Origin of the sequence: Pseudomonas sp. W15Feb34, assembly GCF_023127765.1 — a bacterium.
Lineage (GTDB): Bacteria > Pseudomonadota > Gammaproteobacteria > Pseudomonadales > Pseudomonadaceae > Aquipseudomonas > Aquipseudomonas synxantha_A.
Genome location: NZ_SPKN01000007.1, coordinates 1 through 57,671, shown reverse-complemented (window position 1 = coordinate 57,671; position 57,671 = coordinate 1). Strand labels below are relative to the sequence as shown.

The window sequence follows — 57,671 nt, the reverse complement described above, 5'->3', positions numbered from 1 at the left end:
GTACAGATCGCCCCACCCATCAACAACAGGTTATTCAACGGCAGCTCGCGGGCGATATCGGGGCTGGCCAACAGACTCTTGACCAGAATACGTGCGCCCAGGGAATGACCGATCAGGTTGATGCGCCGCACCGGCAGCGCCTCGTCGTGCAGGTAGCCGGCCAGTTCAGGCAACAAGGTCCTGGCCACTTCATCGACCCGCGCCTCGACACTTTTGTAATGGTCAAGAAAATAGGCAATCGCCCTACCGACGCCCACCGTCGCTGCGCCCAGGCCACCACCGCCAAGCATCGAAGCGATCACATCCTTGAACGGCGCGAACAGGTTTTCCAGAAAGTGCCCCGCCGGCCAGAACAGCATCAGGTTGGTCGAGCCTTCGATACCCGCCAGTTGTGCCTTGAAATTGCCCAGTTGCTGGCGGTTGAAGAAGGCCGAATAACCGTGAACATAGAGATTGAGCACATCCCCCTGGGGCTCGCCACATAGAACGAATGTGGGCTTGCGGGTGCGGTGCATTTCATCCCACTGGTGTTGCATGGGCCGGTGACTCCTGTTGGCAAGGGATGGCGATAGTAACAAACAGTGCCCGCAAGGAAGGTGAATCCTGACGGGCGTTAGCCACGTTCAGGACAACGGGAATAACCCGAGTCGAGCACGCCACACCAGCCGCGCTCCGGAAGAAATTGTGTGTACATTCTTCAGCCTGGCGGGTGAGCAATAAACTCTGTGCATTCAGGAACCAGTATTACTTCAAAAAAAAACCGCCCTTTCGGGCGGTTGAAAAAACTCGGCCTTGATCAAAAACCGAGGGAGAAACTCACCGTCACCGCGTGGTCCTTGTCGTTGCGCGAGAGTTGACCCGAATAGCCCAGGCCCAGCTTGCCGTTCTGGCTGATCTGGTAGTCCAGGCCCGCCTCCACCACCGCGCTGTCCTTGGCAATCGGCACGCCCTGGGTGCTGAACGAGCCACCGCCATTGATGAAGCTCAGGTCGGCGTCAGGCTTGGTATCGCCGAAGGCATGGCGCCAGCCGATGCTGCCCCGTGGGGTGATTTTCGAGCCGTTGCCCAAGGTAAGGGTCTGGCCGATGCGTACGCCCAAGGTCGAGTAGGTAATATTCTGGTCGGCATCGCCACGCAGGGCTGCCGAACCGCCTTTCTCCTTGATCGTATCGCTGTCGTAGTTGACGTAGGCCAGGCCAGCGAACGGTTCCAGGGCCACGCTGGCGGTTTGGATGGTGTAGCCGACTTCACCGAACACCTGGGCACTGCGTGCCTTGTAGTCGGCTTTCAGGCGTTGGCCCTCACCGCCGACCGCCACGTTGCGTTTGCTTTCGATGTCATGCCAGCTGTACGCCACGCCCATGCGTGCGGCGAAGGCTTCCTGCTGGTAGGCGGTGTAGGCCATCAAGTGGTAGCTGTCCACATCGGCACTGGAATTACGGCGCTTGGCATCCAGATCACTGCGGGTGTAGCCGGCGGCCACACCGACGCGCCAGGCGTCGTCCACTTGCTTGTCGGTGCCGAGCAGGAAGCCGCTGAGATTGCGGTCCAGCTTGGCGGTGTTGCTGTCACCGCCCATATGGCCCCAGGTGCCGAGTACGCGCATCCAACCGACCATCTCGCCGTGGCAACCGGCACTGGTCAGACGGTTTTCGCTTGGCGCCAGGGCATTGCGTGGGTCGTCCTCGCGGTAGCAACCGGGTTGGCGCATACGCTCGTTGACCGCGTCACGTACGTAACGCGAATCTTCGAGCATCGCGCTGGCGGTGCTGGCATGAATCTCGCCAGACAAGCTGTCGAAGGCTGCACGCGCTCCTGCCACGTCAGAATTGAGCAACGCGTTCTGCACCGCCACGCCACCGACGGCTGCGCCGCTGCCCAAGGCCGCCGCCACGCCGCGCTGGTTAGCGGTAGCCGCCACACTGGCATAGCTGACGTTGTTGCGGCTGACCGCCAGTGCCACCTGGGTTGGGCTGTAGTTCAACGCGGTAGTCAGGAACGCCAGGTTCTCCAGGTTGGTGGTGGCAAAGGTGCCGTTGACCGCGCCCGCAGTCAGCAGGGTGTAGGTGGTCGCGCCGGCATACGGTGCCAGGTTGATCACATTCAAGGTGCCGCCCAGGTTGGCAGTGCCGCCCACGGCCAGGGAGCCGGTGGTGGATGGGGTAATCACCAGGTTCAGCGCGCCCGTGCTGGCGTTGGTGAAGTTGCCGGCCACGGTCAACTTGCCGCCGTCAGGCGTCACTGAGCCGTTGTTGACCAGCGAACCGACACTGCCGTTGCCGGTCAGGCCCGCACCGTTGGCCACGGTGACCTGGCCGCCGAGCACCGCGCCTGGGTTGGCCGCATTACCCACCTGCAGCACGCCCTCTTGCACCGCTACGGTCCCGCTGAACGGCTGGTTGCCGGTCAGCAACAGCGCACCGGTGCCTTGCTTGACCACCGCACCGGTGCCGCTCAAGGTGCCGTTGAATTGGCCATTACTGCTTTGGGCAAATACCAGACTGGCGTTGTCGAGGATGCTGCCTTGCAGGCTGGTGGTATTGCCCACCAGCGTACCGCCACTGACCGTAGTGCCGCCGGTGTAGGTATTGGCGCCGGTCAGCAGCAACGTGCCGGAATCCAACTTGTTGATCCCACCGGTTCCTACCAGCGGTGCATCGATCTGGGCGGTCACGCCGGAGTTGACCCGCACCGCAGCCAGGCTGCCATCCGCCGCATTGGTCGGGCTCAAGCTGCCCCCAGCGCCGGCCGTCAGGGTGTAACCGGCGTCAAGGAATTGCAGGCCGGTAAAGCCTTGGTTACCGACAACCGTCACGGTGCCGCCCTGCCCGCCAAATACCGCGAACTGGTTGGTGGACGCCTGCCCTTGGGTACCGGTGGGGTCGGTCCAGTTGGTGCCCGGGCCCCAGGTGCCGCTGCCACCGGTGATGGTGCCGTCGGGGTTGGTGGTGCCGCCGTTCCAGAACTGGATCTGCCCTGGGGCATTTTGCACCACCAGGTTGAGCTGGTTGGCCAGCGCGGTTTGCAGGCTCACGTTGCCCAAGGCGACGGGCAAGGTGCCAAAGGTAAGGCCGTTATCGACCAAGCTGCCGCCATAGCGGAACAGTTGATACACGCCCAGACCGAAGCCGCCGGCATCACTGACGTTGAGCGTTCCGTCCAGGGTCAGGTTGCCAGCGACATTCACCGCAGTGCTCGAAGCACCCGGTGCGCCGAGGGCGAAGTCCAGCGTGGTGCCCGACGACAAGGCCAGCGAGCCCACCGACAGTGGGGACGTCGAGCCCGCCTTGAGCACCGAACCGTCCGCCATGCTCACCGCACCGCCCAAGGTGCCGCTGCCACCCAGGGTCGCGCCGCCGGCAACTTGCACCGCAGCGCTGTTCAAGGTGCCGTTGACCAACAGGCTGCCGGTGTTGACGTTGGTAGTGCCGGTAAAGGTGTTGTTACCGGTCAGCAGCAACGCGCCGGTGCCGGTTTTGTTCAGTACGCCGGTGCCGGTGAGGTTGCCGGTGTAGGTGCCGTCGGTGGCTTGCTCAAAGGTCAATGCCGCATTGTTGGCGATGGCGCCTTGCAGGCTGTTGGTGTTACCGGTGGTGGTGCCACCGTTGAGCGTGGTGCCGCCGCCGTAGGTGTTGGCACCCGCCAGCAGCAAGGCGCCACTGCCGTTTTTCACCAGGCTGCCGGTGCCGCTGACGACGCCGTTGAGGGCCAGGTCATGGCTGCCGGCCAGGGTCAGCGGGCCGCCCAGATTGACGGCATTGGCCAGTTGCAGGTCAGTACCACCATCCAGTTGCGCAGCGCCGCCGACAGTCAGGGCACCGCTGCCCAGTGCGGCGTTGTTGCCCAGCACCAGTTGACCGGCGTTAAGGCCAGTGCCGCCGCTGTAGCTGTTGGTGCCGTTGAGGGTCAAGGTTGCAGCGCCGTTTTTCACCAGGCTGCCGCTGCCGCTGATGCCACCATTGAGGGTCAGCGCGTTGCTGCCGCCAATCGCCAGGGCGCCGTTGAGTGCAGCTGCATTGGCCAGGCTCACTGCCGCGTTGCTGTCCAGGGTGGTGCCCGCCGCGGCAGTCAGTACGCCGGTGCCCAGGGCACTGTTGTTGCCGACCACCAGGGTGCCGCCATTGAGCGTAGTGCCGCCGGTGTAGCCATTGGCGCCGTTGAGCACCAGGGTGCCGCTGTCGAGCTTGGCCAGGGTACCGGCACCATTGAGCGTGACGCCCAGGGTGGCGGTCACGTTCGGATCGACGCGCACCGCGGTGTTGCCGGTGCCGCCATTGACCAGGTTAAGCACACCCGCCGTGCCGGAGGCCAGGTTATAGCCATCGGTGACAAACTGCATGCCGGTGATGTTTTGCGTGCCGTCCACCGTCACATTGCCGGCTGCGCCCTGGAACACTGCGAAACTATTGGTCCAGCCTTGGTTGAGCGTGCCGTCGACATTGGTCCAGTTGGTATTGCCGGTGCTCCAGGTGCCGTTGCCGCCGTCAATCGCGCCGTTACCGATCAGGCTGTTGCCATCCCAGAACTGCACGGTAGTGTTAGGCGCAGTCACCAGCAGGTTGACCTTGTTGCTGATGGCGGTCTGCACTTGCAGATCGCCCGGCACCACGCTGCCCGGCAGTATGCCGAGGGTCAGGCCGTTGTCGGTAAGCGCCCCGCCGTAGTTGATGAGATTATAGACGCCGCTGCCAAAGCCGCCGATATCGGTAACGTTGAGGTTGCCGTCCAGGGTCAGGTCGCCGCCGACATTCAGCAGCCCGGTGCCGCCGCCCACAACTGGGGTGCCTAGACCGACATCCAGATTGGAGTTGCCGCCCAGCACCAGCGAGCCCACCGACAGCGTGCTGCCGGTGTTCAGGCCGATATGGCCGCCGTCGGCGACAGTCACGGCACCACCAAGAGCACCGCTGCCGGTCAGGGTCGCGCCGTTGTTGACCGCCACCGTGGCACTGGCCAGCGAGCCTGTGACATTCAAGGTGCCACCGTTGACGTTGGCTGCGCCGCTGATGCCATTGGTGCCGCTCAGGTTGAGCGCACCGCTGCCGTTTTTATCCAGGCCGCCGGTACCGCCCAGCGAACCGCCAAAGGTGTTGTCCAGGTTGCTGCCGCCCACCGCCAGCGTGCTACCGCCCGCCACCTGCACCGTGCCGTTGCCGGCCAGCGTGTTGAGGCTGGCATTGCCGCCCAGGTTGAGGCTGGCGCCGCTGCCGACAGTAACGCCGGAAGTGCTGCCCAGTGCGCCGTTACCCAACGTAGTCACGCTGCCGCCGGCCACAGTCAGCGGGCCGCTGAAGCTGTTATTGCCAGTGAGCAACAGGTCCGCCGCGCCATTTTTGATCAGCGCCGCATTGCCGGCCAGTACCCCGGCCAGGGTCAGGTTATTGCTGCCTGCGACGGTCAGGTCGCCATTAAGATTGACCGCGTTGGCCAGCACCAGCGGCGTGCTGTTGGCCAGGGTCGCCGCCCCGCCGACGGTCAAGGCGCCCGAACCCAGAGTCGTAGCGTTGCCCAAGGTCAACGTACCGGCATTGAGGGTTGTGCCACCGCTGTAGCTGTTGGCGCCGTTGAGCGTCAGGTTGGCGCCGCCGGCCTTGGTCAGGGAACCGCTGCCATCGACTACGCCATCAAGGCTCAGATCATTGCTGCCGCCGACTGTCAGCGCAGCATTCAGGCTGGTGTTATTGACCAGGGCCAGTGCAACGCTGGTATCCAGGGTCGCGACGCCATTGACTGCCAGGGCACCGCTGCCCAGGGCCGATGCGTTGCCCAGGGTCAACGACCCCGCGTTCAGTTGGGTGCCACCGAGATAGGCATTGGCGCCATTAAGGGTCAGGTTGCCCGCACCGGTTTTGGTCAGGCCGCCGGCACCACTGACCACACCGTTCAAGCTCAGGTCGGCAGTTCCCAGAATGTCCAGGTTACCGGCCAGGTTCAGGGTATTGGCCAAAGCCACCGCGGTGCTGCTGTCGAGGCTGGTACCGGCTGCCGCGTTCAACGCGCCACTGCCCAGTGCGCTATTGGAGCCCAGGATCAAGGCGCCGGCGTTGAGTGCGGTTGGCCCGGCGTAGGTGTTGTTACCACTCAGGGTCAGGTTGGCGATGCCATTTTTGATCAGGCTGCCGGTGCCTGCCACGGTGCCGGCCAGGGTCAAGGCGTTGCTGCCGCCAACAGTCAACGTACCGTTGACGTTCACATTGTTGGCCAGGTTGACCGCAGCGTTGCTGTCCAAAGTGGTGCCATTGGCGGTGGTCAACACGCCACTGCCCAGGGCACTGTCATTGCCGACCAGCAGCGTGCCGCCATTGAGCTCGGTGCCGCCGGTGTAGCTGTTGGCCCCGTTGAGTACCAGGGTGCCGGTGTCCAGCTTGGCCAGGGTACCGCCGCCATTGAGCGTGACGCCCAGGGTCGCGGTGACGCCAGGGTCGACCCGCACGGCGGTGTTGCCGCCGGTGCCATTGAACAGGGTCAAGGCCCCCGCCGTGCCACCCGCCAGGTTGTAGCCATCCGTGACGAACTGCAACCCAGTGATAGCTTGCGCGCCGTCAACGGTGACGGTGCCCGCTGTGCCCTGGAATACCGCAAAGCTGTTCGGCGCCCAGGTTGTATTGAATGCGCCGTTGACGCCGGTCCAGTTGCCGGTGCCTGCGCTCCAGGTGCCGCTGCCGCCTTCGATGGCACCGTTGCCGGTGACTTGACTGCCGTCCCAGAACTGCACGTTGGTACTGCCGTTGACCAACAGGTTGACCTGGTTGCCGATGGCGGTTTGCAGGTCCAGATCAGCGGCTGGGATATTCACCGGCAGGCTGCCTAGTTGCAGGCCGTTGTTGGTCAGGCCGCCGGTGTAGTCGATCAGGCGATAGATACCGGTGCCGAAGCCGCCGATGTCACTCACGTTGAGCGTACCGTCCAGGGTCAGATTGCCGTTGACTTGTACCAGTGCCGTACCGCCGGTGGATGGCGCGCCAAGGCCGGCATCCAGGTTGGAGTTGGCATTGAGCAACAACGAGCCGGTGGTCAGGGTAGCGCCCGAGTTGACCGCCAGGTGGCCGCCATCGGCGATAACCACATTGCCCAGCAAGGTACCGGTACCGCCCAGGGTTGCGCCGCTGCCCACGCTCACATTGGCGCTGGCCAATGAGCCGTTGACGAGCAGGCTGCCACCATTGACCAGCGTATCGCCGGTGAGCGCGCTGAGGCCACCGAGGGTCAGGGCGCCCGTGCCGTCCTTGGCAAAGTTGCCGAGCCCGGCCAATACGCCGTCGAACGTGCTGTCGAGGTTATTACCGCCAACGCTCAATGTGCTGCCCGCCCCGACTGTCGCCAGCCCTGTGCCGGTGAGCGCGCCCAGGCTGGCGGTACCGCCCAGGTTCAGGGAGGTACCGCCCGCCAGATTGACGCCGGCACCGACACCCAATGCCCCATTGCCCACGGTGGTAAGGCTGCCCGATTGCACATCGAACAAGCCGTTGAAGGTGTTGTTGCCAGTCAGGCTCAAATCAGCCGTGCCGGTTTTGATCAGGTCACCACTGCCTGCCAGTACACCCGCAAGGGTCAGGTTGTTATTGAGACCGCCCACTGTCAGGCCTGCATTGAGGTTGACCGCGTTGGCCAGCACCAGCGGTGTGCTGTTGGCCAAGGTGGCCGCACCGCCGACCGTCAAAGCGCCGGTACCCAGCGCCGCTGCCGTACCGAGGGTCAAGGTGCCCGCATTGAGGGTGGTACCGCCTTGATAAGTGTTGACGCCGTTGAGCGTCAGGTCGGCGGCGCCGTTCTTGACCAGCTCGCCAGTGCCACTGAGCAGGCCACCCAGGGTAAGGTCATTGCTGCCGGCTACGGTCAGCGCCGCGTTCAGGACGGCATTGTTACCGATGGTCAAGGCTGCATTGTTATCCAGGGTTGCGGCGCCACCAACGATCAGATTGCCCAGCCCCAGCGCCGCCGCATTGCCCAGGGTCAGCGTCCCGGCGTTCAGTGTGGTACCGCCGAGAAAGGCATTGGCACCCGTCAGGGTAAGGTTGGCAGCGCCGTCTTTAGTCAGGCTGCCGGCGCCATTGATCGCCCCCGTCAGGGCCAGGTCGGCGGTGCCGCCGATGCCCAGATTGCCCGCCAGGTTGATTGCATTGTTGACGCTCAGCGCAGTGCTTGCATCCAGGGTTGTACCGCCTGCCGCATTGAGCACGCCAGCGCCCAACGCGCTATTGGCCGCCAGCACCAGACCACCCGCATTCAAGGCCACCGGGCCAAGGAAGGTATTGCTGCCACCCAGGGTCACAGTGGCCGCGCCATTTTTGATCAAGCCGCCCGTGCCGCCAATCACGCCGTTGAGCGCCAACGCGTTGCTGCCCGCCAGGTTCAGGTCGCCGTTGAGGGTGACGTCATTGCCAAGCGCTGCCGCGGTATTGCTGTCCAGCGTGGTGCCCGCCGCAGCGGTCAGGGCGCCAGTGCCCAGCGCGGTGTTACTGCCGACCACCAACGTACCGCCATTGAGCAAGGTGCCACCGGTGTAGCTGTTGGCGCCACCGAGTACCAGTGTGCCGGTATCGAGTTTATTCAGGGCACCTGCCCCGGTGATATCGACGCCAATGGTCGCGGTTGCCAGCGGGTCGACACGCACCGCGAAGTTGCCACTGCCGGTGCTCAATTGCCCCCCGGTGCCATTGACCAGATTGTAGCCATCGGTGACGAATTGCATGCCAGTAAGGGTCTGCGCACCCTCCACGCTGACGGTACCCGCCGCGCCCTGGAACACCGCAAAACCGCCGCCCCAGGTCTGGTTGAGAATGCCGTCGGACGAGGTCCAGTTGGTGCCGCCCGCCGTCCAGGTGCCGCTGCCACCGTCAACACTGCCGTTGGGCACGGTGTTGCTGCCGTCCCAGAAACGGATGTTCGGTGCCGACACCACCAGATTGACCTGGTTGCCCACCGAGGTTTGTACCAACAGGTCACCCAGGCCATAGCCCAACGGCACGCTGTTGACGTTCAATGCGCCGGCCAGGCTGCCGGTGTAGTTGATCAACCGATACACACCGGCACCGAAACCACCGGCATCGCTGACGTTCAGATTACCGGCCAGGTTCACATTGCCACCGACATTCAGCAACGAAGTCAGCGAAGGTGCACCGAGGGCCACATCCAGATTGCCGCCGGCGCTCATGTTCAAGCTGCCGGCGGATAAGGTCGCTCCGCTAGCCAGGGCCAAGTGCCCGCCGTTGTTGATATTCACCGCACCCAACAGCGAACCGCTGCCGGTCAGCGTGCCGCCGCTATTCACGTCAACCACCGCACTGCCCAGGGAACCGGTGAGGTTCAAGGTGCCTGCGTTGATCGCCGTGTTACCACTGATGCCGTTGATCCCGGTGAGGTCCAGCGTGCCGGTGCCAACCTTGATCAAGCCACCCGCGCCACTGAGGCTACCGTCAAAGGTACTGCTGGTGCTCAGGCCGCCTACGGTGAGATTGAAACCACCGCCCACCGCCACGTCGCCCGTGCCGCTGAGGCCGGCCAGGCTGGAATCGACATTCAGGTTCAGCGCCGCACCGGCTGCCACGTTGGCGCCGGAACTGCCCGCCAGGGCATCGGCGCTCAACAGCGTGACGCTGCCAGACAGGATATCCACGGCGCCAGTGAAGGTGTTGCTGCCCGACAGGGCCAGATCGGCCAGGCCATTTTTGATCAGCGCACCCGCGCCGCTGATCACGCCGTTCAGGGCCAGGTCGTTATTGCCCGCGAGGCTCAAGTCGGCATTCAGTGCAATGTTGTTGCCGATCCCGAAGGCCGCGCTGTTATCCAGGGTGGCTGCGCCGCCGATCGTCAAGGCGCCGCTGCCCAGCGCGCCCGCTGTGCCCAGGGTCAAGGTACCGGCATTGAGGGTGGCGCCACCGCTGAAGGTGTTGGTGCCGTTGAGGGTCAGATTGGCCAGGCCGTCCTTGATCAGCGGGCCCGCGCCGCTGATCGTATTGCCCAGGGTCAGCGCATTGGTGCCGCCAACGGTCAGCCCGGCATTGAGGACAATGCCATTGCTCAGCGCAACCGCCGCGCTGCTGTCCAGAGTCGCCGCGCCGCCGACAGTCAGGTCGCCAAGGCCTAGCGCCGAGTTGCTGCCGACGGTCAGTGTGCCTGCATTCAAGGTGGTGCCACCCAGGAAGCCATTGGCGCCACTGAGAATCAGGTTGGCCGCGCCGGCTTTGGTCAGGCTACCGGCACCATTGATGCCACCGCTCAGGGTCAGATCGGCGGTGCCGCCGATGCCCAGGTTGCCCGCCAGGTTGACCGCATTGGTCAAGGTGACGGCCGTGCTGGCGTCCAGGGTCGTGCCCGCCGCCGCATTTAATGCTCCGGAACCCAACGCGGTAGCGGAACCTACCACCAGCGCACCGGCATTCAGCGCAGTAATCCCGGTGCGCGTATTGTTGCCGGTCAAGGTCAACAGGCCCGCACCGGTTTTGATCAAGCTGCCGGCGCCGGACATCACCCCGCCCAACGTCAGCGGGTTGGTGCCGGTCAGCGTCAGGTTGGCGCCCAGCGCCACGTTGTTGGTGAGTAACGACGCACCGCCAGCATCAAGGTTCGCGGCACCCGTCACACTCAAGCCACCGCTGCCCAATGCGGTGTTATTGCCCAGCACCAGTGTGCCGGCGCCCAGGCTGGTGGTGCCGCTGTAGCCGCTGTTGACGCCATTGAGAGTCAGGCTGCCCGCACCGCTGTGGGTGATCCCACTGGCGCCGGAAATCGCACCGCCCAAGGTCAGCGCGCCGGCGACGTCGGTGGTCAGGTTGCCGTTCAGGGTCAGCGCATTACCCAGGCTCACAGTACCGGGGGCCTGCAAGGTGGTGGCTGCACTGACCGTCACTGCGCTGCTGCTCAAGGCCAGGTTATTGCCCAGTTGCACCGAACCGCCGGCCAGGTTCGTCGCACCTGTGTAAGTATTGGCGCCGCTGAGGATCAGTTGCCCGGTACCGGCCTTGGTCAAGCCGCCCGTGCCCGAGAGCACGCCGCTGAGGGTCAGCCCGGTCGAGGCACCCTGCACCGTCAAGCCGCCAGTGCCCAGGGTCAGCAAATTGGACAGGGTCAAGCCATTGCCGGTGGCCTCGATGGTCCCGCCGTTGGCGGTCAACACACCAGTGCCGAAGGTGGTGTTGTTATTGAACTGCGAAATGCCGCCATTGAGGGTCGTGCTGCCGCTGACCAAAGGCCCTTGCAGGGTCCAGGTGCCGCTGTTGATGGTCAGGTTGTTGAAGTTGACATAGTTGGCGCTCGACGCTGTGCCAGTCCCCGTGATACCGCCGCCGACACCCGTGGTGTTCTGCAAGATCAAGGTGTTGCTGCCCAGCGCGCCACCATCCACTTGGCCGGTGGGCGCGAATGTCAGGTTCACACCGAGCAGTCCGCCCAGGCTCGCGCCGATGCCGCCGCCGTTCGTTACGCTTGAACCGGTGACAGCGGTGAAGGTGTTGGTGCTACCGGCCCCCATCGACACACCGCCGGATATAGTCCCGGTGTTGAGGAAAGTGTTACCAGCGGTGGAGCTTTCGAACGCCACGCGCCCGGTCAGGGTGCCGTTGTTGGTCATGTTGACTTGCCCGCCGCCTTGCACCGCCACCACTGGGGTGTCGGAAGTGAACAGGGTCAGGCCGAGCAAGGACGAAGAGCCGATGGTGCCGTTGTTGACGATGGTGGTGATGCCGCCTGCACCGTTGGTGGCGTTCAGGGCCATGCCATCGAGCGAGGCCAGGTTGAGCCCCAGCAGCGCACCGGTACCGCGCATGATGCCGGTGGCGGTGTTGGTGATGTTCAACGCGCTGGCTGCCGTGTTGCCGATCACTACGCCACCGCTCAGCACTGAAACCAATCCCAGGAGTGCCGGGTCAATGGTGCCGGAGTTATTCAACGTCGCGTTGTTACCCGTCAGGGTCAACGCTTTGCCGCCCAGCGTCGCATTGAGTTGCGCTCCGGCGCTGACGTTGACCGTCAGGTCGTTGACCGCGCTGCTGAAGGTGTTGAGGAACAATGGCAATGACGGCACGCCCGTACAGGTCACCGTCGCGCCGGCTGCAGGACTTGCCGGGGTACAGGCAGCGAACACATCCGGGCTCGCCAAGCCCATGACCAAACCGGCCACGCCCAGGCGGATAGCAAGAGAAAGCGCAGAAATACGAGGTACAGCGGCAGTCGCAAGTCTTCTATCCACGTTCTACTCCTTGTGGTGCAAGCGTTTCGTCCATGAATGCGTAAAAAGCCCGGGTTTAACCTTCCACACGCATCGAATTCGAAATACCTGACCGTGTTGACTAACAATCCAGTTTGTCGAAACGTTAGTAGAGCCACCGAAAAGTCATTGAATTAAATGGTATTAATACTTTCGTAAAACCCGTGATCGAATGGGGTAACAACCAACATCCATTGACTGTCGCGACAAAAATACAAGTTTCAAAATGTGAAAAAGCGTTCTAATAGCGCCCTATCTCCCTCGCCACAGCAATAGTTAGCCGTTGATCCAAGTAAACAATGGAGTTCGCAATGCCCCATGAAGGCAACCTGTTACAAGCGGCCGTAGTGTTCCTGCTCGCTGCCGTGCTCACCGTGCCCCTGGCCAAGCGCCTGCAACTAGGTGCGGTGCTGGGCTATCTGTTTGCCGGTGTGATCATCGGCCCGTCGGTACTCGGCCTGATCGGCAACCCGCAAAGCGTGGCGCAGTTCTCTGAATTGGGTGTGGTGCTACTGTTGTTCATCATCGGCCTGGAGCTATCGCCCAAACGCCTGTGGGTGATGCGCAAGGCCGTGTTCGGTGTCGGCCTGGCCCAGGTGCTGCTCACCGGGTTGGTCATGGGCGCGGTGGCGCTGTGGCTGTTTGGCCAGCCATGGAACAGTGCCATCGTGCTGGGCCTGGGCCTGGCGCTGTCCTCCACCGCGTTTGGCCTGCAAAGCCTGGCCGAGCGCAAGGAGCTTAACCAGCCCCACGGGCGTCTGGCTTTCGCCATCCTGCTGTTTCAGGACATCGCGGCCATCCCGCTGATCGCCCTCGTACCCTTGCTGGCCGGTGGCAGTCACCCAACCACCGAAGCCGAGGGCCTGCGCCATGGCTTGCAGGTACTGGGCAGCATCGCCGTGGTGATCATCGGCGGGCGCTACCTATTGCGTCCGGTGTTTCGCATCGTCGCCAAAACCGGCCTGCGCGAAGTATCCACCGCCACCGCGCTGCTGGTGGTGATCGGCACCGCCTGGCTGATGGAGCTGGTGGGCGTGTCCATGGCCCTGGGGGCGTTCCTCGCCGGCCTGCTGCTGGCAGATTCGGAATACCGCCACGAACTGGAATCCCAGATCGAACCCTTCAAGGGCCTGCTGCTGGGGCTGTTCTTTATCAGCGTGGGCATGGGCGCCAACCTCAGCCTGCTGCTCAGTACGCCGCTGGTGGTGATCGGCCTGACCCTGCTGTTGATCGGGTTGAAACTGCCCCTGCTGTACGCCGTTGGCCGCATGGTCGGCGATCTCAATCGCGAAAGCGCCTTGCGCCTCGGCGTGGTACTGGCAGCCGGGGGTGAATTCGCCTTCGTGGTGTTCAAGATCGGCCGCGACCAAGGCCTGTTCGAACCACACCTTTACGATGTGCTGGTGCTGACCATCACCCTGTCCATGGCCTTGACCCCGCTGTTGCTGCTGGTGTGTCCGAAGCTGTTCAAACCCAAGGTCAAGTCGGTGGAAGTGCCGGAGGAATACCGCGCCATCGAAAGCGACGCGCCCCGCGTGGTCATTGCCGGCATGGGGCGGATGGGCCAGATTGTGGCGCGGATCCTGCGGGCGCAGAACATTTCGTTTATCGCCCTCGACACCTCCGTGGAAACCATCGAGCTGACCCGCAGTTTTGGCGGTATGCCGGTGTTCTACGGTGACCCCCAGCGCCCGGAAATTCTCCACGCGGCCAAGGTCGATCAGGCGGAATTCTTCGTCATTGCCATGGACGATCCGGAGATCAACATCAAGACCGCCGCTCTGGTGCGCAGCCTCTACCCGCACATGAAGATCATCGCCCGTGCCCGTAACCGCCAGCACGTACACCGCTTGGTGGACCTGGACGCTTCACCGGTGCGCGAAACCTTCTACTCCAGCCTGGAAATGAGCCGCCGCACCCTGGTCGGCCTTGGCTTGAGCCAGGCTCAGGCCGACGCGCGCATCAACCGCTTCAAGACCCACGACCAGCAAGTGCTCGCCGCGCAACACGCAGTGTACGACGATGCAGCCAAAGTCATGCAAACCGCTCAGGAAGCCCGTACGGAACTGGCGCGCTTGTTTGAGATGGACAGGCTTGAGGAAGAGTCCGACAAGGTGTGACATGGAGAATGAACGAAATTGCGAATTTTCTGACAGAATACGCCGCAATTTCGTTCATCCCTGGAGCGCTACATGGCCACGTTCACCAAGACCGCAGTGCTGCTGGCCCTCGCGCTTACCGCCGGCAGCGTGTTCGCTGCCGCCAAGCCAACCACGCAAAAAATCTCCACCTTGGGTGGCAAGTTCACCTTCAACCTGCCCAAGGCTTACAGCGCTGACACCCTGCCCTCCGGCAAGGCTGAGGACGGCACCGCCGATACCCAGGGCACGCTGTATGCCAACTCGACAACGAAAAGTGTGGTGATCGTCGCCGAAACCGTGCGCAACGATGGGGCAACCATCAAGGATAACGACCCGCAGTTCCTCGATGGTGCCGTGGCCGATTTCGTCAAGGACCAGAGCGCCGCCCTGCCCGACTTCAAGAAGCTGGGCGAGAAGAAACTCACTTACAAGGGCCTGGGCCTGCGCCAGGTTGACAGCAGCGCTACCCAGGGCGGCGGCAAGACCTTGAACTCCACGTTCCTGGGTGGTTCCGGCAACCATCTGCTGGTGATCCAGGCGATTTCCCGGGCCGATGATGTGAAGGGGCATGCGGCATTGGTGAAGCAGATTACGGGCGGCAAGTAACCGCCCCTCCCACATTTTTTACTGCATTTCACTTCAAGCTTTTCTCTAGCCAGGCTTTCAAGTCCTGCACTTCCGCTTCGCTGATCGTGTGATTCATCCCCGGGTATTCATGAAACTCCGGCTTGAGCCCCAACCCCACCAGCACCTTATCTGCCTGCGTGGCCGAGCTGAAGGGCAGCGCCTGGTCCAGAGTGCCATGGCCGATAAAAATCGCCAGTTTGCCCATGGACGCATCAGGCTTCAGCGCAGACCTGAGTACCGGTAGCACGCTGCCACTGAGCGCGGCGATACCGCGTACCAACTCGGGTTCACGCAAGGCCACCTCGTAAGACATGATCGCGCCCTGGCTGAACCCCACCAGGAATACCCGATCGCTTTGGGTGTGGTACTTGGCGGTAGCCTTGACCACAAAGTCCTTGATCAGTCGGGCGCTGCTGAACAGTTCATCGGTCTCGCCGTTGTACTCAGGCTCATCAGTCTTGGTAAACCAACGATAACCGTGCGGTTCCACCGGCAGCGGCGCACGCACCGACAGGTAGGTCCAGGTGGATGGCAACGCGTCCTTGATACCAAACAGGTCTTCCTCGTTGCTGCCAAAACCATGCAGGAAGATCACCAGCGGCTGGTTGCGCGCATCGCTCTGGGTTTGTTCCAGGTAGGACAACGGCAAGTCGGTGTGCAAGCCGGTGTCGGCATGAACGGCGCCGGCCACCAGGGCCAATGCGAGGGCAAGCTGTTTGAGCATCGGATTTACCTCAAGGTTTGCGCAACAAATAGGTGTCCATGATCCAGCCGTTTTCCAGGCGCGCCGCCTTGCGTACCCGTTCAATCTCTTGCGCCACGTGGGCCACTTTACCGCTGATCAGGATTTCGTCAGGCGTGCCCAGGTAGGCGCCCCAGTAAATATCCAGGTCCTGATCCGCCACGCTGCGGTAGGAATCTTCTGCGTCGAGCATCACCACCAGGGTATCGGCATCACTGGCCTGCCCCGCCGCCAGGCGACGTCCCGTGGTGATTTCGACGGACTTGCCGATACGGTTCAACGGCACCTTATGCTGGGCCGCCAGCGCCTGCACGCTGGTGATGCCGGGGATCACCTCGAACTCGAACACGCACCGGCCACTGGCCAGGATCGCCTGCAAGATACGAATGGTGCTGTCGTACAGCGCAGGATCCCCCCAGGCCAGGAACGCCCCCACTTCACCGTCGGCCATTTCTTCGTTGATCATGCGCTCGAAGGTGTGCTGCTTATCGCGGTTAAGGTCCTGCACGGCGGTGGTGTAGTCGATGTCACCGCGTACGCGCTCAGGGCAATCGGCCTCGACAAAACGGTAGCCGGGCTCGGTGATGTAGGTCTGGCAGATCTCACGGCGCAGGTCGATCAGCTTGTCCTTGCTCTGGCCCTTGTCCATCAGGAAGAACACGTCGGTACGGTTCAGCGCCTTCACGGCCTGCATCGTGATGTAGTCAGGGTTGCCGGCGCCAATGCCGATGATCAGGATGCGTTTCATGGGGTGCTCTCAGTGCGGGGCGTTGATTTTGCCATGATCTGCACGTCAGGCGTGAGTTTCCAGGCGCAGGCGCCACACGCCATTGAAGCGCAACTCAGTGGCCGACAGGGGCTCGACGTCGATCCGATAGAACATCGAGACCGGGAACTGCATGACGGAGAGCATCGCGGCGCGAATCACGAACGGGTGGGTCACGGCGACTGTATGGCCGGGGTGGGTTTCGAGCGATGCGAGCCATTGGCCCACACGCGCACAGAGCTGATCCACCGACTCGCCGCCATGGGGTGCGCGGGTGCTGTCGGCGCTCCAGGCCTTTAATTCCTGGCTATCGAGTTGGCTGATGTCCTGGCCTTTCCATGAACCGAGATCAACATCGCGCAACGCCACTTCAACCTCGGCATGGGCGCCGAACAAGCCGGCTGTCTGGCGGGCCCTGGCTTCGGGGCCGCAGAGCAGGCGTGGCTGTTTTTTGTAGCGTCCGGCCAGGGAGTAAGCAGCACTTTGCCAGTCCATCGAGACGGACTCATCGTCGGGAAAACGCCCATGTTTTTGCAGAGGGGTGATGGCGTGGCAGATCAGGGTCAAACGGGTGGCGAGCATCGCACTTCACTCTGTTTTCGGTATGTTACTGCACCCCCAGTGTGAACGATGTACCTGTGGGAGGGGCTTGCCCCCTCCCACATTTAATCAGGCGGATGCACTCTCACTGAGCGGAGCGGCTGCGGCCTGAGCCTGCAACTGCGCGGCTTGCTGGCTGTATTCGCGCAGGTAGACGATAAATTCCTGCAACAGGCGGTCCCACAGTTCCAACTGGCTACGCAGATGCGAAGCGCCGACACCGGCCACCACCACGTCCATCTCCATCAACAGAAACTCACCCTGCACCGACAACCGCGCAAAGCGCCGCGAGGCATTCCACACCTGAGCCAGGCCCTCGGGCAATTCACCCTGCACCCGCAGGGCGCAGCTGTAGGTAAAGTCCACATAACTGCCCTGCTCGGCCGCCGGGTTGCCAAAGCGCACGGCAAAACCGATGCCCTGACTGGCGCTGAGCAATTGCACAACGCCGTTCTGCTCAGACTGGTTGACCCGATACCCGGCTTCCTGCAGCAGCTCGGTGAGGCTTTGAATGGATACGCTGGTGATCAGTTGAACATCGCTCATAGTGGTCTCTTCCTTGTTGATCATTGATTAAGGCGGTGTGCGAGCATCGAACCGATTAAGGTATAGCTCATCGCCAAAACCTTGGGTCAATTCATTGGAAATGACCCATCCTCATCACAACAACGGCTGACCACCTTTTTTCGATCATGCTGCATCAGTCAGATAAGCGTCGGCTATGAGACCGTCTTCGGGAGCAAGCCCCCTCCCACACGCGACAAAATCCTCCTTGCGCAACACCACCAGTGCCACCAACGACACCACCCCGGTGGCCACGTAGAAGTACCACGGCGAAGTAATGTCCCCGGTCACCTTGATCAACCAGGTGGAAATCAACGGCGCACTGCCGCCAAACACCGCCACCGGCACGTTGTATGCCACTGCAATGCCGGTGGAGCGAATCCGCGTCGGCAGCAGCTCACTCATCAACGCGTAGGTCGACGACGCATACAGCCCGAACAGAATCGCCACCGCCATCAACGGTGCGAAGAACGACGCCGGGGTCGCGGTGGGTGCCGACTTGAACAGCCAGAACATCGCCAGGGTCGCCAGCGTGCCGATCACCATCAGGAACGGCTTGCGCCCGTATTTATCGGTAAATGCCCCGCCAAACGGCATCACGAAGGCGGCCGAGAAGCTGGCAACGAACACGTAGAGCAAGGTGGTGCCGCTGTCGAACTTGAGGATCTTGGCCATGTAGGTCGAGGCGAAGGTCAGCACCAGGTAGAAGATCGAGCTGTGCAAGGTGATGATAAAGAACACCAGAGCAATCGCGCGCTTCCACTGCCAGACCTCCCGCAGCGGCGCCCGCGAGGTTTGCCCGGCGCGTTGCAGGGCTAAAAACTCGGGGCTGTCTTCAAGCTTGAGGCGGATGTACATGGAGATAAAGCCCAGGGGCGCAGCGATCAGGAACGGTACGCGCCAGGCCCATTCCTGCATGACCTCGGCGCCCAGCACCCAGGTCATGCCATTGGCCACGGCGCCGCCCAGCAACAGGCCGAGCACAGCGGTGACCATCAACCAGCAGGTGGCGAAGCCGCGGCGACCGGGCCCTGCGTATTCGGAGATAAAGCTGGTGACCGTGCCGATTTCGCCGCCCGCCGAGAAGCCCTGCACACAGCGCACCAGGATCAGCAGGATCGGCGCGGCGATGCCCAGGCTGGCGTAGGTCGGCAACAACCCCAGCATCACCGTGGAACCGGTCATCATCACCAGCGCCATGATCAGGGTTTTGCGCCGGCCGATCTTGTCTGCCAGCGGGCCGAAGAACAGCCCACCCAGAGGGCGGATAAAGAAGCTCAGGGCAAACGCGGCGAAGCTGGCCAGCAGGCTGGTGGTGGGGTCATCGGAGACGAAGAACGCCTGGCCGATATAGACCGCGAGAAACCCATAGACGCCGTAGTCGTACCACTCGATCAAGTGGCCCGAGGTGGCGCCCAGAAACGCTCGGCGGCGCTTGCGGACAGTGTCTTGTGCGGGATTGCCCATCGTGGGGACTCCTTGTCTGATTATCGATCCATGTCAAAGCGCGGCGATACTCGCTGCTTTCAACCACTGCCGCAAGTCGGTCTTGAGAATCTTGCCGTAGCTATTCTTGGGCAAGTCGCTGCGCCACACATATTTTTTCGGTTTCTTGAACGAGGCCATGCGCGCCAGGAACCAGGCGGTGAGTTCGCCCTCATCCAGGGGCTGGCCGCTGCGCGTCACCACAAATGCCACCACCGACTCGCCCCACTGAGCGTCCGGCTCGCCCACCACGCACACCTCAAACACCTGCGGATGCTGGGCCAGCACTTCCTCGACCTCACGCGGGTAGACGTTGCTGCCGCCGCTGATGATCACGTCCTTGGAGCGATCCGTCAGGGTCAGATAGCCGGCCGCGTCGAGATAGCCGATATCACCGGTCAGCAGCCAGCCGTCCACCAACGTTTGGCCAGTGGCCAGCGGGTTGCGCCAGTAGCCTTGCATCACGGTGGCGCCACGCACCGCGATTTCGCCGCGCTCGCCGGTGGGCAGTGGCTGGTGCGCGGTATCGAGAATGCGGATTTCCACACAGGACTGCGCGTGGCCCACCGAAGCGGCCAGGCTGGCCCAGTCGGGGCGTTGGCGATCGGCAATCACTGCACGGGGCAACACGCTGATGGTCATCGGGCTCTCGCCCTGGCCGTAGATCTGCACCAGGCGCGGCCCGAAGGTGTCGGCGGCTTCACGCAGATCGGCCAGGTACATCGGGCCGCCGCCATACACGATGGTCTTGATGCCTGCGCCGTGATAATCCTGGCGCCGTGCCTGCTCGACCATGCGCTTGACCATGGTCGGCGCGGCAAACAGCGACACATTGCCCACCTGCTCGGCCAGCCCGAACAGCTCGGCGGCGTCGAAGCCATGGGAGGCCGGCACCACATGGCGTGCGCCGCAGCGCACATGGATGAAGTTATACAGGCCAGCACCGTGGGACATCGGCGCGGCATACACTGCCGCATCGTCGGCGCTGACCGCATCGACATCTGTGGCGTAGCACAGCGACATGGCGACCAGGTTGCCGTGGGACAGCATTACACCCTTGGAGCGCCCTGTCGTGCCGGAGGTATAGAACAGCCAGGCGAGGTCCTGGTCGTGGCGTGGCACCGGTTGTTCCAGGGTCGGCCAGCCAGTGTCGGGAGGTAAAAAGTGGCCGTCCAGCTCTTTGCAGCGCGGGGGCAGATCCCGCGAAGAGAACACCCGGCCGCCATCGGTAAAGATCAAGCGTGCCTCGGCATTATCGGCAATCCACGCCGCTTCGCTGGGATGCAGTTTGGCATTGATCGGCACTGCCACGGCGCCCATCCACCAGATGGCGTAGAGCAACTCCAGGTAGTCGCAGCTGTTTTTCATCAGCAGCGCCACCGCGTCCCCCGGCACCAGGCCGTGCTGGTCCACCAGGTGCGCGGCGCGTTGGCGCACGTGGGCGGCGAAGGTGGCGTAGTCGGCCACTTGGGTGGTGCCGTTGAACAGCGCCGGGCGTTGCGGGGCCCGACGCTGGGTGTCGTGCAGCCAGTTGGCAATGTTCATGGCTCAGCTCCGGCGTGCCTGCAGGACCGATGCGTAGTTGGCCACCGCCATGCCGCCCATGTTGAACACCAGGCCGAACTCCGGGTTGGGCACCGCCAGGCCAATCGGTTCGCCGGTCAATTGCCGGAACGCCAAGGCGTGCATGGACACCCCCGTTGCACCGACCGGATGCCCCTTGGCCTTGAGCCCGCCGGAAAGGTTGACCGGCAAGCGCCCGCCGGCACGCACCACGCCGCTGTCGAGCACGCGATGCCCTTCGCCTTTGGGCGCCAGGCCCATGGCTTCGTAGATCAGCAGCTCGGCAATGGTGAAACAGTCGTGCACCTCGGCGAAACTCAGGTCTGCCAGGGTCACATTCGCTGTGCGCAGCGCTGCATGGATCGCTCGTTGCGGGCCTTCAAAGGCGAGGATGTCGCGCTGGGCGATGGGCAAGGTGTCATTGACCTGGGTCATCGCCCGGATCTGCACCTCGCGGCGAAACGCCCGCGCACGTTTGGGTGACGCCAGAATAATCGCGGCGGCGCCGTCGCTGATCAGCGAGCAGTCCGTCAGACGCAGGGAGTCGGCCACGAACGGGTTGCTCTGGGACACGTTGTTGCAGTGCTCGAAATTCATCTCCCGATGCATCTGCGCCAGCGGGTTGGCCATGGCATTGGAGTGGTTTTTGGTGGCGATGGCCGCCATCGAGCCCAGCGGACAGTGGTAGCGCTCGGCGTATTGGCGGGCGGCGCGGCCGAACAATTGCGGGAAACTCAGGCCGGCTTCGGCCGGGTCGTTCTGATAGCCGGCGCCGGCCAGGGCTTGGGTGACCGCGGCGGTGCTGGTGTGAGTCATCTTTTCGGCGCCCACCACCAGCACCAACTCGGCGCTGCCGGAGAGAATCGCATTGACTCCCGCCTGGATCGCCGCCGAACCCGAAGCGCAGGCGTTTTCGCAGCGGGTGGCAGGTTTGAAGCGCAGCCCGGGGTCGGCCTGCAACAGCAACGAGGCGGCAAAACCGTCGGGCACCAGCCCAGAGTTGAAATGCCCCAGGAACAGCGCGTCGATTTGCGACGCATCAATCGCAGCGTCACTCAGGGCTTCACGGGTAACCTGGACGATCAGGTCTTCCAGCGTGGTGCCTTCCAGGCGACCAAAGCGGGAGTGACCAGCGGCAACAATGGAGACGCAATCAGCAGGCATAATCAATTTCTTCTGTTCTTGATCCGGACTTTACTTACAATGACCCACCCCGGGTCCCGCGCCAATTCGTGTAACTACTTACATGGGTAAGTAGCGCACCAGGGCATTGAACAACGAGGCAGGATGCCCCATGAACGCGCTTGCACAGCAATTTCCCGACCTCGAACGCCTGGCGTTCAAGCTGTCCCCTGCCCCGCAGATCGTCACCAGCGACCGGGTAATACTCGACTGCAACGATGCCTTCCTGAAGCTGTTCGGCTATACACGCCAGGCACTGGTCAATCAGTTGACCCTTCTGATCTACCCGTCCCAGGCCGACTACCATGCCATCGGCAAGCGCAGCCATGACTGGCTGCTCGACAGCGACAACGGCTTTTATTCCGATGAGCGCTTCATGCAGCACCACAATGGCGAAGTGTTCTGGGCCAAGTCCCACGGCTACACCCTCACCCCCCAAGACCCGTTCAAGCTGATGATCTGGCACTTCGAACGCCTGGACCGTCTGCATCAGGGCACTGGCGACCTCACGCCGCGGGAGCGGGAAATCGCCATGCACATCGTCAATGGTTTCAAGTCCAAGGAAATCGCCCTGCGCCTGGCGATTTCCCACCGCACGGTGGAAGTGCACCGGGCGCGGCTGATGAAGAAGTTGCAGGCCAAGACCGTGGTGGAGTTGGTGTCGAAGATCATTATGGTGGCGTGACAGGTAACGGCTATTGAACAGGTTACCCACCCACATCTGAGCACATTTCAATCCGGCAGCCGATTCAGCTGCCTTATCCACCTTTTCAGCTTTCCCGGCTGAGCCGCCCCGCTGTTTCAGCCGGGATCCTCCCACCCTATGGCACAAAATAGCGTCACAAGATCCCCCATGGACCCGTGCCCCCATGCAAACCACCAACACCGTCCTGATGATTCGCCCGGCGCGCTTTGCCTTCAACCCGGATACCGCGATCAACAACCGTTTTCAACGCCCGCCGCCGGACCCGCTCAGTGCACAGCACAAAGCGCTGAAAGAATTCGACGGCTATGTCGACACCCTGCGCAGTCACGGCGTGGAAGTGCTGGTGGTGCAGGACACCCCGGCACCTCACACACCGGACTCGATCTTCCCCAACAATTGGTGGAGCAGCCACGCCGACGGCAGCCTGGTGCTTTACCCCATGCAAGGCCAGAACCGACGGCTGGAGCGCAACAAAGGCGTGCTGCAAGTTCTGGAGCAGCGCTTTGCGATCAACACCACCATCGACCTCAGCCACCTGGAACAACAGGACATCTTCCTCGAAGGCACCGGCAGCATGGTGCTCGACCGCCAGCACCGCATCAGCTACGCCTGCCACTCCGGGCGCACCCATCACGCGGCGCTGCGCCAGTTTGCCGAACGTCTGGACTACCAACTCTGCGTGTTCCACGCCCTGGACCGCCACCACGCACCGATCTACCACAGCAACGTGATGATGAGCGTCGGTCGCGACCTCGCAGTGGTGTGCCTGCAAGCCCTGCCCGACGAGCGCGAGCGCCTGGCCCTGGAACGCTCACTGCGCGACACCGGCAAGGACATCCTCGCCCTCGACTTCGACCAGTTAGAAGCCTTCGCCGGCAACATGCTCGAAGTCCACGACCGTGACGGCCAGCCATTGCTGGTGATGTCTGCCAGCGCCTGGCGCGCGTTGCAACCGGCGCAGCGCCAGCAGGTGGAGCGCCATACGCGACCATTGGTGGTGAATATCGAAAACATCGAACGCATCGGCGGCGGCAGTGCCCGTTGCATGTTGGCCGAAGTGCATCTGCCGATCCGCCCCTCATTTCAATAAGGAGTCTTGCCATGACCCGTTATATCGACGTCAACGACCTCAGCTACCTGGTTTCGCAAAAAGGTTTGCAAACCTGCATCACCGAGATGGCCGAGTACATCCGTGCCGACTACCTGCGCTGGCAGGACTTCGAGAAATGCGCACGCCTGGCCAACCATTCACCGGATGGCGTGATCGAGTTGATGCCCGTCTCGGACGCCTCGCTGTATGCGTTCAAATACGTCAACGGCCACCCGAAAAACACCCTGGCCGGTATGCTGACCGTGATGGCCTTTGGCGCCTTGGGCGATGTGGATACCGGCAAACCCGTGCTGCTGGCGGAAATGACCCTGACTACCGCCATCCGCACCGCTGCCACCTCGGCCCTGGTCGCCCGCTACCTGGCGCGCGAAAACAGCCGCAGCATGGCGTTGATCGGCAACGGCTGCCAAAGCGAATTCCAGGCCCTGGCCTTCTACGCCATGCTTGGCATTAACGAAATTCGCCTGTTCGATATCGACGCCAAGGCCACCGCCAAACTCGCCGCCAACCTCAAGGCGTTCCCGGCGATCAAGGTGATCCTGGCTGACAGCGTGGCCGACGCGGTCAAAGGCGCGGATATCGTCACCACCGTCACTGCCGACAAGGCTTATGCAACCATCCTCACCGACGAGATGATCGAACCGGGTATGCACCTCAATGCCGTGGGTGGCGATTGCCCGGGCAAGACCGAGCTGGACCGGCGCATCGTCGAACGTGCCCGGGTGATCGTGGAGTACGAACCGCAAAGCCGCATCGAAGGTGAGATCCAGCACATGCCTGAGGATTCGCCGGTGACCGAGTTGTGGCAAGTGATCAACGGCCAGAAGCCCGGCCGCGAGAATGCGCGCCAGATCACCCTGTTCGACTCGGTGGGGTTTGCCATCGAAGACTACTCGGCCCTGCGCTATGTACTGGACGTCGCCAAGGCGTTGGACGTGGGCAGCGAGCTGGAACTGGTACCCGACCTGGCTGACCCCAAAGACCTGTTTGCCCGCCTGGCCCGGCAGCCGGTCGCACAGCACAAAAAGCGCGCCTGAGACCGCTCTGGCCTGCCGCTTTGCGTCGAGGGCGGGCCGGACTTTGCTGGATTAAAAGCCGATTCGGCGGGTGCAACAGCCGATTGCGCTGCATTGTCGGTTTTAACAGCGCAATTTGCGCTTTGTGCAGGGGGTAAACGACACAAAAAACGCACCATCATGAAGCATTCTCTGCTCCCAGTTATTCACTGCCCTGACATCAATTACAAAATATAGGGACCTCCACATGACTCCACTGCGATCACTCTTCGCTGCGTTGCTGTTGCCTCTGTGCGCCACCGCCGCCCACGCCCAGGACTGGAAAGAAATCCGTTTTGGCGTGTTCCCCGAATACCCACCCTTCGAATCCGTGGCCGCCGACGGCAGCCTGCAAGGCTTCGATATTGAACTGGGCAACGCCATCTGCGCCAAGCTCGAAGTGAAATGCACCTGGGTGCACAATGAATTCGACGGCATGATCCCGGCCCTGCGTGCGCGCAAGTTCGACGCCATCATGTCCTCCATGGCCGTGACCCCGGCTCGCGAAAAAGTCATCGACTTTACCGATCGCCTGTTCCTCAGCCCCACCTCGGTGATCACGCGCAAAGGCGCCGACTTCGGCGATACCCCGGAATCGCTCAAGGGCAAGCAGGTCGGCGTGCTGCAAGGCTCGCTGCAGGAAGCCTACGCCCGAGCGCACCTGGCCAGGCTGGGTGCGCAGATCAAGGCGTACCAGTCTCAAGAGCAGAACTACGCCGACCTGCAAAACGGGCGCCTCGACGCCACCCTGACCGACAAACTCGAAGCCCAGCTCAACTTCCTGTCCAAGCCCGAAGGCGCCGACTTCAAGACCGGCCCGGCCTTCAAGGACCCGACCCTGCCGCTGGACATCGCCATGGGCCTGCGCAAGAACGACCAGGCACTGCGTGAGCTGATCAATAAAGGCATCGCCGCCGTCCAGGCCGATGGCACTTACGCGCAGATCCAGAAGAAATACTTCGGCGATCAAGATATCTACAACGAATAACTAAGCCATCGACCTCCCTGTGGATGCAGCTTTTGTGGGAGGGGGGCTAGCTCCCGATAGCAGTGGTCAGTCATTGAAAATATTGACTGAACCACCGCTATCGGGAGCAAGCCCCCCCTCCCACACAAATCGGTTCCCCACAAAGATGGTGTGTGTGCCTTTTAGAGATCTTCCCATGAACGAACTCCTCAACCTGCAAGGCTACGGCCCGATGCTGGCCCAGGGTGCCTGGATGACGCTCAAGCTGGCCTTCCTCGCCCTGGCCCTGAGCCTAACCCTGGGCCTGGTCGCCGCCGGCGCCAAGCTATCCAGCGCCAGATGGCTGCGCGTACCGGCCACGCTCTACACCACGCTGATCCGCAGCGTGCCGGACCTGGTGTTGATCCTGCTGATCTTCTATAGCCTGCAACTGTGGCTCAACGACCTGACTGAAGTGTTCGGCTGGGAGTACTTTGAAATCGACCCGTTCACCGCCGGGGTGGTCACCCTGGGATTTATCTACGGCGCGTATTTCACCGAGAACTTCCGTGGCGCGATCCTCAGCGTACCGGTGGGCCAGTTGGAAGCCGCGACGGCTTATGGCCTGAGCCGCTGGCAGCGCTTCCACCTGGTGCTGTTCCCACAACTGATGCGTTTTGCCCTGCCGGGCCTGGGCAATAACTGGCTGGTGCTGCTCAAGTCCACGGCGCTGGTGTCGATCATCGGCCTGTCAGACCTGGTCAAGGCCGCGCAAAACGCCGGCAAGTCCACCAGCGAGCCACTGTACTTCCTGATCCTCGCGGGCCTGGTGTACCTGCTGATCACTACCCTCTCCAACCGCATCTTCAAGCGCCTCGAACGGCGCTATAACCTGGGCATCAAGGGGATGGCGCGATGATCGAACTGTTCCAGCAATACGGCCTGGCCTACCTGTTCAGCGATGGCAGCGGCTTGTCCGGCGTCGCCATGACCGTGTGGCTGTTCATCATCTCGGTGGTGCTCGGTTTTTGCCTGTCGATCCCCCTGGCACTGGCGCGGGTTTCGCAGCACGTCTGGCTGCGCTGGCCGGTGGAGGTCTACACCTACCTGTTCCGCGGCACGCCGCTGTATATCCAGTTGCTGATTTGCTACACCGGGCTGTACAGCCTGGAGGTGGTGCAGGACAACGCCCTGCTCAACCAGTTTTTCCGCAATGCGCTGAACTGCACCTTGTTGGCGTTTGTGCTCAACACCTGTGCCTACACCGTGGAGATCTTCGCCGGGGCGATCCGCAATATTCCCCACGGCGAAATCGAAGCGGCACGCGCCTATGGCCTGCACGGCTGGCGGCTGAATCTGTTCGTGGTGGTACCCGCCGCATTGCGCCGCGCATTGCCGGCCTACAGCAATGAAATGATCCTGATGCTGCACGCCACGTCACTGGCGTTTACCGCCACCGTTGCCGACATCCTCAAGGTCGCCCGCGATGCGAATGCCGAAACCTTCCTGACCTTTCAGGCGTTTGGTATCGCCGCCCTGCTCTACATGCTGCTGTCCTTTGCACTGGTGGGCCTGTTTCGGCTGGCCGAACGTCGCTGGATGCGTTTTCTTGTTCCTACCCGAGGCTAACCCATGAATCAGTCCGCGCAGGCCCTGGCCGTTTATCCGGTGGATGTACCGGTTGTCGAAACTGCAACTGCCGCCATCAAGCTTCAAGTCGAAGGCATTCACAAACGCTACGGCGAACACGAAGTGCTGAAAGGTGTGTCCCTCAATGCCCGTCAAGGCGATGTGATCAGCCTGATCGGCGCCAGCGGCTCGGGCAAAAGCACCATGCTGCGTTGCATCAACTTTCTTGAACAGCCGGACGCCGGGGTCATCACCCTGGACGGCATCAGCATCGAAATGCAGCAAGGCCGCGCCGGCACCCGCGCGCCGCACCAGGCACAACTGCAAAACCTGCGCACGCGCCTGGCCATGGTGTTCCAGCACTTCAACCTGTGGAGTCACATGACGGTGCTGGAAAACATCACCATGGCCCCGCGCCGGGTGCTGAATGTGAGCGCCGCCGAGGCGGAAAAACGTGCGCGCCTGTACCTGGACAAAGTCGGCTTGCCAAACCGCGTGGCGGATCAATACCCGGCGTTCCTCTCGGGTGGCCAGCAGCAGCGTGTGGCGATTGCGCGGGCATTGGCGATGGAGCCGGAGATTATCCTGTTCGACGAACCGACCTCAGCCCTCGACCCGGAACTTGTAGGCGAAGTGCTCAAAGTCATACAGACGTTGGCCGAGGAAGGCCGTACCATGCTGATGGTCACCCACGAAATGGGCTTTGCCCGCCAGGTGTCCAGCCAAGTGCTGTTCCTGCATCAGGGCCGAGTCGAGGAACACGGCAGCGCCGAGATCCTCGACCACCCTAACAGCGAACGCTTGCAGCAATTTCTTTCCAACCGTTTGAAGTGAACTCATGGATACCAAGGCCAACGGACCCCACTCCTCCCCTGCGCTGGATCGCATCGACGAGGCGATCATCGATGTGCTCAGGCACCAGGGGCGCATCACCTATGAAAAACTCTCGTCGCTGGTGCACCTGACCCCCAGGCCATGCCTGGAGCGGGTGCGCAAGTTGGAGCGACGCGGGGTGATCCGTGGGTATGGGGCGATCATCGATGTGCAGATGGTCTCACCAGGGCTGTCGCTGCTGGTGCTGGTGGCCTTGTCCAACCAGAGCGGGCGCTCGGCGCAAAAGGCCTTCGAAGCCTGCGTCAAAGCCTGCCCGCAGGTGTTCGAATGCCAGTTGATCAGCGGGCCGTTCGACTACAGCCTGCGTATGCGCTGCCGGGATATGGAGCATTACCGGGTGCTGACGGAGATCTGGTTGAACAATGATGAGTTGCACATTGATAAGTTGGTGGCCCATCCAGAGTTGGCAGTAGTCAAGAACACTGCGACCGAACTGGCCTGATACCCACTCCCCCAGGCTGCGAAAACCAAATGTGGGAGCTGGCTTGCCTGCGATAGCGGTGCATCAGTCACCCCACATCTGACTGGTCGACCGCTATCGCAGGCAAGCCAGCTCCCACATTGACCGGGTTTGCAATTCTTTTGCCTGGCTTGGCCCCCACCAGCTTCGCCTGCCCATCCTTCTGCTTGCCCGTACGCGCCTCGCTGATCAGCCCCGGGATCAACTTGCCCTCCGGCAAATTCTTCCAGAAGCGGCTGGGCAAGTGCCCTTCCATCACCTTGGGATTCAGCCGCGCCGGGTTGAAGATGTGACTGTAGTAGGTCAGCCACATCGCACTGTGGGGGTCGTCAACATTCTGCGCCAGTTGCTGCCACGCCTCGGGGCAGCGGCGCTGATGAATCAACTGCTCGCCGTCGTAATACACCCCGTCCAGTGGCGTGGCGATCATCCAGCGATGGCGGCCCATGCGCCCGACAAAATGCTGGCTGGCGCTTTTAAGAATGTCGTGGGCCGGTTCATGCCAGGCCACGTATTCAGGAAGTTCGGGCCCCGCCTCGGCCGGCAGGGCAATAAAGCGCACAAACGCATGCAGGTGATGGGCCTCGCGGCTGACTTGCTTGATGCGTCGCTGCAACTCGCTGCCCAGCTTGTCCCCCGCCAGCATCGCGGTGCGATCACCGTGGCTGACCCGCCACAGCACTTCATACAGCAGGCTCCAGCGTTGATCACCGTGATAACAGGCGGCAGACTCCAGCAACTCCAACAGCGCCTTGGGAATCCGTGCCTGGAAGGGCCCCAACCCTGACGGGATCGACTCATCGGTAGCGAACAGGTCAGCTGCTTGCGCCTCGCCCCAGCTCACCTGGCTGGGGTCGACCTGATGGCTGAGCAGCCAGCGCGCCTGTTCGCGCCAAGTGCTGAACAGGTTGTCGCATTCCAGACTGATCATCCCCACAGCCCCATCTGTTGCGGTTGCGGACGGTCGCGCAATTGTTCGCGCAGTAACACGCTGGTGCTGTCGGCCTGTTGCGGGTGGTAGTCACTGGTGATGAAGAACGGTTTGGCCTTGGCCAGAACGCAGCGCATACGCGCCAGGTCTTCGAAGCGGATCTTGCGCTCGCGGCGCAGGTCCACCAGGCGTTGGGTGGTACGCAGGCCAATACCGGGGATGCGCGCAATCAGGGTGGGCTCTGCGCGGTTCAGGTCCAGGGGGAATACTTCGCGATGCTCCAGGGCCCAGGCCAGCTTGGGGTCGATATCCAGGGCCAGGTGGCCGGGGCCGGCAAACAGCTCCCTGGCGCTGAAACCGTAGCTGCGCAGCAGGAAGTCGGCCTGGTACAAGCGGTGCTCGCGCATCAACGGCGGCGCGGCCAGGGGCACGCTTTTCGGGCTGTTGGGGATGGGGCTGAACGCCGAGTAGTACACGCGGCGCAGCTTGAAATTGCCATACAACGCCTCGGCACCGTGGAGGATGGTGCTGTCATCGGTGTCGTCGGCGCCGACGATCATCTGCGTGCTCTGCCCGGCCGGGGCGAAACGCGGGGCGCGAGGCTCGTTGAACACCGTCTGCTCGCCGGTGTAGATGGTCTGCATCGCCTGCTTGATCGACACAATCTGCTTCTCCGGCGCCAGGGTCTGCAGGCTGGCCTCGGTGGGCAGTTCGATATTCACGCTCAGGCGATCGGCATAACGACCAGCCTCGGCAATCAATGCAGGATCCGCATCGGGAATGGTCTTGAGGTGGATATAGCCGCGAAAGTCATGCTCTTCGCGCAGCAGTTTGGCGACCCGCACCAATTGCTCCATGGTGTAGTCCGACGAACGGATGATGCCGGAGCTGAGAAACAGCCCGCTGACGCAATTGCGCTTGTAGAAATCCAGGGTCAGGGTGACCACCTCTTCCGGGCTGAAACGCGCACGGGGCACGTCGCTGGAACGGCGGTTGACGCAATACTGGCAGTCGTAAAGGCAGAAGTTGGTAAGCAACACCTTGAGCAGCGACACGCAACGGCCATCGGGCGTGTAGCTGTGGCAGATGCCCATGCCGTCGGTGGAACCCAACCCCGCCTTGCCCTCGGAGCTGCGCTTGGGCGCGCCGCTGCTGGCGCACGACGCGTCGTACTTGGCGGCGTCGGCGAGGATGCTGAGTTTTTCGATCAACTGCATGACGGGCTACCGATACTGGTTTTTTGTACAGTACCAATAGCCGCACGTTGTCACAAGTGCCGTCTGTAGGAGGGGCAGATCAGCTGGCGGTTGCCAGGAGCAGGTCCTGCACCGAACGGCCCTTGTCACGGTTTCGATCGTTCTCATACAACGACGCCGCAATCTCATCGGCCCGAATCGGCAGCACCGACAGCAAGGTATCGCTCAAGCCATGGCTGGCCTGGCTGAAGCCCTGGATGTAGATACCCGCCTTGCAGCGCTCGTCGGTGACGATGCGGTAGTCGCGGGCCACTTCGAAGTCGCCCATGTAGGCTTGCAGCGGCGCCAACAGTTCGCGGTGCATCTGGCGCTCATAGCCGGTGGCGAGGATCACGGCGTCGTAGTGGTTGACGCTGGTTTCGCCCGTGGCGTTGTTGCGCAATACCAGTTCGATACCCAGCGGCCCGGGCGTGGCCTTCTCCACCACGGTCATGGTGCGGAACGCCTGGCGGGCGATGCCGGAAACTTTCTGACGGTAGAAAATCCCGTAGATGCGCTCGATCAGGTCCAGGTCCACCACCGAATAGTTGGTGTTCTGGTACTCGGCGACCAAACGCTCGCGTTCGGCCCCCACTTGCTGGAACACCAGGTCGGTAAACGCCGGCGAGAACACTTCGTTGACGAACGGGCTGTCATCGGCCGGCTTGAGCGCCGAGCCGCGCAGGATCATATCGACCTGCACCGACGGGAAGCTGTCATTGAGGTCGATAAAGGCTTCGGCCGCGCTCTGGCCGCCGCCGATCACCGCGATGCGCATGGCCTTGCCATCCACGCAAGGCTGGCTCGCCATGCGCTCCAGATACTGGGAATGATGGAACACGCGGCTGTCACCCTTGAGCGCCTTGAACGCTTCGGGGATGCGCGCAGTGCCGCCGGCGCTGACCACCACCGAGCGGGTGGTACGCACATGCTGCTCGCCCTGGGCATCGCGGGAAATGACGCGCAAGGCCTCCACCTGCTGCTGATGCAGGATCGGTTCGATGGCCAGCACTTCCTCACCGTAGTTGGCCTGGGCCTGGAACTGCCCGGCCACCCAGCGCAGGTAGTCGTTGTACTCCATACGGCAGGGGTAGAAGGTGCCCAGGTTGATGAAGTCCACCAGGCGATCGTGAGCCTTGAGGTAATTGACGAAGGAGTACGGGCTCGTGGGGTTGCGCAGGGTCACCAGGTCCTTGAGGAAAGAGATCTGCAGCTCACTTTGGGTCACCAGCGTATTGCCGTGCCAGCGGTAGTCGGCCTGTTTGTCGAGAAACAGCACGTCCAGCTTGCCCTGGGCCTTTTCACGCTCCTGCAGGGCGATGGCCAGCGCCAGGTTCGAAGGGCCGAAGCCGATACCGATCAGGTCGTGAACCGCGGGCGAAGCAATTGCCTGTGTCATTCCAGTGTCCTCTGGATAAGCCCCTTGGCGGTGGGGCGGGAATACCTTCATGGCCTGAACAACAGGCCGTGTGTTGATAGGAAACGAGGACAGTGAAATAAAATTTAACCAACTGGCGATCAGTGCGCTTCCCACTCACGCATACGCACCCGGCAATGCTTCATGGCGTTGACGATGTGTTTTTCCACCAGGCTGCGGGAAATCCCCAGGCGCTCGGCGATTTGCACATGGGACAGGCCCTCGAGCTTGCGCAGCAGGAAACTGTCGCGACACGCCGCCGGCAACTCGGCCAGGGCGCGCTCAAGCATCTCCAGGCGCTGGTTGTGGTCATGACTGGCGTGGGGTGAACAGGGGGCGAAGCGTTCTTCGCTGTCCAGCACCTCAAGAGGCTCGGACTGACGCAAGGCGTTGCGCCGGTGGCCGTCGATCACCAGGTTCAAGGCCGTGCGGTACAGGAAGGCGCGGGGCTGTTCGATCGGGATGTCGCTGGAACGCTCCAGCACCCGAACATAAGCGTCATGCACCACATCTTCGGCCACCTGACGGTTGCCCAGCTTGGCGTTCAGGAAACACACCAGCTCGCGATAGTAGTTTTCCAACATGACTCCTGGCCCCATGGCCGTGGTGCTAACGATGCCAGCCCGTGTAGGAGCGAGCCCATCGATGATGGCAGTTTGAGTGCGTGCAATTTATAGTAATTCTCATCTACTTTTAAAGGAGTCTTGCACCAACGGTGCATTTTTTTTCGTCGCACGAGCTGTTACCACATGTGTAACAACCTAAATTCCCGAGCATTTTTCTCGTATAACTGTCAACTCCCCGCTCCTGCGGTCAACACCTCCTGGCTGGAACCAAGACATGAAACGCCCTCGACCTGCCCGACGCGCCCTGCTTGTGCTGGCGTGCCTGCTCCCCATCCTTGTGGTGGCTGCCTGGCAAGTGCTGCCGTCGGGCCGCGACAGCCTACCCACGGTCACCGTAACCCGCGGCGACATTGAAAATAGCGTTACGTCACTGGGCACCCTGCAACCGCGCCGTTATGTGGACGTGGGTGCCCAGGCGTCCGGACAGATTCGCAAGATCCATGTGGAGGCCGGTGATCAAGTCAAGGAAGGCGATCTGCTGGTGGAAATCGATCCCGCCACGCAACAGGCCAAGCTCGACGCCAGCCGCTATTCCATTGAAAACCTCAAGGCGCAGTTGCAGGAACAGAAAGCCCAGCACGAACTCGCACGCCAGAAATACCAGCGCCAGCAACGCTTGGTTGCAGGCAACGCCACCCGCGAAGAAGATGTGCAAACCGCCAAAGCCGAACTGAGTGCCACCCAAGCCCGTGTCGATATGTTCCAGGCACAGATCCGCCAAGCCCAGGCCAGCCTGCGCAGTGACGAGGCCGAACTGGGCTATACGCGGATTTACGCGCCCATGAGCGGCACCGTCGTGGCGGTAGATGCGCGAGTCGGCCAAACCCTCAACGCCCAACAACAAACGCCGCTGATCCTGCGCATCGCCAAATTGTCGCCGATGACCGTATGGGCCGAAGTGTCCGAAGCCGATATCAGCCACGTCAAACCGGGCATGAGCGCCTATTTCACCACCCTCGCCGGCGGCAACCGGCGCTGGACCAGCACCGTACGCCAGATCCTGCCGATCCCGCCCAAGCCGCTCAATGAAGCCAGCCAGGGCAGTGGCAGCCCCACCAGCACGAGCAAAACCGGTAGTGGCCGCGTAGTGCTGTACACCGTACTGCTGGATGTGGACAACACTGACAATGCACTGATGGCCGAAATGACCACCCAGGTGTTTTTCGTAGCCAGCCAGGTCAAGGACGCTTTCACCATCCCGGTCGCAGCGCTGCTCGGCAGCCAAGGCACCGACAAGCAGATCGCGCGGGTCGTGACCAAAAACGGTGCCATCCAGAAGCGAGAAGTACAGCTGGGTATCAGTGACCGCCTGCGAGTTGAAGTGTTGGATGGCCTGGACGAAGGCGATCACCTGTTGATCGGCCCCGCCAGCAGCAGCGGGGGTTGACGTGACCACACCACTGATCGAACTCAAGAACATCCGCAAATCCTACGGCGGCGGCGACAGCCCGCAGGTCGACGTATTGCGCGGGATCGACCTGTCGATCCATGCAGGAGAGTTCGTTGCCATCGTCGGCGCCTCGGGCTCCGGCAAATCCACACTGATGAACATCCTCGGTTGCCTCGACCGCCCCACCGTGGGCGACTACCTGTTCGCCGGGGAAAACGTCGCGCACCTGGACAGCGACGCACTGGCCTGGCTGCGCCGCGAAGCCTTTGGTTTCGTGTTCCAGGGCTACCACCTGATCCCGTCCGGCTCGGCCCAGGAAAACGTCGAGATGCCGGCGATCTATGCCGGCATCGGCGCTGCCGAACGCCATGCCCGCGCCAAGGCTCTGCTGACCCGCCTGGGCCTGGCCGATCGCACCAACAACCGCCCGCACCAGCTCTCCGGTGGTCAGCAGCAGCGCGTCTCGATTGCCCGTGCGTTGATGAACGGCGGGCATATCATCCTTGCCGACGAACCCACCGGTGCCCTCGACAGCCACAGCGGTGCCGAGGTGATGGTGCTGCTGGATGAATTGGCGAGCCAGGGCCACGTGGTTATCCTGATTACCCACGACCGCGAAGTCGCGGCGCACGCCAACCGCATCATCGAGATCAGCGACGGCCTGATCATCAGCGATTCGGCGTTGAGCCCCCCCCACGTGCCCGTCACGGCCGGCAGCGACGCATTGCAAGCCGTGGACCTGCGCCAGCGCCTGGCCGACGGCGCCGAACACAATGGTGCCTGGAAAGCCGAGCTGCTGGACGCGGTGCAGGCGGCGTGGCGGGTGATGTGGATCAACCGCTTCCGCACCGCGCTGACGCTGCTGGGGATCATCATCGGCGTGGCGTCGGTGGTGGTGATGCTGGCAGTGGGCGAAGGCAGCAAGCGCCAGGTCATGGCGCAGATGGCGGCCTTCGGCTCCAACATCATCTACCTGAGCGGTTTTTCGCCTAACCCGCGCACACCGCCAGGTATCGTGACCCTCAATGATGTGGCCGCATTGGCTACATTGCCCCAGGTCAAGCGCATCATGCCGGTGAACGGCACCTACGCCGGTGTTCGCTTCGGCAACGTCGATTACATGGCCTATGTGGGCGGTAACGACACCAACTTCCCGGACATCTTCAACTGGCCAGTGGCCGAGGGTAGCTACTTTACCGAAGCCGACGAGCGCGCCGGGGCCACGGTGGCGGTGATCGGTCATCGCGTGCGCGAAAAGCTGTTCAAAGGCCAGCTAGACCCCATCGGCCAATACATCCTGATCGAAAACGTGCCCTTCCAGGTGATTGGCGTGTTGGCGGAAAAAGGCTCCAGCTCCGGCATGCAAGACAGCGATGACCGTGTCGCCATTCCCTATACCGCCGCCAGCGTGCGCCTGTTCGGCACCTATAACCCCGAATATGTTGCCATTGCCGCCGCCGATGCGCGCAAGGTGCAAGAGGCCGAGCAAGCCATCAGTCAGCTTATGCAAACGCTGCACGGCGGCAAACGCGACTTCCACCTGACGAACGACGCCGCGATGATCCAGGCCGAAGCGCGGACCCAGAACACCCTGTCGCTGATGCTCGGCTCGATTGCCGCGATTTCCCTGCTGGTGGGCGGTATCGGCGTGATGAATATCATGTTGATGACCGTGCGCGAACGCACCCGCGAAATCGGCATCCGCATGGCCACCGGGGCGCGCCAGCGCGACATCCTGCGCCAGTTCCTCACCGAGGCGGTGATGCTCTCGGTGGTCGGCGGTCTGTTCGGAATCGCCCTGGCATTGCTGGTGGGCGGCGTGCTGGTGCTGGCCGAAGTGGCGGTGCAGTTTTCCCTGGTGGCGGTGTTCGGCGCGTTTGGCTGTGCGCTGGTCACCGGCGTCGTATTCGGCTTTATGCCGGCCCGTAAAGCTGCCCGGCTCGATCCGGTTAAGGCATTGACCAGTGAATAAACGATCCATCGCACCGCACCTGTCGACGCTCAGCCTGTGCCTGTTGCTCAATGCCTGTGCCGGCACTTCGCCTGCCCTCGACAGCGGCATTGCCGCGCCGGCCGCCTGGCAATATGCCGAGCGCGACGCCGACCAGGCCACCAACCAGCGTTGGTGGACGCAGTTTGGCAGCCCTGTGCTGAACCGCCTGATCGATCAGGCCCGCCGTGACAGCTTTGATGTGGCTGCGGCCATGGCGCGGGTGCGGCAGGCCCAGGCGACAGCGGTGATTGCCGGCGCACCGTTACTGCCCGAGGTGAAGTTCAACCTCAGCGCCAGCCGTCAAAGACTGTTGCGCGGCAGCGGCAACTCGGATCTGGACGCCACCGAGAGCAACAAGACGGTCAATAACTATGATGCCAACCTCACGGCCAGCTACGAAATCGACTTCTGGGGTGGCCGCGCCGCTGCGCGAGACAGCGCTGTGCATAGCCTGCACGCCAGTGAGTTCGATCAGGCCAACGTGGAGTTGACCTTGCTCAGCAATGTCGCCGACCGCTATGCGCAAACCCTGGCCGCGCACCAGCGCCTGCAGATCGCCGAGCTGAACCTGGCCAATGCGCGCAATGTGCTGGACCTGGTGCAAACCCGCTACGACGCCGGTTCCGCCACGGCCCTGGAGTTGGCGCAACAGAAGAGCCTGGTGGCCGGCCAGCAACGGCAACTGCCGCTGATCCAGCAATCGGCCGAAGAATCACGCATCACCCTCGCCGCCTTGCTCGGCCAGCCGGTACAGGCCCTGGCGCTGGGCAGCGAGCCGTTCCGGGCACTGACCTGGCCGAATATCGGCCCCGGTGTGCCTAGCCAGTTGTTGCGTCGCCGCCCTGACATCGCCCAGGCCGAGGCACAGCTGGCGGCGGCCAATGCCGACGTCACAGTGGCCCGTGCGGCCATGCTGCCCACGGTGACATTGGGCGCAACCCTCGGCTCGGGTGCGTACAAGGCTGAAGATGTTCTGCGCAGCCCGTTCTACACCCTGACCTCGGGCCTGATCGCACCGATCTTCAACAACGGTCGGCTGAGTGCCGAGCGCGATAAAGCCCGTGCGCGCCAGGATGAACTGCTGCAGACCTACCGCGGGGCGATCATCAACGGCTTTGCCGATGTGGAAAAAGCCCTCAGCAGCCTGACTCGCCTGGACCAGCAACGCCAATGGCAAACCGAAGAACTGCAGCAGGCGCAAACGGCCTTTGAGATTGCGCAAAGCCGCTACGAGGCCGGCGCCGAAGACCTGCTTACGGTGCTGGAAACCCAACGCACCCTCTATGCCGCCCAGGACCTGAACGTGCAACTGCGCCTGTCGCGGCTGCAAGCCAGTATCGCGCTGTACAAGGCATTAGGGGGTGGATGGAAGACCGATAGCTGATAAGCAAAATCGGTATTTCTTACACAAACTGTTTCTTAGCCTTACATTCTCCACCCCCAGGTCCTTGGTAAAAAAGCTGTTACATACGGCTGCCCGGGACCTCGTGATGACACCCAGCGTTCTTGTAAAAAGCCTGGTCTGCATAAGCTGCTGGCTTATAGCAAACGCAGTGCGCGCTGAGCCCTTGATCGTGCCCACTGCAATCGACTGGCTGTTGGATTGCCCCCTCACTACCACTGCGCGCCTGGACCCTGAGGTGGTCGGGCGCACCCAATGCGGCCTGGTCAGTGTGCCCCGGGACCACGCTGCTCCCGGGCGCGGTCGTATACGCCTGAGCGTGACGCGTGTGGGCGCAAGGCAACCGCTCAACCGCGAGGGCGTGGTGTTCATCCAGGCCGGCGAACCGCCCCAGCCCGCCAACGCGCCTTTCGTGCTGCACCTGGCCAGCCACTGGGAGTCGCTCGCCACCCGCGCTTATCGCACGCTGGTGGACCGTTATGACGTGATCGAACTGAGCACCCGCGACCTGCGCCAGCCAAACGCGGTCGAGCAGGCGGCGCTGGACATGGAATATGTGCGCGGGCAGCTCGGCGAAGCGCGCCTGCACTACCTGGGCAGCGCCGCCGCGACCCGTCTTGGCAGCCGCTACGGCACGCTGTTTCCCGAGCGCATCGCACGCATGGTGCTGATTAATGCGGCGCCGGGCGATCCTATCGCTGTGGGCGTCGAGCAGTTATTGCTCAAGGAGTCCAAGCAGTCGGGCGCCGACGGCTGTGTCACCCGCTGGCTGGGGGATTTCCTCGCCTATGGCAAACAGCCGCCAGCCTCCGCGCGCTGCCTTGACCTTGGTGCCTGGGAGTAACCGGCGCATTTGCGACCTGTTGCCATCGAAAACGACACGCTGCGTTGACGCTCCGATGCAATCGTTATTAAGTGCTATTTATCCGCATTAATACGATAAATCGAACCCATGCTGACTCGCCCGCTACGCCGCAAACGCCAGAAGCTGTCCGATGTGATTGTCGAGTCGGTCAAGCGCTCCATCGTCACCGATGCCTTGAAGCCCGGCGACCGCTTGCCCACCGAACGCGAGCTGATGGAAAGCTTCCAGTGCTCCAAGGGCTCGGCACGCGAAGCGCTCAAGGCATTGGAAGTCGAAGGGTTGGTCAATACGCGCACCGGCCCCAGTGGCGGGGCTTATCTGAACCAGGCCGGCACTGAACCTGCCAGCCGCGCCTTGCGCAACTACCTGCACTTCCAGCATCTGGATGGCGAGCAGGTGTATCAGTTGCGCAAGGTCATCGAAGTGGAACTGGCGCTATCGGTGCTCGGGCGCTTGAGCGAAGACGACTATCAGGCCCTGCAAGCCAATGTGGATTTTTGCAGCGCCCCCGAAGACAGCGAAGCCGGCCAGCGCGAACAGCGCCTGGCGGAACTGGAGTTCCACAACCTGCTGGCAAGGGCGTGCCCCAACCCGCTGCTGAGTTTTATGGCGCAGTTTCTCAACGACCTGCTGCGCGACCTGGTGGTGCTGAAGAAAGCCTACAAGCCCAAGCGCAAGCAGTTCGACGCGGCCAACCTCGACTATCACAAGCAACTGCTGATCGCCTTTCGTGCCGGGGATGAAAGCGCCGTGCGCAGTTTGATGCATGAGCATATGTGCGATGCCGAACACCATATGACTGCGCTGGAAGGCCAGGTCAGCCCGCACTTCCTTCTGGAGTTTGATCACCGTTAGGAACAAAACCCGATCCATGTGGGAGCTGGCTTGCCTGCGATGGCATCGACTCGGTCCCCCTGTAACACCGAGGCGCCCGCATCGCAGGCAAGCCAGCTCCCACATTTGACCGTGTCCATCTGTTGAACCGAGTTACCCAATAACAAGCCTGCCCACAGGCCCTTGCACCACCGTATCGCCCTTGCCGCTCCTGCCAATAACTAAACCAGGGAGTCACCCCATGCAGCGTCGTACGTTATTGAAAGCCAGCCTCACCGCAGCCGCCGCCCTCAGCTTGCCGCTGAGCGTGCGTTCGGCCTTCGCCGCCGAGCCCTTTACCTTTTACGGCCTCAAGTCCATGTCTGGCGCGTTTGCCAGCTATGGCAAATTTGCCGACATGGGTTCGCGCCTGGCCGTGCAACAGCATGCCGAGATCCTCGGCCGCCCGCTCACCTACAAGGTTATAGACACCGAAGGCAACGCCGGCAAAGCGGTGCGCAAGGTGCAGGAGGCAATCGCGCAGGACGGCGCACGGTTCTTCCAGGGCTGCACACTGTCGTCTTCCGCCCTGGCGGTGGCCAAGGAAGTCGATAAAGTCGGCGGCGTTTTCATGACCCCGGTGGGTGCTGATGAAGTCACCGGCAAGGATTGCAACAAGGCGACCTTCCGCTGGTCAGTGCCCACCTACGGCGCGATCCGCGAAACCATGGTACCGCTGATCAAACTGCTGCCGGACGCCAAACGCTGGTACACCATCACGCCGCAATACGTGTTCGGCGAAGCCTTGCTCGAAGGCGCAAAGAACGTGCTCAAGGAACACGGCCTGGAGCATGTCGGCAACAGCTACCACTCGCTGCAGGAGCAGGAATTCTCCGGCTACCTGACCAACGCCATTTCCACCCGGCCCGACGTGCTGGTACTGCTCAACTTCGGCAGCCAGTCGTCCAACACCCTGCGCCAGGCGGTGAACTTCGGCATCAAGGAACGCATGAAGGTGCTGCTGGTATGGTCGGCCGGCCTTGATCAATTCCAGGAACTGGGCAGCGATGTGCTCGAAGGTGTGTACCTCGGCGCGCAGTACTGGCATCAGGTCGATACGCCACTCAACCGCGAACTGGTCAAGCTGACCCAGGCCAAATACGGCATCAACCCCACCTACCCGCTGGCCGCCGACTACATCAGCACCAAGGTCATGCTCGACACCGTCATCGCCACTGGCAGCTTCGACGGCGCAACCGTGGCCAAGGCCATGCAAGGCTTGAGCTATGAAGGCCCGACCGGCAAGGAGTCGATCCGCGCCGGCGACCATCAGGTGATCAAGGATTACTACTTGCTGGTCGGCAAGGCCAGCGGCGACATGACCGACAAGGACGACCTGGCCAAGGTGCTCAGCGCCGGCCAATCGTTCCCACCGGTCGAGGCGACGGGCTGCACGCTCGGCTGACTGCTTACTTTTTGTCGCGCAGGGCCGCGCAAGCGGCCGCCTGCAGAGGGTTCCTGCATGCTCAATTTGTACCTGTTCCAGATTCTCAACGGCCTTGGGCTGGGGATGATCTACTTCCTGATCGCGGTCGGGCTGACGATCATTTTCGGCCTGCTCAATTTCGTCAACTTCGCCCACGGCGCGTTTTTCCTGCTGGGCGCCTACATCTGCTACACCGCCGTGAGCCTCACCGGCAGCTTCTGGCTGGCGCTGCTCGTCGCGCCGCTGGTGGTGGCTGCGCTGGCCTGGGTGATCGAGCGTGTGCTGATCCAGCGGATCTACCACTTGCCGCACATGTTCCAGATTCTGGTAACCCTGGGGATCGCGCTGATTATCCAGGAAGCCAGCGTGATGATCTGGGGCCCGGTGGGCAAAAGTGTCGCCGTACCGGAGTTGCTGCGCGGCGTGCTGGTGGTGGGGGATTTTGTCTATCCCTACTACCGCCTGTTTCTCATCGTGTTTTCCGGGCTGATCGGCCTGGGTCTGTGGCTGCTGCTGGAACGCACGCGCTTCGGCGCCCTGGTGCGCGCCGGCAGTGAGAGCACTGAAACCGTGTCATTGCTGGGCACCAATATTTTCCGCCTGTTCTCCATGACCTTCGCCCTCGGCGTGGCCCTGGCCGGTGTCGCCGGGGTGTTGTTCGCGCCGTTGCGTGGTGCCCAGCCCTTTGTCGGCCCGGAGATTCTCGGGGTGGCGTTCGTGGTGGTGGTGATTGGCGGCATGGGCTCGTTCAGCGGTGCGCTGGTCGGCGGTTTGCTGGTAGGCGTAGTGCAAAGCCTGATGACCACACTCTGGCCCCAGGGTGCGAGCCTGATGATCTACGGCGCGATGGCCGTGGTGATTCTGGTCCGCCCCTACGGCCTGTTCGGGAGAGCCTGAAATGAGCGAGAAAAACCCCCTGCCGTTTGCCAAGACCCAATCCAAAGCGATGCTGCTATGGGTATTGGCGGTGCTGATCGGCCTGCCGCTGATACTGCCCTCGGCAACCCTGGCCACCGAGATCCTGATCTTTGCCATGGCCGCCCTGGCCTGCAACCTGTTGTTGGGCTACACCGGCTTGCTGTCATTCGGCCAAGGCATCTTCTTCGGGGCCGGCGCCTACTGCGCGGCGTTGCTGATGATCCACCTGCAACTGGGGTTGTTCACCGCACTGCTGGGTGCCGCCATCGCCGGCGGTTTCCTGGCATTGCTGGTGGGCGCCCTGGCGATTCGGCGCACCGGCATTTACTTCGTGATGCTCACGCTGGCGTTCAGCCAGATGGCCTATTTCGTCGCCTACACCCTGAGCGACTGGACCGGCGGCGACAACGGCCTGCTCAGCGTGCCGCGCCCGGAAATCCGTGTGGGTGAAACCGTGCTGTTGTCCTTGGCCGATGCCCGTGCCTTCTATGGATTTGTCGCGGTGCTGTTCCTGCTGATCTTTATCGGCGCTCGCCGGGTGATCGCTTCGCCGTTCGGCAGCACGCTGATGGCGATCCGTGAAAACGAGACACGTGCCTCGGCCATCGGCTACGACACGCGGCACTTCAAGATCCTGGTGTTCGTGCTGTCCGGGGCGGTCACCGGGATTGCCGGGGCGCTGTACGCCATGCTGCTGCACTTTGTGCCACTGTCCAATATTGACCTGGCGATGTCCGAGAACATTCTGATCATGACCATCGTCGGCGGCACTGGCTCGTTGTTCGGCTCATTGCTGGGCGCCGGCTCCATTGTGCTGCTGGGGGATTTCCTCTCCGACCTGTGGCCGCGCTGGCTGATGCTGCTGGGGGTGATCCTGATCCTGGTGGTGATCTTCATGCGTGGCGGTTTGTGGGGCGGCCTGGCGTCGCTGTTCGAGAAGGTGCGCGGTACGCGCAAAAGCGCGGTCGTCGCCAAGGAGCCAGGGCTATGAGCATCCTGCTGGAAACCCAACACCTGGAACTGGCCTATGGCGCGTTCCGTGCGGTCAATGGCGTCAACCTCAAGGTCGAGGCCGGCACTATCCACACCATTATCGGCCCCAATGGCGCTGGCAAGACCAGTCTGTTTCATTGCCTGACAGGCGAGCGCCAGGCCACTGCCGGAGCGATCCATTTCGACGGCAACAACCTGATGCGCAAACCCGCCCATGCCCGCGTCGGCCTGGGCATGGCGCGTTCGTTCCAGCTCACCAGCCTGTTCCAGAACCTCAGCGTGCGCGAAAACCTGCGCCTGGCCGCCCAGGGCCGCGATGGCGCCCGTGCCTTGAACTTCTGGCGCCGAGTGGACAGCAAGCGCGAACACCTGGAGATGGCCGACCAGGTCCTTGAGCGCCTGCAACTCACTGCCCGCGCCGACACCCTGGCCGGCGAGTTGTCCCACGGCCAGCAAAGGGTGCTGGAGGTGGGCATGTCGATCTGCTCCAAACCGAAACTGTTGATGCTCGACGAACCGACCTCGGGCATGGGCATCGATGATATCCCGATCATGACCCAATTGATCAGCGACCTGGGCCGCGACCACACGGTGCTGTTGATCGAACACAACATGAGCATTGTCATGTCCATCAGCCAACGCATCACGGTGATGAGCCACGGCCAGATCCTGGTGGAAGGCACGCCAGATTTCGTGCGTGCCGATGAACGTGTGCGCACTGCATACCTTGGGGAGGCCGCCTGATGCTGATCGTCGAGAATATCCATTCCTACTACGACAAGAGCCATGTGCTGGAGGGCGTGTCATTGACCGTCAACCCTGGCGAACTGGTGACCCTGCTGGGTCGCAATGGCGCCGGCAAGACCACCACCCTGCGCAGCATCCTCGGCATCATTTGCCCGCGTCAGGGCCAGATTCACTTCAATGGCCAGGCGCTGGTGGGGCAGAAAATCTTTGAAATTGCACGCCAGGGCTTGGCACTGGTGCCGGAGAACCGCGGGATTTTCCGCCTGCTCAGCGTCGAGGAAAACCTGCGCATCGCCGTACGCAAAAGCAGCCGTTGGCAACTGGACGATGTATACGCCATGTTCCCGCGCCTCAAGGAACGGCGCAAAAACGCCGGCCATGCGTTGTCCGGTGGCGAACAGCAAATGCTTGCCATCGCCCGCGCCCTGCTCAACGACCCCAAGCTGCTGATCCTCGACGAACCCACCGAGGGCTTGGCCCCGGTGATTGTCGACGAGCTGGTGAAGATCCTGCGCAAGGTCAAGGACGACGGCCTGCCGGTGCTGCTGGTGGAGCAGAACCTGATGGTCTGCGACAAACTCGCCGACCGCCATTACGTACTCGAACAGGGCCGCGTGGTGTACGAAGGCAGCGCTGCTGACTTCCGTGCCGACCCGTCGATCAAGAACCGTTATCTGGCCTTGAGTGCCTGACTGGAGATCTCTGATGAATAGTGTTGCGCAACCGCTCCAGAGCAACGCCCCGCTGATCAACCGTGACCGCCTGTGGCAATCGCTGATGGACCTGGCCCGACTCGGCGCCACGGCCAAGGGTGGCGTGTGTCGCCTGGCCCTCACCGATCTGGACCGCCAGGCCCGCGACCTGTTTGTGCAGTGGTGCGAAGCGGCTGGGTGCAGCGTCACTGTCGACGCCATCGGCAATATCTTTGCGCGTCGTGCCGGACGTAACCCCGCCCTGCCCCCGGTGATGACCGGCAGCCACATCGACACCCAACCCACCGGCGGCAAGTTCGACGGCTGCTACGGGGTGATGGCCGGGCTGGAAGTGATCCGTACCTTGAATGACTTGCAGATCCAGACCCAGGCGCCGATTGAAGTGGTGGTGTGGACCAACGAAGAAGGCTCGCGCTTCCCGCCGTGCATGATGGGTTCCGGGGTGTTTGCCGGGAAGTTCGACTTGCAGGACACCCTCGACAAATGCGACGACCAGGGCCTGTCAGTAGGTGCCGAATTACAGCGCATTGGCTATGCCGGTTCCCGTGCGGTTCTGGGCCATCCGGTCGGGGCCTACTTCGAAGCCCATATAGAGCAAGGCCCGGTACTGGAAGACCAGGCCACCACTATCGGCGTGGTCATGGGCTGCCTGGGCCAGAAATGGTTCGACCTGACCCTCACCGGCGTCGAAGCCCACGCCGGCCCCACACCGATGCACCTGCGCAAGGACGCCCTGGTCGGCGCCGCCGAGGTGGTCAGCGCGGTCAACCGTATCGCCCATCATCAACAGCCCCATGCCTGCGGCACCGTTGGTTGCCTGAGCCTGCACCCGGGTTCGCGCAATGTGATTCCCGGCCAGGTGCAGATGACCATCGACTTGCGTCACCTGCATGGGGACAAACTGCAAGCCATGGTCGATGAAGTACGCGCAGTGATCGAAACCACGGCCGCCCGACACGGCTTGACCTTTGAACTGACGCCCACCGCCGACTTCCCGCCGCTGGACTTCCACCCGGACTGCGTCAATGCCGTGCGCGATGGCGCGAGAGCCTTGGGCTTGAGCCATATGGACATCGTCAGCGGCGCCGGGCATGACGCGATTTTCGTCGCCGAACTGGGCCCGGCCGGGATGATCTTTGTGCCATGCGAAGGCGGCATCAGCCATAACGAAATCGAAAACGCCGCGCCGGATGATCTGGCGGCTGGCTGCGCGGTGTTGCTGCGGGCCATGGTCAATGCGGCGCAGGGAGTTCAAGCATGAGTGAGATCGGCCAACTGACGGCGGTGCAACTGCTCAAGCATTATCGCGACAAGAGCTTGTCACCGGTAGAGGTCACCGAAGATGCGTTACTGCGCATCGAACGCTACAACCCGGTGGTGAACGCCTACTGCCATGTCGATCCTGAGGGTGCATTGAACGCGGCGCGGGCCTCGGAACAACGTTGGTTAAAAAGTGCCCCTTGCGGCGCCCTGGATGGCGTACCAGCGTCGATAAAAGACCTCACGCTGACCCTCGGCATGCCCACGCGCAAGGGCTCGCGCACCTCATCCGCCGAGGGGCCTTGGAATGTGGACGCGCCCTTCTCGCACTTCATGCGCAAGGCTGGCGCGGTGCTGCTGGGCAAGACCACCACCCCCGAGTTCGGCTGGAAAGGCGTCACCGACAACCCACTGTACGGCATCACCCGCAACCCATGGGATACCCGCACCACGGCGGGCGGTTCGTCCGGCGGCGCCGGGGCGGCGGCGGCGTTGAACCTCGGCGTGTTGCACCAGGGCAGCGATGCGGGCGGTTCGATTCGCATCCCGTGTGCGTTCACCGGCACGTTCGGGATCAAGCCGACCTTCGGTTATGTGCCGCAGTGGCCGGCCAGCTCCATGACCATCCTGTCGCACCTGGGGCCCATGACCCGCACGGTGGAAGACAGCGTGCTGATGCTACAGACCGTGGCACAAATGGATGTGCGCGATGGCCTGATCGGGGCGCCAAGGACCACGCCCTGGCTCACCCCAGGGGCGGATCTGAAGGGCTTGCGCGTGGCTTATAGCCCGACATTCGGCTATGTGGATGTCGACCCGCAAGTCGCCAAGGTCGTCGCCCAGGCCGTGGAAGACCTGGTGCAATTGGGCGCTCATGTAGAGCAGATCGACCCGGGTTTCAGCGACCCGCTTGAGGTGTTCAGCACCCTGTGGGCCGCCGGCGCTGCACGCCTGACCGGCTCCATGAGCGACGCGCAAAAGCAACTGCTGGACCCGGGGCTGCTGCGTATTGCGCAACGGGGCGAGCGTCTGAGCCTGGACGACTTCAACGCCGCCCTGGAAGCGCGCGCCGCACTGGTCGCGCGCATGGCGGCGTTCCATGAGCACTACGACGTGCTGGTATCGCCGATGATGCCGATTACCGCGTTCGAAGCCGGGCACAACGTACCGCCCGGCTCGGGGATGAACGAGTGGATGGAATGGACGCCGTTCAGCTACCCCTTCAACCTCACCCAGCAACCGGCTGCGTCGGTGCCGTGCGGGTTGGCCGCCAATGGTTTGCCGGTGGGGTTGCATGTGGTGGCTGCTCGGTTTGCCGATGAGCAGGTGTTGAGGGTGTGTCATGCCTATGCAAAAGCCTTCCCTACCGAGCATTTGCAAGCACCTGAAACCCTGAGCTGAGATTCAATCGAAACTGTGGGAGGCATGCCCCCTCCCACAGTTTTTACCGCATTCCACTACAATGCCCTCCATTCTTCTTCCGGGGGGCTTCATGGACATCGAACTGGCACGCACCTTCCTCGAAATCACCCGCTGCGGCAGCCTCGCCGCAGCGGCGGAGAAACTGCACGTCACCCAGACCGCCATCACCGCCCGGGTCAAGAACCTGGAGAGCCAGTTGGGCAGCACGCTGTTTATCCGCAACCGTGCCGGTGCACGCCTGACCGCCGATGGCGAGGCCTTTGTGGTGTACGCCAACCAGCTGCTGCAAACCTGGGAAGCGGCGCGCCGTGACCTGCCGTTACCCGATGGCTATCGCAATGTGCTGCATATCGGCGGTGAGGTCAGCCTGTGCAACCCGCTGATGCTCGGTTGGGCCAAGGCGCTGCGCGAGCATATTCCCGGACATGCACTGCGTACCGAAATTCGCGAGGGCGAGTACCTGTTGCGTCAACTGGAGTTGGGCGTGCTCGATGCCGCGCTGGTGTTTCAGCCGCAGTACTGGCCAGGTTTGCAGGTAGAGCAAGTGCTGGAAGAAAAACTGATCCTGGTGCAATTGGCGAGCAAACCCGAGCCCTATGTGTATATCGACTGGGGCCAGGGTTTCCGCCAGCAGCATGACGCCGCCCTGCCCGACCGCGCACGTGCCGCCGTGAGTTTCAACCTGGGCCCATTGGCGCTGCAGTACATCCTGGAAAACGGCGGCGCCGGGTATTTCCGCACGCGGGTGGTGCAAAGCTATCTGGACAGTGGCGTGATGCAGCGCGTGCCCAAGGCGCCGGAGTTCAGTTTCCCGACTTACCTGGTGTATTCGCGGGCGCGGGATTCGGCGGTGTTGCAGCAGGCGCTGGCGTTGCTGCGCGAGGTGGTCAAGGCTGAAGGTGACTGGTCGCAACGCTGGGACCCGCTGATTTGAATCACACTGGGCCTGCACACATGCTAGCCTGCTGATGTGTCCTCTCGCAGCCTTACCGATGAACAAGAAAAAGTCCGTCACCATCAGCGACATTGCCAAACGGGTCGGCATGACCACCATCACCGTGTCCCGGGCGCTGAGCAAACCTGACCTGGTAAAACCCGCCACCCTGGCGCGCATCCTCGAAGTGGCACGCGAACTCGACTACGTGCCCAACGCCTTCGCGCGCGGGCTCAAGCGCAGTGAAAGCCTGATCATCGGCGTGATCACCGCCTCGGTGGACAACCCGTTCTACAGCGAAATGATCAAGGCCATTTCCCGCGAGGCGAAACAACACGGGTACACCATCATGCTGGTGGACACCGACGAACTGGAAGAACTGGAAAGCAAGGCGGTCGATACGCTGCTGGGTTACCGCGTGGCGGGGATCATCCTGTCGCCGGTCTCCGATGAGCCGAACTACCAGCCCGACTACCTGGAACGCCTGGGTAACGGCAAGACCCCTGTGGTGCTGCTGGATCGCACGATCCACGACAGCCCGTTCAGCCGCGTGGTGCTCGACAACTACCACAGCGGCATCCAGGCCGCGCACTACTTGTTGCGCCAGACGCCGCACCTCAAGCGCCTGCTGGTGCTGACTGGCCCCGAGCACTCGCGCATCACCGTGGAGCGCCTCAAAGGCTTGCGCGAAGTGCTGGCCGAGCATCCCCAGGTGCACGTTGAAGTGCAGGCGGGCGACTACACGCTGATGCCATCCTACCTGCACACCCTGGACTACCTCGCCGAACATTCGGCGCCGGACGCGATCATGGGTTTTAACCAGTTGATCACCCTCGGCGCCCTGCGCGCACTGCGCATGCACAACATCCCCCATGACAGCCTGACCATCTGCGGCATCGACCGCCTGCCCTTCGCCGATATCTTTGGCGTGCCGATCGCCTGCGTGGCCCACGACGCGTCACTGGCTGGCAGCAGCGCGGTACGTTTGCTGCTCGATCGCCTGGAAGATCCGTACAAGCCGCGGGACAAGGTGGTCATCGCCGGCCAGTTGGAGAACGGCTAGCGGCTGGTGTAACCGCCGTCGATGGGCAGGCTGACGCCGCTGATCATGCTGGCGGCATCGCTGAGCAGGAACAGCACCGGCAACGCCACTTCCGAGGGTTGCGCAAAACGCCCCAGGGGAATTGCCGCCAATGCCGGATCGCGCTTAGCCGGCTCGGACCAGGCCATGGTTGCCATCGGCGTAAGCGTCACCGTGGGGTTGACGCTGTTTACCCGAATACCAAAGCGGCCCCATTCGGCGCATTGCACGCGGGTGATCGCATCCAGGGCGGCCTTGGAGGCGCAGTAACCGAGATGGTCGTCCAGCGCCACCAACGACGCCTGGCTGGAGACGTTGACGATACTGCCGGGAATGTTTGCCGCGATCATCTTGGCCGCGACACGGCTGGCCACCAGGGCGGCGGCACGGGCGTTAACGTTCATTACCTGGTCGAAAGCCTCGGCGCTGATCGCGGCGGCGGGCTCCAGGCGCGAGATGCCGGCGCAGTTGACCAGGCCGTGCAGGGGCGGCAGGTCTTGCAGCGCTTTATTGAGGGCTGCGCTGTCGGCAATGTCCACACAGAGGGAGTAGCAGCCCAGTTCGGCCAAGGCTTGGGCGTCGCGACCAAGGGCAAAGACTTCGGCGCCGCTGTTGATCAGCTGCCGGGCGATTTCGCGACCGATACCACTGCTGGCGCCAGTGACGAGGATGCGCTGGTGGGTGAAGTTGAAGACTGCGTTCATAGATAAAATCTCAAGAACAATGAAGATCCACTGTGGGAGGGGGCTTGCTCCCGATGGCGGTGTGTCAGCTACAGATAAGCTGACTGATACACCGCCATCGGGAGCAAGCCCCCTCCCCCATTTTTAACCGTGTTGAGTCAGGTAGCTTGCAGGTTGTGCATGATCGGTTTCAGGGCCGGATACAGCTTCAGGTACTCGGTAAACGCCCGGTCATAGGCCATGACATTCTCGCGCTTGGGCTGCGCCCGTTGCTCCAGTTGCACCCAGCCTGTGTCCATCGCCTCATCACTGACCAACCCCACCGAATGCGCCGCCAGCAACGCCGCGCCCAAAGCCGCTTCAACCTCCTGGACAATGGTGTACACCGGGTAGCGGGTGACATCGGCAATGATCTGCATCCACAAATCCGAATGGCTGGCCCCACCCACCACGATCAAACGCGGGTCAAGGGAATGCGCGCCCTGGGTGCCCGCTTCGATATTGTGGCGCAGGGCAAAACTCACACCCTCCAGCACCGCGCGGTACAGGTGAATGCGGCTGTGATACAGGTTCAGCCCGACAAAACTGCCGCTGGCGCGGTCGTCCCATACCGGGCTGCGCTCGCCCATCAGGTACGGCAGGAACACCACACCTTCACTGCCCGCCGGGATCTTCCTGGCACTCTGCTCCAGCAGCACCAGGCTGTCTTGCCCGGTTGCCTGGGCCTGCTGCTCTTCGGCCTGGCAGAACTGCTCGCGAAACCAACTGACCGACGCTCCGGCGGTGATCGCACCGCCGAAGATGTACAGGTCGCGGTGGCCGTTATAGACATGCGGCATGCTCACCAGGCCGTGGTGCGCATCCACTTGCTGGTTGAGGTAACCCCAGCACATGCTGGTGCCGATCATCGCCACATGATTACCCGGCTGGGTGACGCCTGCGGCCAGAGTGGCCATGGCCGCGTCCACGCCACCGGCCAGGATGGGCGTGCCCGCCTGCAAGCCCAGGCGAGTGGCCCAGTCTGCGAGCAAACCACCCACCACCTCACCGGAATACACCAAGCGCTCGGGCATCATCGACCGCGCGATACCCAGCGCATCCAGCATCTCGCCTGACCAGTTGCGCGCCGCCACATCGTAGACACCGCCGATATTGCCGGCGCTGCTGTGGTCCACCGCCAACTCACCGGTCAGGCACCAGTTGATGTAGCTGTTGGGCGGCAGCAAGTAGCGAGTGTTCGCCCACACTTGCGGTTGATGCTGCTTGAGCCAGAGCATTTTGGTGAAACCGTAGTAGCTGTCCACCGAGTTACCGGTGACCGCGAACAGCCGCTCCAGATCCACATGCTCACGCACCCACTCGACCTGCTCGCCAGCGCGGCGGTCCATCCAGATCAGGCACGGGTGCAACGGTGTCATCTGCGCATCCACGGCAATCCCCGAGCCGCCGTACAGGCTGCTGATGCACAGCGCCTTGACCTGCCCCGCCGGCACGCCAGCCTTGGCCATGCACTGGGCAACGCAGGCTTGCACAGCGTCCAGCCACACCTGCGGCCATTGCTCGGCCCAGCGCACTTTGGGGGTATCCACGCGATAGCCCTGGCTGTGCTGGGCAATGATCGTGCCTTGGGCATCCACCAGCAGCGCCTTGGTGCTCTGGGTGCCGATGTCGACACCCATGACGTAGTTCATGTTGTTACTCATGGGCGGGCAGCACCGGTTTCAACAGCACCTTGATCGACTTGGTCGAGTTCGCCAGTTCGAACGCTTCGGCCCAGTCGTCCAGCGGGAAATCGTGGGTGACGATGCCTTTGGACGTGACCAGGCCACGCTCGAACAGGTCGATGGCAATCGGGTAGCAATACGGCCCCAGGTGCGCGCCGCGTACGTCGAGTTCCTTGCGGTCGCCGATGATCGACCAGTCCACGCTGGTCTCGGCGCCAAACACGCTGAACTCCACAAACCGCCCAAGCTTGCGGATCAGGTCCAGGCCCTGGGTGACGCCGGCCGGTACCCCCGTGGTCTCGATGTAGACATCGCAACCATAGTTGTCGGTGAGGCCATTGATGATCTCGCGGGCGTTGTCACGGGCGGGATTGATCACCACATCGGCGCCGAATTGCTTGGCCAGTTCCAGGCGCGCGTCGACCATGTCAATCACCACCAGTTTTTTCGGGGTCTTCAGCGCCGCCACCTGGACCATGCACAGACCGAGGGTGCCCGCGCCGGCAATCACCACCACGTCATCGAGCTGGATGTCGCCGCGGTTCACGGTGTGGATCGAGCAGGCCATGGGCTCCACCAGGGCCGAGTCTTCCAGGGACACCGCCTCAGGGATCTTGTGCACGATGGCAGTCTTGGGAATACGCATGTACTGGGCCATGCCGCCTTCGGCCACTTCACGCTGGAAGCCGAAAATATTGTGCACTTCGCACATCCAGTATTTGCCCGATTTGCAGAAACGGCACTTGCCGCACGGCACGATCTGTTCGGCGATGACCTTGTCACCGACCTTGACCTCGAAGTGTTCCTCGGCGCCCTCGCCCGCCTCCACCACGTAGCCGAAAAATTCATGCCCCGGCACCACCGGCGCCTTGACCCAGGGGTTGTCACCGCCCCAGAACATCGCAGCGCCGGAGTGGCACTTGCAGTCACTGGCGCAGATACCGCAGGCAGCGATGCGAATCACTAACTCATTGGCGCGGGCCTGGGGTTTGCCGATGCGTTCCAGGCGGTAGTCTTTCGGGCCGTGGCAGACGACGGCTTGCATGTGGGTGTGCTTGTCCATGGTGTTCGATCCTGTGTAGTGAGGTATTTATCGATGGCGCTGACGGCTGATAAAGATCGCCAGCAAAATGATCCCGCCCTTGATCACACTTTGGACGTAGGGCGACACGCCAAGCATGTTCAAGCCGTTGTTCAACACGCCCAGCAGCATGGCGCCAAGCAAGGTGCCGACGATCACCCCGCGCCCGCCGGCGATCGATGCACCGCCGAGTACCACGGCGGCAATCGCATCAAGCTCGAACGACACACCGGCATTGGGCTGGCCGCTCATCAGCCGCGAGGTGAGCACCAGCCCGGCTATCGCCGCGGTCAGGCCACTGATGCCGTACACCAGCAGCTTGAAGCGCGCCGCACGCACCCCGGACAAACGCACCGCTTCTTCATTGCCGCCGATGGCGTAGATGTAGCGGCCTATACGCGTGTGTTGCAGCAACACATAGGCGGCCAGGTAAGTGAGCAACATGATCAGGATCGGCACCTGCATACCGAACACGCTGCCGCGCCCGAAAAAGGCGAACCACTCCGGCAGCCCGGAAATCGGGTAGCCGTCGGTGTACATCAGCCCGAACCCACGGGCGATGCCCATGGTCGCCAGCGTGACGATGATCGGTGGCATGTGCAGGTAAGCCACGAACAGCCCGTTGCCGATGCCGAACGCCACGCCTACCAGCAACCCGGCGCCAATCGCCAGGCCGGGCGGCACGCCGGCCACCATCAAACCGGCCGTGAGCGTGCCGGATAACGCCATCACCGGCCCCACCGACAAATCGATGCCACCGGTAAGAATCACGCAGGTCATGCCCACCGCGATGATCGCGTTGATCGATACCTGGCGAGCGATATTGGAAAGGTTGCTGGCGGTGAGGAAGGTGTCACTGGCGAGGATCATCACCAGGGTCACCACCACCAGCCCGACAAAGGGATAAAACGCCGGCGAACGCAGCAGCCGCGCCAGGTTCAGGCGCAACCGGCCGGTGCCGGCGGTGTTAATGGACGTATTCACTTGAGCCCCCTGTTGCATGGCGCATGACCTCTTGAGGATTGACGGCGGACGCTTCCAGGACCTTGACGATCGCGCCCTTGTGGAACACGGCGACGCGGTCGCACATGCCGATGACTTCGGGCAATTCGGAGGAAATCATAATGATTGCGTAGCCTTGTTCGGTGAGGCTGCGCATCAGCGCGTAGATCTGCGCCTTGGCGCCGACGTCGATGCCGCGGGTGGGCTCGTCGAACACCAGCACCTCGCAGTGGTGGTTGATCCAGCGCGCGATCACGACTTTTTGCTGATTGCCGCCGCTGAGGTTAAGCACGCGACTTTCGCCGCTGGGCGCCTTGATCGACAGCTGGCGCATCAGCGCTTCGACGCTGGCGCACTCCTTGGCCTTGTCGATCAAACCCGAGGCGTTCTGATATTTGGGCAGGTTGTTCAGGGAGATGTTTTCGCGAATGCTGAAATCGGTGATCAGCCCTTCGCTCTTGCGACTTTCCGGCAGCAGGCCGATGCCGTGCGCCAAGGCTTGGGCTGGGTCGTCAAGGCTGATTTTTTCGCCGCGCAGCCACACCTCTTTGCTCACCGACGGCAGCGCCCCCATCATGCCCAGGGCCAATTCGGTACGGCCCGACCCCACCAGCCCGGCAAAGCCCAGGATTTCGCCCTTGTGCAGTTGGAAGCTGTTGTGTGGGCCATTGCGCACCAGCTGGATGTCTTTGACCTCCAGCAACAGCGGGCCGCGCTCGCAAGTGGGCTTGGGCGGGAAACTGCACTCCAGGCGGCGCCCCACCATCATCTCCACCAGGCGGTCGATATCGCTGTCGGCCACGTCGGTGACGCCCACATTGCCGCCGTCGCGCAGCACGCTGATGCGGTCACAGACCTGGAAAATCTCTTCCAGATGGTGCGAGATAAAAATCACCGCCACGCCCTGGCGCTTGAGTTCGCGCATGATCTCGAACAGCAGCTCGGCTTCGCTGGGGGTCAGGGTTGCGGTCGGTTCATCGAGTACCAGCAAGCGCGCATCCAGAGCCAGGGCCTTGGCGATTTCGACGAACTGCTGCTCAGCTACGCTCAGGTGCTTGACCGCGCAATGCAGGTCGATACTCACCCCGAGACGCTGGAACAACGCCTGCGCCGCCTCGACCATTTCGCGCTTGCGCAACAGGCCGAAACGGTTGCTCAACTCATGGCCGAGGAAGATGTTTTCTACGGCTGTGAGGTAGGGAATCAGGCTGAATTCCTGGAACACGATGCCGATACCGGCGGCAATCGCGTCACGGTAAGTCGCAAATTGCCGGGCCTGGCCGTCGATGAGGATCTGCCCTTCGTCCTGATGCTCGACGCCGCCGAGGATCTTCATCAGGGTGGATTTGCCCGCGCCATTTTCCCCCAGCAAGGCATGGATTTCGCCACGTTCCACTTGCAGGTTGATGGACTTGAGGGCCTGGACCCCCGGGTAACGCTTACAGATGTTTTCCAGCTTCAGAAGACTGCTCATACCGCCGACCTCGCGCTCAGAAGGAAGACCTGGGCCCCACGGTTTGCGTGGGGCCTGGGGATTTACCAGCTGAAGTCCCTGGCCTTGGCCTGGTCGATCAAGGTGATGTCCACCGGCACGCTGGCCGGGACTTGAGAGCCCCACTTTTTGGCCAGGGCAATGCCCAGGGCGAGGCGGATCTGGTCGCGGGGGTACTGGGCCGAGGTGGCGATGAAATGGCTGCCGGGTTTCTGGATCGCCTTGATCGCTTCCGGCGCACCGTCGACGCTCACCAGTTTCACGTCCATGCCGCTGGCTTCGATGGCCGAGAGCGCACCGAGGGAGCCGTTGTCATTCACGCTGAAAATACCCTTGAGGGTCGGCTGGGCCTGCAGCATGTTTTCGGTCACGGTCAGCGCCTGGTCACGCTCCTGCTTGCCGTTCTGGATGCTGACGATCTTGATGTCCGGGTGCTTGGCCACCGCCTCTTTGCAACCGCGCACACGTTCGAGAATCGGCACCACGGCGATGCCGTCGAGGATGGCGATATTGCCTTTGCCACCGATGGTCTTCGCCAGGTATTCACACGCCTGGAAGCCCGCGTCGAAGTTCTTCGAGCCCACGAACGAATCCAGCGGGCCGTCCGCCTGGGCATCCACCGCCACCACCACGACGCCTGCGGCGTGGGCCGACTTGACGGCGGACTGCACGCCGACCGAATCGGTAGGGTTGATCAGCAGGATATCGATGCCTTTTTGCAGCATGTCTTCGACGTCACTGACCTGCTTGGACACGTCGTGGCGGGCGTCGGTGATGATCAGCTTCGCACCGATGGTCGCGCCGGCTTCTTCCAGAGCGTTTTTCATGGTGACGAAATAGGGGTTGTTGATTTCCTGGAAGGAGGCGCCGATACGAATGGGCGCGGGCGGTGTGGCGGCAAAGGCTTGAGTACCGAAGGTGATGCCGACAGCCAGTAAACACAGGGTTTTTGGGAGCATTTTCATGGCGTGAGTCTCTGTTTTGTTTTTATTGTTAGAGCAAATGTTATCGTTAACATTTTGCCAGAAGCTAACAATTAAACAGAGGTGACGCAAGCCCCCGTTGGTCGCTTGAAGCGTGGCAGTGGATTTGGTCAGGCAGGGGCAAGCTTGATTTCGTAACGGCCTTGGCACCCACCCACCCGTCTGGATGGGCCGTGCTCGGTGAACATGTGGGAGCACAGGTATCTACGATGCGAAGCGAGCCGCTCTTGATCTTGATCTGCTTTTGATCTCAGGCGCCCCGTCAAACCACGCTGGCCGGAATTCGACAGGGATTTGGGGGGTAAACCGGCAGGGATGCCGGTTTTAGCCGCCCCGCGCCATGGATGGCGCGTGGCGGCGGCCCCCCAAATCCATGGCGGATTCGGGCACACCGAGCCTAAGCGAGGTGCCGAGTGGTGGGGCAAGAGCGTTTTGATTACTTTTGCGCTGTTCAAAAGTGAGCCGCCGTAAGGGCGGAACCCATAGCGGCCGTTACCCAAAGAACGGATATGTACTCAGTCTGATCCAACACCCCGGTCGGCCCTGAGGCCGCCTTCGCGAGCAAGTCGAATCGTCGCACCGCCCTTCCATATTTGATCTCCCGAAGGCTTGAATCAACGTTGTTTCATACGGTCAATAACAACGGCCAAAAGCAGGATCGAACCGCGAATCACGTACTGGTAAAACGTGTCGATGTTCTTCAGGTTCATTGCATTCTCAATGATCGCCAGGATCAACACCCCGGCAATCACATGGCGGATCATGCCGATGCCGCCACTCAGGGATACGCCGCCCAGCACACAAGCCGAAATCACTGTGAGCTCGAAGCCTTGGCCGATCATCGGCTGGCCCGAGGTCATGCGTGACGCCAGGATCACTCCAGCCAGGGCGCCGATCAGGCCGTGCACGGCGAAGATCAATATCTTGGTGCGATCAACGTTCACCCCCGCCAACAACGCAGCTTCCGGGTTGCCGCCGATGGCCATCGTGTTGCGCCCGTAAGTGGTGTAGTTGAGCAGCCAACCAAAAAACAGAAAGCACACGATGGTGATCAGGATCGGCACCGGCACACCGAACAACTGGCCGTTGCCGAACACAAAGAACTGTTCCTGAGACACACCCACCGCTTTGCCGTCGGCGAAGATGTACGCCAGGCCGCGCACGATCTGCATGGTCGCCAGGGTGGTGATCAAGGCATTGACGCGCAGCTTGGCGATCACGATGCCGTTGATCAGCCCCACCATCAGGCCCATCAACAATGCAGCGCCGATGCCCAGCATCACGCTGTCGGTATCGCGCATCACAATCGCCGCCACCACACCGGCACATGCGATCACCGAGCCCACCGACAAGTCGAAGTGCCCCGACGCCAGGCAGAACAGCATGGTGCACGCAGCAATGCCCACCGTGGATATCGCCAAGCCCAGCCCACGCATATTCAGTGGCGAGAGGAAGTTATCGATCAGCAGCGCGCACAGCACGAAGATGCCCACCGCCGCCAACAGCATCGCCCAGTTGTCGAGCAATGCGCGCATATCGAGGGGTTTGCGTGCCGAAGGCAGCGCGTTGTTTTGAATGGTCATGGTCTTCTCTCAGTTCGCCAGGCCGCGCGGCAAGGCCAGCTGCAGCAGGTTGGATTCAGTCGCGTGCTCGCGCAGTTGTTCGCCGCGCATGGCGCCTTCGCACAGCACCAGGATGCGGTCGGAAATGCCCATCACCTCCATCAGGTCGCTGGACACCACGATCACCGCTATGCCGCTGGCCGCCAGGTTATGGATGATCTGGTAAATCTCCGACTTGGCAC

44 protein-coding genes and 1 pseudogene (1 of these 45 running past the window's edge) are annotated in these 57,671 nt (G+C 62.3%); 24 read left to right on the top strand and 21 right to left on the bottom strand.

Annotation, left to right across the window (positions count from 1 at the left end):
• Positions 1 to 536: the beginning of a DUF726 domain-containing protein gene (locus E4O97_RS03615; protein WP_248160850.1), read on the bottom strand. It extends 1,018 nt beyond the left edge of the window; only the first 536 of its 1,554 coding nucleotides appear in the window; its start codon is at positions 534 to 536; its stop codon lies off the left edge, out of view.
• A gap of 260 nt (positions 537 to 796) precedes the next feature.
• Positions 797 to 12,187, bottom strand: a complete 11,391-nt coding sequence (locus tag E4O97_RS03610; RefSeq protein ID WP_248160849.1) for an autotransporter-associated beta strand repeat-containing protein — start codon at positions 12,185 to 12,187, stop codon at positions 797 to 799.
• Positions 12,188 to 12,516: 329 nt separating this feature from the next.
• Here E4O97_RS03610 and E4O97_RS03605 point away from each other — a divergent pair, with 329 nt between their 5' ends.
• The gene (locus E4O97_RS03605) at positions 12,517 to 14,325 is read left to right on the top strand and encodes a monovalent cation:proton antiporter-2 (CPA2) family protein (RefSeq protein ID WP_078821080.1); all 1,809 of its coding nucleotides are present in this window, start codon (positions 12,517 to 12,519) and stop codon (positions 14,323 to 14,325) included.
• 72 nt (positions 14,326 to 14,397) lie between these two features.
• Complete coding sequence (locus E4O97_RS03600) at positions 14,398 to 14,952, top strand: hypothetical protein (RefSeq protein WP_032876365.1); 555 nt, start codon at positions 14,398 to 14,400, stop codon at positions 14,950 to 14,952.
• A 28-nt stretch (positions 14,953 to 14,980) separates the two neighbouring features.
• Here the strand turns inward: E4O97_RS03600 and E4O97_RS03595 are convergent, their stop codons facing one another.
• From E4O97_RS03595 to E4O97_RS03565, 7 genes are all read right to left on the bottom strand, one after another.
• A complete protein-coding gene (locus tag E4O97_RS03595; RefSeq protein ID WP_032876368.1) occupies positions 14,981 to 15,697 on the bottom strand; it encodes an alpha/beta fold hydrolase in 717 nt (238 codons plus the stop codon).
• A 10-nt stretch (positions 15,698 to 15,707) separates the two neighbouring features.
• Complete coding sequence (gene cobF, locus E4O97_RS03590) at positions 15,708 to 16,463, bottom strand: precorrin-6A synthase (deacetylating) (protein ID WP_005787570.1); 756 nt, start codon at positions 16,461 to 16,463, stop codon at positions 15,708 to 15,710.
• A gap of 45 nt (positions 16,464 to 16,508) precedes the next feature.
• On the bottom strand, positions 16,509 to 17,063 hold the full coding sequence (locus tag E4O97_RS03585; RefSeq protein WP_248160848.1) for a histidine phosphatase family protein: 555 nt from the start codon (positions 17,061 to 17,063) through the stop codon (positions 16,509 to 16,511).
• Positions 17,064 to 17,150: 87 nt separating this feature from the next.
• A complete protein-coding gene (locus E4O97_RS03580; protein ID WP_032876374.1) occupies positions 17,151 to 17,627 on the bottom strand; it encodes a YbjN domain-containing protein in 477 nt (158 codons plus the stop codon).
• Positions 17,628 to 17,771: 144 nt separating this feature from the next.
• The gene (locus E4O97_RS03575) at positions 17,772 to 19,112 is read right to left on the bottom strand and encodes an MFS transporter (protein WP_005787565.1); all 1,341 of its coding nucleotides are present in this window, start codon (positions 19,110 to 19,112) and stop codon (positions 17,772 to 17,774) included.
• 33 nt (positions 19,113 to 19,145) lie between these two features.
• A complete protein-coding gene (locus E4O97_RS03570) occupies positions 19,146 to 20,675 on the bottom strand; it encodes an AMP-binding protein (RefSeq protein WP_248160847.1) in 1,530 nt (509 codons plus the stop codon).
• A gap of 3 nt (positions 20,676 to 20,678) precedes the next feature.
• Positions 20,679 to 21,857 (bottom strand): acetyl-CoA acetyltransferase, encoded by a 1,179-nt coding sequence (locus E4O97_RS03565; protein ID WP_078821075.1) that lies wholly within the window; start codon positions 21,855 to 21,857, stop codon positions 20,679 to 20,681.
• Between the two features lie 130 nt (positions 21,858 to 21,987).
• Between E4O97_RS03565 and E4O97_RS03560 the strand changes: the two genes are divergently transcribed.
• The 8 genes from E4O97_RS03560 to E4O97_RS03525 all read left to right on the top strand — a co-directional run bounded on the left by E4O97_RS03560 (position 21,988) and on the right by E4O97_RS03525 (position 28,658).
• Positions 21,988 to 22,560: a LuxR C-terminal-related transcriptional regulator gene (locus tag E4O97_RS03560; RefSeq protein ID WP_248130949.1), complete on the top strand. Its 573-nt coding sequence runs from the start codon at positions 21,988 to 21,990 to the stop codon at positions 22,558 to 22,560.
• A gap of 184 nt (positions 22,561 to 22,744) precedes the next feature.
• Positions 22,745 to 23,671 carry an arginine deiminase-related protein gene (locus E4O97_RS03555; RefSeq protein WP_248130951.1) on the top strand — a complete coding sequence of 309 codons (927 nt, stop codon included), beginning with the start codon at positions 22,745 to 22,747 and terminating at the stop codon, positions 23,669 to 23,671.
• Positions 23,672 to 23,682: 11 nt separating this feature from the next.
• A complete protein-coding gene (locus E4O97_RS03550; RefSeq protein WP_248160846.1) occupies positions 23,683 to 24,729 on the top strand; it encodes an ornithine cyclodeaminase in 1,047 nt (348 codons plus the stop codon).
• 226 nt (positions 24,730 to 24,955) lie between these two features.
• Entirely contained in the window at positions 24,956 to 25,735 is a 780-nt protein-coding gene (locus E4O97_RS03545) for an ABC transporter substrate-binding protein (protein ID WP_005787553.1), read from the top strand.
• Between the two features lie 175 nt (positions 25,736 to 25,910).
• Positions 25,911 to 26,612, top strand: a complete 702-nt coding sequence (locus tag E4O97_RS03540) for an ABC transporter permease (RefSeq protein WP_032876394.1) — start codon at positions 25,911 to 25,913, stop codon at positions 26,610 to 26,612.
• Complete coding sequence (locus tag E4O97_RS03535; protein WP_078821072.1) at positions 26,609 to 27,322, top strand: ABC transporter permease; 714 nt, start codon at positions 26,609 to 26,611, stop codon at positions 27,320 to 27,322. Before E4O97_RS03540 ends, E4O97_RS03535 begins: the two co-directional genes overlap by 4 nt.
• A 3-nt stretch (positions 27,323 to 27,325) precedes the next feature.
• Positions 27,326 to 28,156 (top strand): ATP-binding cassette domain-containing protein, encoded by an 831-nt coding sequence (locus tag E4O97_RS03530; protein WP_248130953.1) that lies wholly within the window; start codon positions 27,326 to 27,328, stop codon positions 28,154 to 28,156.
• 4 nt (positions 28,157 to 28,160) lie between these two features.
• Positions 28,161 to 28,658 (top strand): Lrp/AsnC family transcriptional regulator, encoded by a 498-nt coding sequence (locus E4O97_RS03525; RefSeq protein ID WP_005787545.1) that lies wholly within the window; start codon positions 28,161 to 28,163, stop codon positions 28,656 to 28,658.
• A 67-nt stretch (positions 28,659 to 28,725) separates the two neighbouring features.
• Here the strand turns inward: E4O97_RS03525 and E4O97_RS03520 are convergent, their stop codons facing one another.
• The 4 genes from E4O97_RS03520 to E4O97_RS03505 form a co-directional block, all read right to left on the bottom strand.
• Complete coding sequence (locus E4O97_RS03520) at positions 28,726 to 29,607, bottom strand: TIGR03915 family putative DNA repair protein (RefSeq protein WP_103735368.1); 882 nt, start codon at positions 29,605 to 29,607, stop codon at positions 28,726 to 28,728.
• Positions 29,604 to 30,824 (bottom strand): putative DNA modification/repair radical SAM protein, encoded by a 1,221-nt coding sequence (locus E4O97_RS03515; protein ID WP_005787541.1) that lies wholly within the window; start codon positions 30,822 to 30,824, stop codon positions 29,604 to 29,606. Before E4O97_RS03515 ends, E4O97_RS03520 begins: the two co-directional genes overlap by 4 nt.
• Before the next feature lie 79 nt (positions 30,825 to 30,903).
• A complete protein-coding gene (locus E4O97_RS03510) occupies positions 30,904 to 32,241 on the bottom strand; it encodes a SidA/IucD/PvdA family monooxygenase (protein ID WP_032876406.1) in 1,338 nt (445 codons plus the stop codon).
• 119 nt (positions 32,242 to 32,360) lie between these two features.
• Positions 32,361 to 32,843, bottom strand: coding sequence for a sigma-70 family RNA polymerase sigma factor (locus E4O97_RS03505; protein WP_005787538.1), 483 nt, complete (start codon positions 32,841 to 32,843; stop codon positions 32,361 to 32,363).
• Positions 32,844 to 33,099: 256 nt separating this feature from the next.
• On the opposite strand from E4O97_RS03505, the gene E4O97_RS03500 reads away from it, so the two are divergent.
• From E4O97_RS03500 to E4O97_RS03435, 14 genes are all read left to right on the top strand, one after another.
• On the top strand, positions 33,100 to 34,272 hold the full coding sequence (locus tag E4O97_RS03500; protein WP_248160845.1) for an efflux RND transporter periplasmic adaptor subunit: 1,173 nt from the start codon (positions 33,100 to 33,102) through the stop codon (positions 34,270 to 34,272).
• A 1-nt stretch (position 34,273) separates the two neighbouring features.
• Positions 34,274 to 36,247, top strand: coding sequence for a MacB family efflux pump subunit (locus E4O97_RS03495; protein WP_148854178.1), 1,974 nt, complete (start codon positions 34,274 to 34,276; stop codon positions 36,245 to 36,247).
• Positions 36,240 to 37,652 (top strand): efflux transporter outer membrane subunit, encoded by a 1,413-nt coding sequence (locus E4O97_RS03490; RefSeq protein ID WP_248130957.1) that lies wholly within the window; start codon positions 36,240 to 36,242, stop codon positions 37,650 to 37,652. The genes E4O97_RS03495 and E4O97_RS03490 overlap by 8 nt, the downstream gene beginning before the upstream one ends.
• Positions 37,653 to 37,758: 106 nt before the next feature.
• On the top strand, positions 37,759 to 38,514 hold the full coding sequence (locus tag E4O97_RS03485) for a proteinase (RefSeq protein ID WP_078821066.1): 756 nt from the start codon (positions 37,759 to 37,761) through the stop codon (positions 38,512 to 38,514).
• Between the two features lie 108 nt (positions 38,515 to 38,622).
• The gene (locus E4O97_RS03480; protein WP_005787529.1) at positions 38,623 to 39,390 is read left to right on the top strand and encodes an FCD domain-containing protein; all 768 of its coding nucleotides are present in this window, start codon (positions 38,623 to 38,625) and stop codon (positions 39,388 to 39,390) included.
• Between the two features lie 220 nt (positions 39,391 to 39,610).
• Entirely contained in the window at positions 39,611 to 40,813 is a 1,203-nt protein-coding gene (locus tag E4O97_RS03475; protein WP_248090417.1) for an ABC transporter substrate-binding protein, read from the top strand.
• 57 nt (positions 40,814 to 40,870) lie between these two features.
• The gene (locus E4O97_RS03470) at positions 40,871 to 41,731 is read left to right on the top strand and encodes a branched-chain amino acid ABC transporter permease (RefSeq protein ID WP_216091195.1); all 861 of its coding nucleotides are present in this window, start codon (positions 40,871 to 40,873) and stop codon (positions 41,729 to 41,731) included.
• A 1-nt stretch (position 41,732) separates the two neighbouring features.
• A complete protein-coding gene (locus E4O97_RS03465; RefSeq protein ID WP_248160844.1) occupies positions 41,733 to 42,743 on the top strand; it encodes a branched-chain amino acid ABC transporter permease in 1,011 nt (336 codons plus the stop codon).
• Positions 42,740 to 43,489 carry an ABC transporter ATP-binding protein gene (locus tag E4O97_RS03460; protein ID WP_078821062.1) on the top strand — a complete coding sequence of 250 codons (750 nt, stop codon included), beginning with the start codon at positions 42,740 to 42,742 and terminating at the stop codon, positions 43,487 to 43,489. Before E4O97_RS03465 ends, E4O97_RS03460 begins: the two co-directional genes overlap by 4 nt.
• Positions 43,489 to 44,184 (top strand): ABC transporter ATP-binding protein, encoded by a 696-nt coding sequence (locus E4O97_RS03455; protein WP_005787517.1) that lies wholly within the window; start codon positions 43,489 to 43,491, stop codon positions 44,182 to 44,184. The genes E4O97_RS03460 and E4O97_RS03455 overlap by 1 nt, the downstream gene beginning before the upstream one ends.
• Before the next feature lie 13 nt (positions 44,185 to 44,197).
• A complete protein-coding gene (locus tag E4O97_RS03450) occupies positions 44,198 to 45,466 on the top strand; it encodes a Zn-dependent hydrolase (RefSeq protein WP_248130961.1) in 1,269 nt (422 codons plus the stop codon).
• The gene (locus E4O97_RS03445) at positions 45,463 to 46,866 is read left to right on the top strand and encodes an amidase (protein ID WP_248130963.1); all 1,404 of its coding nucleotides are present in this window, start codon (positions 45,463 to 45,465) and stop codon (positions 46,864 to 46,866) included. Before E4O97_RS03450 ends, E4O97_RS03445 begins: the two co-directional genes overlap by 4 nt.
• Positions 46,867 to 46,957: 91 nt before the next feature.
• Entirely contained in the window at positions 46,958 to 47,821 is an 864-nt protein-coding gene (locus E4O97_RS03440; RefSeq protein WP_005787511.1) for a LysR family transcriptional regulator, read from the top strand.
• A gap of 58 nt (positions 47,822 to 47,879) precedes the next feature.
• Positions 47,880 to 48,884: a LacI family DNA-binding transcriptional regulator gene (locus E4O97_RS03435; RefSeq protein ID WP_078821059.1), complete on the top strand. Its 1,005-nt coding sequence runs from the start codon at positions 47,880 to 47,882 to the stop codon at positions 48,882 to 48,884.
• Here the strand turns inward: E4O97_RS03435 and E4O97_RS03430 are convergent.
• The 8 genes and pseudogenes from E4O97_RS03430 to araG all read right to left on the bottom strand — a co-directional run.
• Positions 48,881 to 49,606 carry an SDR family oxidoreductase gene (locus E4O97_RS03430; protein ID WP_248130965.1) on the bottom strand — a complete coding sequence of 242 codons (726 nt, stop codon included), beginning with the start codon at positions 49,604 to 49,606 and terminating at the stop codon, positions 48,881 to 48,883. The genes E4O97_RS03435 and E4O97_RS03430 overlap by 4 nt on opposite strands.
• A gap of 137 nt (positions 49,607 to 49,743) precedes the next feature.
• Positions 49,744 to 51,276, bottom strand: a complete 1,533-nt coding sequence (locus tag E4O97_RS03425; RefSeq protein WP_248130967.1) for an FGGY-family carbohydrate kinase — start codon at positions 51,274 to 51,276, stop codon at positions 49,744 to 49,746.
• Between the two features lie 4 nt (positions 51,277 to 51,280).
• On the bottom strand, positions 51,281 to 52,372 hold the full coding sequence (locus E4O97_RS03420; protein WP_032876446.1) for an alcohol dehydrogenase catalytic domain-containing protein: 1,092 nt from the start codon (positions 52,370 to 52,372) through the stop codon (positions 51,281 to 51,283).
• Positions 52,373 to 52,399: 27 nt separating this feature from the next.
• Positions 52,400 to 53,392, bottom strand: a complete 993-nt coding sequence (locus E4O97_RS03415; protein ID WP_148854168.1) for a ribose ABC transporter permease — start codon at positions 53,390 to 53,392, stop codon at positions 52,400 to 52,402.
• On the bottom strand, positions 53,358 to 54,866 hold the full coding sequence (locus E4O97_RS03410) for a sugar ABC transporter ATP-binding protein (RefSeq protein ID WP_248160843.1): 1,509 nt from the start codon (positions 54,864 to 54,866) through the stop codon (positions 53,358 to 53,360). Before E4O97_RS03410 ends, E4O97_RS03415 begins: the two co-directional genes overlap by 35 nt.
• A gap of 62 nt (positions 54,867 to 54,928) precedes the next feature.
• On the bottom strand, positions 54,929 to 55,849 hold the full coding sequence (locus E4O97_RS03405) for a substrate-binding domain-containing protein (protein ID WP_194440501.1): 921 nt from the start codon (positions 55,847 to 55,849) through the stop codon (positions 54,929 to 54,931).
• Positions 55,850 to 56,481: 632 nt separating this feature from the next.
• A complete protein-coding gene (gene araH / locus E4O97_RS03400; protein WP_005787495.1) occupies positions 56,482 to 57,450 on the bottom strand; it encodes an L-arabinose ABC transporter permease AraH in 969 nt (322 codons plus the stop codon).
• Positions 57,451 to 57,459: 9 nt separating this feature from the next.
• A pseudogene (gene araG, locus E4O97_RS03395) lies at positions 57,460 to 57,671 on the bottom strand (L-arabinose ABC transporter ATP-binding protein AraG); the annotation flags it as partial.

What these genes read in the sequence shown, in the direction of transcription:
- E4O97_RS03605 (WP_078821080.1), top strand. Translation starts at nt 12,517, where the DNA reads ATGCCCCATGAAGGCAACCTGTTACAAGCGGCCGTAGTGTTCCTGCTC.
- E4O97_RS03600 (WP_032876365.1), top strand. Translation starts at nt 14,398, where the DNA reads ATGGCCACGTTCACCAAGACCGCAGTGCTGCTGGCCCTCGCGCTTACC.
- E4O97_RS03595 (WP_032876368.1), bottom strand. Translation starts at nt 15,697, where the DNA reads ATGCTCAAACAGCTTGCCCTCGCATTGGCCCTGGTGGCCGGCGCCGTT.
- cobF (WP_005787570.1), bottom strand. Translation starts at nt 16,463, where the DNA reads ATGAAACGCATCCTGATCATCGGCATTGGCGCCGGCAACCCTGACTAC.
- E4O97_RS03585 (WP_248160848.1), bottom strand. Translation starts at nt 17,063, where the DNA reads ATGCTCGCCACCCGTTTGACCCTGATCTGCCACGCCATCACCCCTCTG.
- E4O97_RS03580 (WP_032876374.1), bottom strand. Translation starts at nt 17,627, where the DNA reads ATGAGCGATGTTCAACTGATCACCAGCGTATCCATTCAAAGCCTCACC.
- E4O97_RS03575 (WP_005787565.1), bottom strand. Translation starts at nt 19,112, where the DNA reads ATGGGCAATCCCGCACAAGACACTGTCCGCAAGCGCCGCCGAGCGTTT.
- E4O97_RS03570 (WP_248160847.1), bottom strand. Translation starts at nt 20,675, where the DNA reads ATGAACATTGCCAACTGGCTGCACGACACCCAGCGTCGGGCCCCGCAA.
- E4O97_RS03565 (WP_078821075.1), bottom strand. Translation starts at nt 21,857, where the DNA reads ATGCCTGCTGATTGCGTCTCCATTGTTGCCGCTGGTCACTCCCGCTTT.
- E4O97_RS03560 (WP_248130949.1), top strand. Translation starts at nt 21,988, where the DNA reads ATGAACGCGCTTGCACAGCAATTTCCCGACCTCGAACGCCTGGCGTTC.
- E4O97_RS03555 (WP_248130951.1), top strand. Translation starts at nt 22,745, where the DNA reads ATGCAAACCACCAACACCGTCCTGATGATTCGCCCGGCGCGCTTTGCC.
- E4O97_RS03550 (WP_248160846.1), top strand. Translation starts at nt 23,683, where the DNA reads ATGACCCGTTATATCGACGTCAACGACCTCAGCTACCTGGTTTCGCAA.
- E4O97_RS03545 (WP_005787553.1), top strand. Translation starts at nt 24,956, where the DNA reads ATGACTCCACTGCGATCACTCTTCGCTGCGTTGCTGTTGCCTCTGTGC.
- E4O97_RS03540 (WP_032876394.1), top strand. Translation starts at nt 25,911, where the DNA reads ATGAACGAACTCCTCAACCTGCAAGGCTACGGCCCGATGCTGGCCCAG.
- E4O97_RS03535 (WP_078821072.1), top strand. Translation starts at nt 26,609, where the DNA reads ATGATCGAACTGTTCCAGCAATACGGCCTGGCCTACCTGTTCAGCGAT.
- E4O97_RS03530 (WP_248130953.1), top strand. Translation starts at nt 27,326, where the DNA reads ATGAATCAGTCCGCGCAGGCCCTGGCCGTTTATCCGGTGGATGTACCG.
- E4O97_RS03525 (WP_005787545.1), top strand. Translation starts at nt 28,161, where the DNA reads ATGGATACCAAGGCCAACGGACCCCACTCCTCCCCTGCGCTGGATCGC.
- E4O97_RS03520 (WP_103735368.1), bottom strand. Translation starts at nt 29,607, where the DNA reads ATGATCAGTCTGGAATGCGACAACCTGTTCAGCACTTGGCGCGAACAG.
- E4O97_RS03515 (WP_005787541.1), bottom strand. Translation starts at nt 30,824, where the DNA reads ATGCAGTTGATCGAAAAACTCAGCATCCTCGCCGACGCCGCCAAGTAC.
- E4O97_RS03510 (WP_032876406.1), bottom strand. Translation starts at nt 32,241, where the DNA reads ATGACACAGGCAATTGCTTCGCCCGCGGTTCACGACCTGATCGGTATC.
- E4O97_RS03505 (WP_005787538.1), bottom strand. Translation starts at nt 32,843, where the DNA reads ATGTTGGAAAACTACTATCGCGAGCTGGTGTGTTTCCTGAACGCCAAG.
- E4O97_RS03500 (WP_248160845.1), top strand. Translation starts at nt 33,100, where the DNA reads ATGAAACGCCCTCGACCTGCCCGACGCGCCCTGCTTGTGCTGGCGTGC.
- E4O97_RS03485 (WP_078821066.1), top strand. Translation starts at nt 37,759, where the DNA reads ATGACACCCAGCGTTCTTGTAAAAAGCCTGGTCTGCATAAGCTGCTGG.
- E4O97_RS03480 (WP_005787529.1), top strand. Translation starts at nt 38,623, where the DNA reads ATGCTGACTCGCCCGCTACGCCGCAAACGCCAGAAGCTGTCCGATGTG.
- E4O97_RS03475 (WP_248090417.1), top strand. Translation starts at nt 39,611, where the DNA reads ATGCAGCGTCGTACGTTATTGAAAGCCAGCCTCACCGCAGCCGCCGCC.
- E4O97_RS03470 (WP_216091195.1), top strand. Translation starts at nt 40,871, where the DNA reads ATGCTCAATTTGTACCTGTTCCAGATTCTCAACGGCCTTGGGCTGGGG.
- E4O97_RS03465 (WP_248160844.1), top strand. Translation starts at nt 41,733, where the DNA reads ATGAGCGAGAAAAACCCCCTGCCGTTTGCCAAGACCCAATCCAAAGCG.
- E4O97_RS03460 (WP_078821062.1), top strand. Translation starts at nt 42,740, where the DNA reads ATGAGCATCCTGCTGGAAACCCAACACCTGGAACTGGCCTATGGCGCG.
- E4O97_RS03455 (WP_005787517.1), top strand. Translation starts at nt 43,489, where the DNA reads ATGCTGATCGTCGAGAATATCCATTCCTACTACGACAAGAGCCATGTG.
- E4O97_RS03450 (WP_248130961.1), top strand. Translation starts at nt 44,198, where the DNA reads ATGAATAGTGTTGCGCAACCGCTCCAGAGCAACGCCCCGCTGATCAAC.
- E4O97_RS03445 (WP_248130963.1), top strand. Translation starts at nt 45,463, where the DNA reads ATGAGTGAGATCGGCCAACTGACGGCGGTGCAACTGCTCAAGCATTAT.
- E4O97_RS03440 (WP_005787511.1), top strand. Translation starts at nt 46,958, where the DNA reads ATGGACATCGAACTGGCACGCACCTTCCTCGAAATCACCCGCTGCGGC.
- E4O97_RS03435 (WP_078821059.1), top strand. Translation starts at nt 47,880, where the DNA reads ATGAACAAGAAAAAGTCCGTCACCATCAGCGACATTGCCAAACGGGTC.
- E4O97_RS03430 (WP_248130965.1), bottom strand. Translation starts at nt 49,606, where the DNA reads ATGAACGCAGTCTTCAACTTCACCCACCAGCGCATCCTCGTCACTGGC.
- E4O97_RS03425 (WP_248130967.1), bottom strand. Translation starts at nt 51,276, where the DNA reads ATGAACTACGTCATGGGTGTCGACATCGGCACCCAGAGCACCAAGGCG.
- E4O97_RS03420 (WP_032876446.1), bottom strand. Translation starts at nt 52,372, where the DNA reads ATGGACAAGCACACCCACATGCAAGCCGTCGTCTGCCACGGCCCGAAA.
- E4O97_RS03415 (WP_148854168.1), bottom strand. Translation starts at nt 53,392, where the DNA reads ATGCAACAGGGGGCTCAAGTGAATACGTCCATTAACACCGCCGGCACC.
- E4O97_RS03410 (WP_248160843.1), bottom strand. Translation starts at nt 54,866, where the DNA reads ATGAGCAGTCTTCTGAAGCTGGAAAACATCTGTAAGCGTTACCCGGGG.
- E4O97_RS03405 (WP_194440501.1), bottom strand. Translation starts at nt 55,849, where the DNA reads ATGAAAATGCTCCCAAAAACCCTGTGTTTACTGGCTGTCGGCATCACC.
- araH (WP_005787495.1), bottom strand. Translation starts at nt 57,450, where the DNA reads ATGACCATTCAAAACAACGCGCTGCCTTCGGCACGCAAACCCCTCGAT.